Here is a 57,671-nt window from a genome sequence, read left to right as displayed (position 1 = left end):
CCTTATAATGCAAAGCTTCAAAAGGAAGTTTCTAAGACGGGTGCTTGGTCATATGCAACTGTGTTTAAGTATAATGGCAATACCTGGTATAATTTCCGTGGTTGGCAACAATCTGCTGGAGACGGGTCTTTTTATAGCGTTAAAACAATTGGGGGTCATCGGGTGTTAACCGAAGCTGAAGGAGCTACGATTTCAGTTATCGCGCATTACTACCAGACCAAATCACTCGCCAAGAAAATTGGTCCAAAAAAATATAGTGGATTTGATTACCAATCAGGCTATTAAAATGTAAGAACTAAATATTATTTTCTGAGCGTCCTAATTTGAGGGCGCTTTTTTAATTTTTCATTTGATAATGAATGGTGTAAGATATAAATCAATACACGATTGTGTATTAGTAATGCTGGTTGATCAGTAAAATTAATAATCCTATCTTTTCAAAGCAAAAGCGTATAATTAGAAATACTAGATATTAAAATTAGGAGGGATTCGTGATATAGATGCTAACCAATATTATTGATGTAATTATTTGGATTAATGCGGGACTAGCGTTGTTGACCGTGTTTAGACAAAAACGTGATATTGCAGCCACCTGGGCGTGGTTATTGGTACTCTCGTTTTTACCAGGGGTGGGCTTTATTATCTACGCTTTTTTGGGGCGGAAGCTCCCCAAGAAACGGTTATTTAGATTTCAAGCGCAAAACGTTGCCAACATGCGCAAGATTTTGGATAAGCAATTAGGGATGTTTAAAAACGTCCAGTCGATTCCAGCTGATCGGGTGGCTTATAAGTCACGGGGACTGATTCGATTATTTGATAATATGGACGATTCATTCCTAACCCGTAAAAATGCTGTCACCGTATTTACCGATGGCAATCAACTTTTTAATCGGTTGTTGACCGAGGTTAAAGCTGCTAAGCACAGCATTAACATTGAATTTTACACTTTTTATAGTGATCAGATTGGGACTCAAATGCGTGATTTGTTAGTTGAAAAGGCTAAGCAGGGGGTCACGGTGCGGGTGATTTATGATAGTTGGGGATCGATGGGAACCAATGCAAAGTTCTTTAAACCACTTACTGAAGCTGGTGGAATTGCAGAACCATTTTTACATACGCATTCAGCCATTTTTGATTTTCGGATTAATTTTAGGGATCACCGCAAAATCGTTGTAATTGATGGCAAGGTAGGCTATGTCGGTGGTTTTAACATTGGTGATCAATACCTGGGGCGCAAGAAAAAGTTCGGCCACTGGCGTGACACCCACATTCGCGTGGTTGGCGCCGGGGTGTTCGGGTTGCAGTCGCAGTTCATCCTAGATTGGAACGCCACTGACGATAAGCATCCAATGGATGACGACAGTCCAGAACACTTCCCTGTAACTGAGGTGGATGGAAGTACTGATATGCAAATCGTGACCAGTGGGCCTGATTCTGATATGGAACAAATCAAGGTCGGCTACATTAAGTTGATTCAAATGGCGGAACGGACCTGTTGGATTCAATCGCCATATTTGATTCCAGATGATAGCATGATTGATGCGCTCCGCATTGCTGCGATGTCAGGGGTCGATGTTCGAATTATGGTACCATGTAAGCCGGATCACCCATTCGTTTATCGGGCGACGCAGTACTATGCTCGCCAACTAGCTGATGATGGAATTAAAATCTATTTCTACCAGAATGGCTTTATTCATTCTAAAACAATGGTAATTGATGGGAAGGTCGCTTCAGTCGGGTCAGCCAATCTTGATTACCGCAGCTTTAAGCTGAATTTCGAAATTAATGCGTTTATGTACGATGAAAAAATCGGCGAAGAGCTAGTTAATATTTATAAACAAGATATGGCAAGTAGTAAGCTGATTACATCGGAAATGTTTAGTCAACAATCAAGGTGGCTGCGGTTTAAGCAGCAATTTAGTAGACTATTGGCACCAATCTTATAATAAACAAAGTCATGATTTAATCATGTAATGTTAAGACGTTAGTGGCAGTTGATATTTATCTAAGGGTATTAAAAAAATAACTTTAACGCAAAAAAACGGCACTGAAAGTAAATTCAGCGCCGTTTTCTTAATTATTAGGCTTACTTACGATACTTATGCATCATAAGCAAGTGAGGTGATTCAATTTAAATTAACCTTGGTTGTTCTTGAAGCGTGGATCAGCAGGCTTAGTTTTTGGAATGCCACCCATTGCTTCAGGGTTTTCTTGGAATTCGAACTTGTGACCATCCTTAGCCACTTGTCCTTCAAAGGCCCGAGAACCGTCGCCATCAGAGAAGTTCATGATGGTGTGGGCAAATTCTGAATGTTCGATGTCACCCATGTCACCAGGGACGATCACACCGTATTTTTCTTCCAATTCTTCTTGAGCCTTCATGAATTGAAGTTGGTGTTGAGTTTCACGAGCTAATAAGAACTTAAGCATGTCGCGAACTCCTTCATCTTCAGTCATGTAGTAAAGTCGGCTAACTTGAAGGCGGGCTTCTGATTCACGAACCACGTTGAAACGCATGTCGGCAACGAGGTTCCCACTTGAAGTAACGTAACCGGCGTTCCAAGCGGCACCGTTAGGGTTGTTAAGACTAGCAGTCATTCCGTGAACGAGGCCGTGTTCTGGATCCATGCCACCAATAACGGCAGCAAGGGATGGGTCCTTCTTAATTGCTTCTTCAGTCGCAGTGGTTGGCGCACCTTCTAAAAGGTAACCAATCATTGTGGAGATCATTTCAACGTGACCGATTTCTTCTGTCCCTGTATCGAGAAGTAAATCTTTATATTTTTCATCTCCAGTTGATGCCCAACCTTGGGAAAGATATGACATCATCCCAGTGGTTTCACCCCATTGGCCACCAAGAGCTTCTTGTAGACGACGTGCCATTAATGGATCTGGACGATCAGGCTTAGCGTTGTATTGCAATTTACGAGTGTGTTTAAACATAAAGATTTTCCCTCTTTCTTAAAATATAATGTTCTGAAACAGAATTCATAACGATAATAATTAATTACATCGTGTACGATATAATATACCACGACCTATTTTGTGTGTCTATTATTATCTTTCATAAATGGATCCAGAAGGGGCAATTTAGCAGAGTCATATCAACGATAAAATGCGCCATGGCCGAATTTTATCACGAAATCAAAAATATTAATTTTTTTGATTCGCATACTAAAATAAAAAAGCCAGTTCGAATTTTAAGTTCGAACTGGCTTTTAGTTTAGGCTTGTTTGCGAGTGGCACAATCACAATGTCTAGAATTGGCATTAGTGGCTTGTTGCTTGTTTTTAGCTTCTGTTTTTTCCATTGATACTTTACTCATGGTAATTAATTCCTCCCCGTCAATAGATAAAAAGACCACACAGCCCCGTATGGTCTTTTTATAGATTTCAAAAGAAAGTTTTTAGGATAGTAATAATTAGCTCAATACATTGGATATTCACAATGTACATTATTGTAATAATAGTACAAAAAAGATACAAAATCAAGCGATTCGTCACTTTTCCTTAAAACATGCCTAACTTTTATTTACCCCAACTCCATGGATCTTGTCGCCACTTTAATAGTGATTTATGATCTTCAGGAGTAATCAATGATTCATCCTTAGCCTGTTCAATTAAGCTAGAATAGTTAGTGAGGGTGGTCAATGGAATTTTGGCATCTGCAAAGTTTTTAGTGCTGTCTGATAGTTCATAGGTAAAAATAGCAGCAACCCCAATGACTTTTGCATCAGCTTCTTTATCAACCGCCTTAGCAGCATCTAAGACACTACCACCAGTTGAGATTAAATCGTCAATCAATACGACCTTTGCATCGGCTGGGAGATGGCCTTCGATTTGCCGTCCTTGACCGTGGTCCTTAGGCTTGGAACGAACGTAGACCATTGGTAAGTTTAGTCGATCTGCAACTAGTGCGGCATGTGGAATCCCTGCAGTTGCTACCCCGCCGATTACGTTGGCTTCTGGATATGCAATCTTAATCATGTTGGCCAGTCCATCGGCAATTTGGGTTCTTAAATCAGGATAGCCAATCGTGAGTCGGTTATCAGTGTAGATCGGCGATTTGATTCCACTAGCCCAGGTAAATGGCTTGTTGGGTGATAAAGTGACTGCGTTGATTCTGAGTAGTCCTGATGCGATTTGTTTTTCAATTTTAAGTGCCATGTTAATTATCCTTCCCATTCTTGTTTAATAATTTGATATGCAGCTTGTGGGTCTTTCGCCTGGGTAATTGCCCGCCCCACAACGATTCCGTTACTACCCAATTCACGGGCTTGAGCGGGAGTGGTGATTCGTTTTTGATCATCGGTACTGTTATTTTTCAACCGAATCCCTGGGTTGATACATAGAAATTCGTTGCCAGCAGCATCATGAATTAGTGGCGTTTCTAGTGCTGATGAGATGGTTCCATCGGCTCCGTTGGTAGCGGCTAACTTAGCTAAGTGGGTGACTGATTCTTTGAGACTAGCGTCAACTAATTGTTCTGATTGCATTTGCGCTTCTGAAGTGGATGTTAATTGGGTCACCGCTAATAATTTTGCAGGGGTGCCATTAATGGTCTGACTCCCGTTGATTAAACCGCGCTTGGCAGCTTGAATCATTTCAGCTCCACCAGCAGCGTGGATCGTGGTCATTTGAACGTCGAGGCGCCCAATTTGTTCTGCCGCTTTTTCAACTGTGTGGGGAATGTCATACAGTTTTAAATCAAGAAACACTTTGACGCCCATTTTACGTAATTTAGTAATAATACTAGGTCCCGCAAAGTAAAATAATTCCATCCCAACCTTTACAAATAGTTCTTCAGGATGGGTAAACCGATTTAGAAAATCAAAACAAATTTGTTGGTTTTTAAAATCCAGCGCAATAATAATTGGTCTCATCAGTTTCACCTTTCTATATAAAAAAGCCGACCAGTCTGTAAGACTAGCCGGCTTTAAAGCACTCCCGATTAAGCGGAAATGGATAGAAATATGCACCGTCAATTGCTAGCCTCACAGGACTAATTTAAAATGCTTTGTAATTACATGTATTCTACCTTGAATATAATTATTAATCAAGGCTTATTTTTGATTCTTAATGACCCGTACTCTAATCACGGCATTGATTTGGGATAGGTTATCAATTACTGCTTGGGTTGGTTCCTGATCTAAATCAATGACAGTATAGGCAGTGTGTTCCTTAGCGGCGTTACTCATTCCTTCGATGTTTAAGTCGTAATCAGCCACCTTAGTAGCGATTTGTCCCACCATGTTTGGAATGTTTTCGTGAATTAACGTAATTCGGTAAGGAGTATTGAATGGAACGTTTAAGTCGGGCAGGTTTAATGCGCCCTTAACGTTTCCAGTTTCGAGGTAGGTCATGATGATGTTGGCACCCCGAACGGAACCGTTAGCTTCTGCTTCTTCAGTTGATCCACCAATATGGGGAGTGACAACGATATCGTCGTTATCGCGGAGAATGTCTTGACCAAAATCAGTGATGTATGAAGCCACGTGCTTAGCGTTGATGGCATCTACAACGGCTTGGTTATCAACAATGCCTAGGCGTGAGTAGTTCAATAGGTGGACGCCATCTTTCATGGCTTTAATTTCATCTGCACCAATTAATCCAGTCGTGTCTTCTGTCTTTGGAACGTGGACGGTTACAAAGTCAGCGTCGCTAATGGCTGCCTTCATTGAATTAGCACGTTCAATTTGGTTCGAAACGTTCCAAGCGGCATCTGATGAAAGGAATGGGTCAAAACCAATTACTTCCATCCCTAAGTCGCGCGCAGCATTGGCAACTAATGAACCCACGTGTCCCAAACCAATAACGGCTAATTTCTTGCCTAGTAATTCAGTTCCCTTGAAGCGGTCATTGGTCTTCTTCATCAGTGAGATATCGATGTCAATGTGTTCAGCAGTGTACTTGGTTACTGAGAATAAGTGACGAGCGGAAGCTACGAGCATGGCGATCACTAATTCTTTGACGGCATTGGCGTTACTACCAGGGGTGTTAAAGGCTGCGATTCCGGCTTCGGTAACGCGGTCCAATGGGATGTTGTTGAAACCAGCACCAGCCCGAGCAATCACCTTTAACTTTTCTGGAAATTCTGCTTCGTGTAGGTCAACAGAACGAATTAAGTATGCATCTGCATTATCAGTTTGGTTAACTTGGTATTGATCTGATAAGTGGTCGATTCCGGCTTGTGAAATTGCGTTATAAGTTTTTACGTTGTACATTTTAAAATTCCTCCTAGTGGGTTTGTTCAAATTTGTGTAGGCAATCAACTAATGCTTTGGCACCATCAATTGGCATGGCATTGTAAAGACTGGCTCTAAGTCCGCCAACGCTTCTGTGGCCCTTAACGCTCATGAGGTCGTTTTGGGTCGCAAAGTCAACGAATTGAGCATCTAAATCTGCGTTGCCAGTCGAGAATGTGATGTTAGTCAATGACCGTTGTGATGGTTTGACATGGTTCTTGAATAATTTGGATTCATCAAGATAGTCGTATAATACGGCTGCCTTTTGTTTGTTGATCTTTTCCATTTCATCAACGCCGCCGAGGTTTTTAAGCCACTGGGTAACTAGCCCTGCGACATAGATTGGAAATACTGGTGGCGTGTTGAACATCGAATCTTTTTTAACGTATGGTTCATAATTCAGAATCTTTGGCGTGTGTTCTGCAGGGTCGATTAAATCTTTTCTAACGATGACGATCGTGACCCCAGCGGGTGCCAGGTTCTTTTGTGCTCCTGCAAAAATCAATCCAAAGTCACTTACGTTGTAACGTTCTGCCATGAAGTTGGATGACATATCACCTACGAGGGTGATGTCCTTATGGTCAGGCAGGATGGCATTGTGATAAGTAGTACCTTCAATCGTGTTATTGAGGGTTGTGTATAGGTAGTCATATTCACTAGATGATAGTTCGCGATCTGGATATGGTAGTGATTGGTACTTTTCAGACTTGGTATTACCAACGACATCCACCGTATAGCCTAAATCAGCAGCTTCGGTAGCAGCTCCAGATGCCCAATGGCCACTATCGAGCAATGCGATTTTACGATGATGATTGGCTAGGTTAAGTGGTACGGCAGCAAATTGACCAGTTCCACCACCTTGACAAAATAGGACTTCATAATTATCAGGAACTTGAAGCAGATCTTTCAAATCTTGCTTAGTGTTATCCAAAATATCTTGAAAACGCTGGGTACGGTGTGAGATCTCTAAAATGCTCATTCCGCTACCCTGGAGCGATGGGAGCTCCCTTTGAATTTGATCCATGACTGGCTTTGGTAAGACCGCTGGACCAGCTGAAAAATTATAAACTGTCATCAATTAAGACCCCTTATGTGGATTTTTTATAAAAAAGTGGAAACAAAAAGCCCCCGCAATAATTTCACTGCGGGAGCTTCTTCAAGGGTATAATTCCCGGTCCCGCAGTGATGTAGAAGACATCTATGCAAGACCAGACTAAAGTGTCATTTTAAATAGGCCTACATAAATGTCACTGTAGACCGAGAGGAACTTTTTGAGCTAACGATATTAAATTTATTTAGATTATAAATAGTAATGTTCATTAGAAATCCTCCCCTTCTTTATAACCTAAATTTAACACACCTCTTTTTAAAATGCAATATAAAATTAAAAATGCTTTTGTTTTGAGATATTAGATATGAGATAATTATAGAAAATTAACCTTGGAGGGACCAACATGACTGATTTTTATTTTGTACGCCACGGCCAGACCGCTGCTAATGCGGCGGGCTTAAAGCAGGGATGTATTAACACCCCGATTACCTACCTTTCTGAGAAGGGTAAGCAACAAGCCCAAAATTTATACGAAAACTTTGATATTTCCTTTGCGGATCGGATTATTGCTAGTCCTTTGAAGCGGACTCAAGATACGGCTGCTTATTTGAACCAGACTGCGAAACTCCCGATTACTTTGGATAAACGGGTGCTAGAAATTTCATATGGTAAGTGGGATGGTAAGAAGAATGCTGACTTACAAAGAGACCATCCTGAAGTGTTCGATCCTGTCTTAAACGATGTATTACCATCATATTCATTGTTAGCAGATGGTGAAACTTTTGATTCTGTGATTCAACGGGTTGATGACTTTATGCTTGACGTTAATAAGCAAGGTGTTGACCAAAAAATCATTGTAGTAACGCATGGCTTTACGATCAAAGCCGCTGTTTTAGCTGCACTAGGCAACCCGACAGACGTAATGGTGATTCAAGAACCAGATAATACGACGGTGACAAAAATTACCCTACAAAATGATAACTACTATGTAAAGTACTTTAATCGAAGTGCTGACGCAGACTTTTAAGGAGCAAACCATGCAAAGTTTACCCAACCGTGTTAAGTTAGTATGGCTATTTAGCGCCTTGATCGAGGCCTGTTTTTGGGTGCTCGGCAGCGCTGCTTACGCCTTTATTATTAATATATGGTCGTGGTTACCGCATTTCGGGACATTCATTATCATTGGTCTAGGAATCCTGTCCGTTGTTACGCAATTATTGTTGATTCCATACCGTTATCGTTTCTATCACTTTCGGGTCAACGAGACCGACGTTGAGATCGAAAAGGGCTTCTTTTTTAGACACCACATTGCAATTCCGATCGCGCGGGTGCAAAACGTTGATTTGAATCAGGGACCATTGTTGATCAGCCAGAAGTTATACCAGATCGACATTGATACTGGGGGTTCGAGCCATTCAATCGATGCCCTCACCAAGCAGCATGCCGAAGAGTTAAAGAATCGGGTCATGCAACTAGCATTGGAGGCCAAGAATGCACAATAAACACTTGCATCCGTTGGCGATATTAATGTTTATCGGTGAAGCGGTTAAAAATGGGTGGGTTACCCTGGTCGTTTTTTTCTTAGCGAACCGAAATCCATTTTTAAGCGTAGCCATCTTTCTGGTTTTAATAGCGATTTTAGCCGTTATTAAATACGCTACCTTTCGCTACTCGATTTTGCCGAACGAGCTATTTATTCGTCACGGAATTATTTTCAAGAAACAACGCCACGTTCCATATGATCGAATTCAAACGATTCAAAATCGGCAGTGGTTCTTCTTGCGACCGTTCGGAGTCGAAGAGGTGGTAGTCAACACCGCTGGATCAGACGACCGTAAGAGTCAGGTTAAGCTCCCCGCAGTTAATACTTCGATCGCACCGTTGATCGAAAAGTATCATCGCAATGCAACTGGAAGTGAAGTTTCAGAAGAGCAAACCACTGAACAAGAATTACATTCAACTCAAGCTAAATCGGGCGATCAATACCGCATTAACGGTACAGACATGTTCACGTTTGGACTGACCGATATCCACTTTTTCGGTGAAATTTTTGCCCTTGTGGCGATCTTGAACGAATTACACTTGAACGTAGGAAGCGCGATCAATGTTTACAATAACTTTGCGACTAGTATTTACCGTATCGTGGAGTCAATCATCTTTTTGGTGCTACTGTTGATGCTAGTTGGGTTAGTCAAAACATTCATCAAGTTTTATAAGTTCACCTTAACGAAGCAGGGTGATCATCTGGTGATTGAAAAGGGCTTTTTCCAACGTAAGACGATTAATCTGCCGATCAATAAGATTCAAGCGGTGATTTTTAAGCAAAACGCAGTTCGGCAACTATTTCACTTAACGACCGTTCAAATGGACTTGGTCACAAACTCTGGTCGTGATGATGAAAAAAGTGTCGTAACCGTAATGCCCGTGGTCAAGGATCAAAAGGCGTTTCAAGTCGTGAATCATTTTATTGACTTAATTCCCAATCGGCAAATTAATTTTAAGGCTGGTGATCGCTATAGTCAGTGGCTCTTTGCTAGAAACGGTGTGTTTTGGGTCCTGGTCTTTTTAGGTTCGTTAACTGGGGTTGCCTTTTTTACCCATTTCGGGAGTACCTGGATGGTAGTCCTCACGGTGATTATCGTTGTCCTAGCGATTTTAAATGGAATCTATAAGGGGCGGGTGACTGCCGTAACGCAGATTAGTGCGGACCAAATTGCGGTTCAGACTGCCAGTTTATTAACCCGTGAGACCCAGATAATCAATTGGCACCAAATTCAAAGCATCAACCTCCGTCAGTCGATTTGGATGGTACGTTCCAAACGCGCCCACCTATCAATTGATATTCGCCGCGGGTTTAAAGCTGAAGCAAATGATTATCGTTACCTGCCAGAGCAACAGGCACGGGCGATTTTTGATTGGTACCGTAATTTTGTTAAATAGTATTGATTGGAATCAAGTTAAAATATTTCAAAAAGCCATTATTAAGTAATCATTAAAGCAATTAAGTAGTGATTAAATCAATTAACATCAATTAAAGATGCCATCGGATCGGTTTCCGGTGGCATTTTTTAGCCCTATAATGATTAAAAATATTGAGGGGGCATTAATATGATAACTACTAAGATTGAACAATACTGGGAACAATTTATAAATACTACTGCATTGTCCAACGTGAATTACTTTGATGTTTATTCTGATGGAAATGGGAAAAGGCAGGCTGACAAACTAGCTAAGTTAATCGCTAATGGGGTAAAAACTACCACTTCATCGGCAATCGGATTATATGCTCCTAATAACGAAGATGTCCCCAAAGTGGGGGACTACAATGTCATTTTAGATGGATCTGAATCGCCGATTTGTATTACACGAACTGAATCAATTGAGACAATAGCATTTGATCAAGTGTCAGCTGAAAATGCTCATCAAGATGGTGATCGTTCTTTAAGGCATTGGAAAAGGACTCATTTGAATTTATTTAAACGTGAATATGCAAAAATTGGCCAGCGTTTTAATCCTCAAATGCCATGTCTGTTTGAAAGATTTAAAGTCGTTTACAAATAAATTGAAAAACTAATGTTAATCGATGACTAAATAAAAAAATTGCGCTGCGATTGCAGCGCAATTTTTTATTTACGTTAATCTAGTTGACTAATCATGAAGGCACTTCCGATTACCAGAATTAATCCAATAATGGTAAATGTAAGTTCCTTTTTATTTTTGTGTTCGTGGAGAATAACAATTCCACCTAATGTAGAAATGATAACGTTTAATTGGGTTAGTGGAAAGGCTGTTGCAACCCCATTTAGCTTTAAAGAAGTTAAATATGCAAGCACCCCGAAACCACCAGCGATCCCAATTGAAGTACTCTTTAATGTCGGCTTAGTAAAGAATAGTGGTTTATGATCCTTACTTTGCATGAACAACCCAAGTACTAATGCACCAAAGAACATCCCAAGGGTTTGTGGGAATAAACTAGATAAACCGGCTGCATTTGGGACCCGTGGAAACACGGAACATGCAGTGTAACCTAATGAACCAACAATTAAGAGGGTTAACCCAGATTTGTAATCCATTTTAGGTCTTTCAACACTACCATCTTGAATACTGGTTAATGTGATTCCAACAATTAGAACTAAGATGCTGATAAAACCAATCATTTTAGAAGTTGCTGAACCCCATTCACCCCAGACGATAACCCCAATTAATGGAATTTCCACTAATTGCAATCCAGTTGAAATTGGCATTGCGGTTGAGACATTCATCTTTGTAAATGCAGCGAACTGCATTAATTGTGCAATTGCCCAAAGTGCTCCTCCAGCAAAACACCAAATGAAACCACTTAGCGTTAACTCTGGCCTAAAGATAAGATAAAGCACTAAACCAACGGCTACTTGACCATAAACGGTCCCCATTAGTTGGTCAATTGGACGTCCTCCAGCGATGGTGGCGATTAGCGGACCAATCCCCCATAAAAGTGCTGGTAAAATTCCAATTAAAATTGGCATATAAAACCTTCCTTAATAATAAATTTTAAAAAATACTAACAATCTAATTATATATTATTTTAAAGTGATTAGTAAATTAATTCCAATCTTTCTTAATTATTGAACAATCGAATGTAAGCATCGGCATCGTGATATTGACCATTTGAGAAAATATGATCTTTTAAGACGGCTTCGTGAACAAACCCTAATCTTTGGGGAATTGATCGACTTGCGATATTTTCAACATCGGCAATTACGGTGATTTTATGCAACTGTAACTCTGGCTGGACGTTAATGATCATTTGTTTTAATGCATTCGTCATAATTCCGCGCCCCTGCACAGGACTTGATAGCCAATAACCAACTTCAGCTGAATGATTATCATTATTAATGTTATGTAAATCAATCATGCCAACAGGTTGATCGTTATAAAGAATTACGAATAGGAATAATTTAGAATCAACGAATTGTTCCCGTGCAAATTCTAAGAAGTTAGCCTCATCATCAGGCCCCTCCATTTCAGCAGCCCATGGTAAATATCGGGCAAGTGATTCACGATCTTGGTCAATTAATGCATAGAGTGGTTTTGCAAATCGAATTTCTGGCATTGCTAACTTAATTTCTGCATTATCTAAATTAAAAGTACATAGATTCATCATCATTAATCACTCCGCATCCAAATATTGTTTCATTGATTTTACTACGTCTTTTGCTACAGTGTTACGATAATCTGCGTTACGAATGTATTGGAGATCCTTTGAATTATCCATGAAGCCCATTTCAATCAGTACGGCGGGCTGCTTATTGTTACGGAGAACGAGGTAGTTACCAAAATCAATGCCACGATTGACCAATGGTAGGCCTGAAAAATTATTATTTAAAATTTCGGCAAAAATATCGGCATTATTGTGATATTTAAAAATTTGAAAGCCAGTTGCGTCATTAGCAACGTTGGAGGAGTTATAGTGAAAACTCATGAATAAATTAGCTTTCGAATTATTAGATAAATCAGCCCTTTCTTGAAGACCAACTGTTTTATCAGTGGTCCGACTCATAATTACCCGTGCATAAGTCGGTTTGAGTAAATCACGAACCCGAAGTGCAAGTGGTAAGGTGTAGGTCTTTTCCTCATTATCAGCACCACTACCAAAGTGTGATAGGGTCCCAGTATCCTCTCCACCATGGCCTGGATCCAACACAATTGTTGATTCAGCAATTTTATTTGCTGTTTTAGCATTGTATTTAGTTTGATTGATCAACCACGAGGCAACCCAACCGGTGTGGCCATTAGCTTTTACATACCACCAGTCTGTCTCTGCGTTCTTTTTAATTACTTTTAAGCGCGTTCCATTCTCAATCCGACTAACTAACTTAGATGATATCTTAGGGTTCGATCTTAAGTTGATTGAATGAGCGGTAACTAGTGGACGTGCAAGGTAAATTCCAGCTTCAATAACGATGATTCCGACAATACAAGCAGTAATAATTAATCGAATCATCCAAACACCTGGGGAAGCTGATAAGAAAGAACGGATTTTTTTATTCATAATCTTTGCCACCCTTGTAATTTTCAAGTAAAATGTTAATGATTGGTTAAGTAGAATAATTTTAACCTTATTTAAGATTATCTAGCAAATACGATATTAAATCAATTTTTATTGCTTTTGGGGGCAGTATAAATTGAAGGAGTGAACATTTTATAATGTTTAAATTTGTTAAGAGATCATTGATGGGCTTAGTTGTTGTACTAAGCATGGTGTTTGTTTTAGTAGGGTGTAGTAGCTCTAAGAGTGAAAGTAGTAAGGGAATTCACGTTGTGTCTTCCGTTGATTTTTATGGTGATGCTGCCCGTGCTGTTTTGGGTAACCACGGGACTGTTAAGTCGATCATCACCAAATCAACGATCGATCCACATGATTTCCAACCAACTGCACAGACCGCAAAACAAGTTGCTGGAGCTGATTTCGTTATTTACAATGGATTGGGATACGATTCATGGATGAAGAAGTTAACTAGCAACGGACCAGATGATTTAACATCTGTTAATGTCGGTAGTTTGATGGGCAAACAAACTGGTGACAATCCACACATCTGGTATAACAGCAAGACGATGCCTACGTTAGCTAATAAGTTAGCAGCTGAATTCGGTAAGAAAGAACCTAAGTACAAGGATGAATTCAAGAAGAATGCTGCTAAGTACATTAAGTCACTTGACTCAAATATGAAGTTGATTGATGAGCTTAAGGATAATGCTAATAAGGCTAACAATAAGCTAGTTGGGGTTAGTGAACCAGTTTTCGATTACTCATTACAAGAAATTGGTTACAAGGTTGCTGATAACGGCTACGCTAAGTCAGTTGAAAAGGGGACTGATCCATCACCATCCGATATCAAGGAAATTCAAAATGATATCAAGTCCAAGAAGATTGCATTCTTTGTTGATAATAGCCAAGCCAGCGACAAGGTTGTTCAAAACCTCGTTAAGATGGCTAACCAATACAAAGTACCCGTTCTTAAGGTTACAGAAACAATGCCTGATGGAATGGATTACAAGGATTGGATGGCTTCTCAATACAAGAATCTATTAGCAATTCAAAAGGAGAAATAGTATTGAAATCAAAAGTGTTAACTGTTCAACATCTTGATGTTGCTGTTGATGACCAAACTTTGATTAATGACCTTTCATTTTCTATTTATGGTGGCGCACTTACTTGCGTGACTGGTGAAAATGGAGTTGGGAAAACAACCTTGGTAAAGGCATTATTAAAGTGTAAACGGCATCAGACAAAACAGGTTCACTTTTTGGTTCGGCCGGATCAAGTCCAATATGTTCCACAATTTCGGAACATTGACGATGATTATCCGATTAAAATAAAGGATTTTGTGAGCCTTAGCTTGCAAAATTCTTTTTTGCCATGGTTGACTAAATCAGAAAAAAGCCGAATTCAAAAAGTGCTTGATATGACTAAACTAACTGAAATTGAAAACGAACCTTTGGGACGGTCTTCGGGTGGACAGAAGCAACGGGCCTATTTAGCACAGGCGTTAGTTACTAATCCAAAACTATTAATTTTAGACGAAACTACTGCTAGTTTGGATAAGGATTCTAGAATCTATCTTCTTCAAGTGGTGGTAGATATTATTAAACGAACTGGAGCTGCTGTAATGTTTATTACCCACGATCCTGAATTGATTAAACGGTTTGGTGACTATAATTTAGAAATTGCAAATAAGCATGGTGTGATGCATGAAGTAAAGGGGGGCCAAGCATAATGTTAGCTTACGCATTTATGAGGTATGGCTTCATTGCTAGCTTCTTTATATCGATTTTATGTGGGTTCATGGGGGTTTTTGTTGTCTCCAGAAAAACTTCCTTTTTTACCCATACTTTGTCAGAAATTGGATTTGCTGGAGCAGCATTTGGATTATTTCTGGGTACTTCACCTGTAATTGGAATGCTGATCTTCACAATTTTAAGTTCCTTAATGATTGGGACTGTCGGTAATCGAGTTAGTCGACGTGAATCTTCAATCAGTGTGTTTTCTGGATTATTCATTGGATTAGGGATTTTATTTCTTTCATTAGCCAATACCCAATCTAGTTATGCAACGAATATCTTATTTGGTAGCATCGTTGGGATTGGGGTTAATGATTTAAAAACGTTAATTATTTTAAGCGTGATTATTATTATTGCGATTTTACTAATCTATCGAAGACTAAAATACAATTCTTTTGATGGGACGGGTTCTCATTTTAATGCAGGGTATGACACCTTGATTTCAATTATCTTTTTGATCCTATTAGCTTCAACGGTTAGTGTAACTGCTCAAATCGTTGGATCATTATTAATTTTTGCGTTATTGACGATTCCAGCATCTGCTGCAAAGTTTTTTGTGCATAATGTTTGGGGAATGATTTTACTAACTTTTATCTTTTCATTGGTTGGAACCTGGGCTGGATTATATTTCAGTTATATTACAGATTGGCCAGTCAGTTTCTTTATAGCGGCGATAGAAAGCGCTTTTTACCTAATTGCAATTGGTTACGATAAATTAAAAAATCGTGACTAAGGTTTATTTTATAACACAATTTGGTATACTAATTACAAAGTTCTTTTACCGTTCAGGAGGTAACATTTAAAGATGAAAACATACCAAAAATTAATTCCAGTAGCGATTCTAGGTTTACTATTAGCTGGCTGTGGAAGTAAGAATAGTGATAATCAAAATGCTTCAATGAAAAATAGCAGTAGCAAGACACATGTGGTTAAGAAGAGTGCAGAGAATTCATCAAAAGTATCATCTAGTTCTTCTAGCTCAGAAAGCACAAGTGACAGCATGAGCAACAGTTCATCAGAAAATGCAGGTAGTGATAGCCAGGTTTCTTCAAAGACTTACGCAAGCGAAGAGGCTGCTAAGAACAAGGTCGGTTATCAATCAAAGGCCTCAACTTCTGGATTACCAACTGTTGATTTAGGCAGTGGAATTACTGGTGTTAAGGATGCTGGTGCCGGACAAGTGTTCGTTAGTTTTAACATGGGACGGTGGTCATTAACAGTACGTGGGACTGAAGTGAACACCAGCGATACCGCTACTCCTGCAGCTAAGCAGATGGTGGCTTACTTACAAAGCCATACATTACCAATTCCAAGCGGTTACGGGCATGTAAGTGCGGATATTGACTCTAATGAAACAACAGTTAAATGGCAAGAAGGCAAGACTGTTCACACCGCGACTGGAAGTACTCCAGAAACAGCAATGCAATCGGCAATTGACGCTAAATAATTAATAAAAAGGGATCCTAGATATGAAGAAGATAAGACATGTACTAACGAAAGCGGGACTAGTATTATCAACTGGAATCGTAACCTTAGGGCTGGTTAACGTTGCGAAATTAGGAAAACCCAGCTTTACAGCACACGCTTCTGTTCAAATGAATCCAGCGTATGATTTGTCCGAATGGCAAAATGCGCTAACCGATTCACAAGTTCAAAAGTTAAAAAATGAAGCTAGTTTTGTGATTATTCGAGTTCAATATGGCAGTAATTATGCTGATCGCGTCTATCAAAATAACCTTAAATTGTTAGATAAATACGATGTGCCATATGGTGTGTATAGCTATAGCCTGTATAATTCTGTGGCTCAAGCACAGGGTGAGGCCCAGACACTTTATAATCGGGTGCCGAATGCACGATTCTACGTTAATGATTTGGAACAAACGAACGGAATGAATAGTGCCACACTGGATGCTGCGACATCATCTTGGGCAGCAGAAATGCGGACGTTGACGACTAGACCAATCGTTTTATACAGTGGGCTTTACTTTATGAGTAATACCATTGGTAATTCTAAAAATGACTATGATACTTTATGGGTAGCATCTTATGGGGCTGGTGAACCTGATCCTTCATATACCTATGGATTATGGCAATTCACTGATAGTGAATATAGTACCGCTTTGAATCAAAAGGTCGATGCCTCTGTGATTCCAGATGGTGGGAAGCCAATGTCATTTTGGGTTGGTAGTGGCGCAACTACATCCACAGCAAGTAGCTCTGCAACTGTTACCAGTAGTGCGGCTTCATCCGCTAACTCTGCTGGTTCATCTGCAGCTTCTTCCGTTAGTTCTGCAGTTGCTTCTTCAAGTGCTAGTTCAACTTCTAAATCTAGTTCTGGGACCACTTCATACAGTAATAACACAACTACCGATGGTTCTAGTGTAAGTAAACATTCGATCAGTACCAAGAAGAAAGTTACGATTAACGTCATGAAACCAAAAGTTAATAGTAAGGTTTATTACTCTTCGAAGAAGGTTAAAAAAGTTAAGGTAATTGCTAAAAATGGAATTTATATCTACAATAGCTCAAATCACCGTGTAAAACACGTTAAGAGCGGCACGATTCTAGACGTTAGTTCCTTTAAGCAACAGGGAACTAAGACGATTACAATTGGCTTAGATGGAACTCACTTTACATCGAATAAGAGTTTTATTAAAGCAGTTAAGTAACATCAATACATTTAGTTATGATTAAATAACTAAATGTATTTTTTTTATCATTTTTAACGTTGATTTAGCAATGGTTATGAATAATTGATTGCATTCAGGTTAGAAAAGATTAAAAATAGATGTTGACAAGATTATATTATGTGTGTTTAAATGTACTCATCAAATAAAAGAGAGGAATTTTCTTATGACTAAAATAACTAATCACTTCGAATTTAGTTGCTGTTGCTTTGCTTGCTGCATGATTTAGCAACGTTTGTATTCTTGGATACAGGCGTTGCGTCGTCTGTATCTAAGTGAAGTTATTTTAGTGAACTCAGTTAGATGCAATAAGTTAAGTCTAACTGGGGTTTTGATTAGTTTACGGGCTAGTTGAAATTAATTTTAAGAAAATTCGCTTCTTTTTGTGGCCGAATTGAAACTTTAAAATATTCACCATCTTAAAAAAGACCAGTTAGACGATTTATCAGTCTAATTGGTCTTTTTTTTGAAATTTTTTGGAGGAAGGTTGATGTTTTATTTCTACTAGTGATTTAGATCAGCGATTAGTTGACATTCGTCATTACCTACATGCGCATCCAGAGGTATCTGATCATGAATTCAAAACAACTGATTATATTAAAAATATTTTAGAGCAACTTGATTATCGGATTGTTACTCCAAAAGGTTTAAATACTGGGGTGATTGCGGAAATCGGCCCACGTGATTCTAAAATTATCATTGGACTTAGGGCTGATATTGATGCCCTACCAATTCAAGAAACAACTGGATTATCATTTGCCTCTACTAATCAAGGCGTCATGCATGCCTGTGGCCATGACCTACACATGACTGGTTTACTAGGGGCTGCTTATTTATTCGCAGAACACCGCAATGCCTTAAAGGTCAAACTAAGGTTAATCTTTCAACCCAGTGAAGAAATTCATACAGGGTCAAAGCAGGTAATTGATGCTGGTGGGATTGACGGGCTTTCAGCGATCATTGGTTTTCACAACAAACCCGACTTAAAAGCTGGTGAAGTTAGTATTTTAAAGGGTGGTCAAATGGCTGCCGTTGATCAGTTTAAAGTGACCTTCAAGGGAAAGGGAACCCACGCTGCGATGCCGCACTTAGGAAATGACCCAATCGTTGGCTTAGCAAGTACGATTACCGCCCTCCAGACGATTGTTAGCAGAAATGAAGATCCTAAAAACACATCCGTTTTATCAGTTACCCACGTTGCAGCTGGTAATACTTGGAACGTCTTACCAGAACAAGCTAGCTTTGAGGGGACTAATCGTAATTTTAATTTAGATGCTCAAAAATTAGCGAAGCAACGTTTCTATCAAGTCGTAAATGGTCAGGCAGCATCGTTTAACTTGGCTGTTGATATTCAATGGATCAACGGCCCCAAGGTGGTTTTGAACGATCCGAAACTGACCGATGTCATCATTGATGAAACGAAGCGCCATGCTAATTTCGTTGAAGGGGATCCATCAAATGCTGGTGAAGATTTTTCTGATTATACCGATAAAGTGCCGAGTGTTTTCGCCTTTATCGGCAGTGAGGGGAATTCAGACTGGCACCATTCAGACTTAGTGATTAGTGACAAGGCGATTCAAACGGCCTATGAATGGTATTACTACGGCGCACTTAGATTACAGGATGAATTTATTAATCAATAGATTGGAGATTTAAACATGAGTGATAACAAACTAAAAGCAGAAGCAGCCAAAATTGAAGTATCTCAAGATTTACAAGCATGTCCAATTGATTTTTCGAAGTCGAAGGTAGCTAACCCGAGGGCCAACGAAAAACAAAAGGACTATGCGAATGCAGGTGATAAGTCGAACTTTAATGAACGGGCTAAGTTTGCGGCATATCAAGGTCCAGCATTTCAAAATAAATTTACAGACGGGACCCTACCAGTTGAACCAGGGCGCTATCGATTAATCTGGTCTCGCCACTGTCCATGGGCAAATCGGATTGCGATCGCCATTGATTATCTCGGCTTAGACCAGGTCATCTCAAAGGGCGTTGTTGATCCATTGAGACCAGCCGGGGTTGTCGGAGATTGGTTCTTTGATCTAGATGAGAACCACCAAGATCCAGTCCTTAAGATTCACTCATTAGGCGAAGCATACAAGAAAGCTGACCCCGATTATCAAAAACGCAATACCGTTCCAGCACTTGTTGATATTCAAACGGGCAAGGTCGTTAATAACGACTACAACAATCTAATCAAGGAATTGAGCGATGCCTGGAAGGATTACCAAACTAATCAAGACGTTGATTTATATCCTGATGATTTAAAAGAGGATATTGATAATTTGAGCGATATTATTTTGATGGACGTGAACTACGCTGTCAATGAAGCGGGCCATGGGCGCTCACAAGCTGATTATAAGAAGTGGTACGACCGCATTTTCAATCGATTAGATTGGTTAGAAGACCGCTTATCCAAGCAACGCTACTTACTCGGTGACAAGGTAACCCTAGTTGATATTAACCTGTTCGTAACGCTATCCAGATTCGACCTGGTGTTCTACCAAAAATACTACGTGAACAAGAAGCGGCTAGTTGATTATCCAAACCTCTGGAACTATGCCAAGGATCTCTATTCAATCCCCGCATTTGGGAACAACACCGATTTTGATTCAATGAGAAAACGGTTCTATGAAGTTGACCATACTCCACAAAGTGACCTGCCAAGAATTATTCCACTCGGCCCCGATGATAGCATTTGGGAAGAAGCAAACGATCGAGCTGAGAAATTTGGCAACTAATAATACGAAACGGCTGGCAGAGTTAATCTTTAATACCCACCAGGAGGATTATTTACAGACGCTGCCGATTGCTCGGGAGTGTTTGATCGACTACATTAGCTGCTTGGTGAGTGCCAGTCAGCAACCAACGGTGACTCGGTTTGCGAAACGGTTAGCGTTGAAGGATGGGCAGGCACAACTAATTGGTCAATCCCTAACTACAACGCCTGAACGGGCCGCCTTGTTCAACGGCTTTGCCGCCCATTATCTTGATTTTGACGATGTCCAATCAAATTTAAGGGGCCATTCCAGCGTGGTCATCTTTTCAGCCTTGTTGAGTTTGAACGATGCAACGGTTACCATGAATGATTTTTTATTCGCATCCGTGGTCGGGGTCGAATTTGCCGCGCAACTAGGCGCGCAATTAAACCCAGCCTATAAGTTAATGGGCTACCACACTACTGCAACGCTCGGGGTGTTTGGGGCGGTTGTTGCGATTGCAAAGTTGCAAAAATTATCAGTGGCAGAGATCGTGAGCTTACTGTCATTTGCGGCGACCCAATCTGCAGGCCTAGGAATCGAAGCGGGGAGTGATACCAAACCACTACATGCTGGGTTAGCAGCCAGTGATGCCGTGCAAGCCGCTTTATTTTTAAAGGGTGGCTTAACCACGAACCAGGATGTTTTTAACAATGAAAACGGCTGGAACATCGTGGTTGCAAACCAACCACTCGATGTCGAGCGCATTACTGCTCAATGGTTCAACCCTCCGCAAATAATTGATCCTGGAATCTGGTTCAAGCTCCACCAATTTTGTTCAGCAGCGATGTCTGGTTATGATGCTGCAAAGTTGCTTTATCAACAGGGGACGCGGCTTGCTGACATTCAAAAAGTCATCTTTCATTTCGTAGCGGGGGGCGATAAGGTGTTACGTTACACCACGCCCGCTACTGGCCAAGCGGGGAAGTTTTCGATCGAATATATCTTTTGGCAAATTTTGAAAAATGGTGATGTTGATGATCAATTGTTCGATGATCAGGTGTCAACCAACTTATTTAAAACTGAAACGAAATCCCTGTTCGCAAGGCAAAACGACCTAGTTGCTCAATCCCCTGATGACCGGCCAATTGAATTGGAAGTCCATTTAAAAAATGGGCCCGTTAAAAGAATTGCGGTTAATACGCCTAAGGGGTCTCCCAAAAATCGCCTTTCAAATGATCAAATCTTAGCCAAATTACAAAACGCAATTGCTAATAACGGGGTCGATTTAGATGTGCAACAACTACTCACGATTTTAAAAACTGGTAGCGTCAAGGACTTGAATCACGTTTTAAGGGGGGTGTGAGTGATCACAACGATCAATCGGGAAATTAAAGCGACAGAGTTAGAACAACTGAATGATTTACTGCATTCTGCATATCAAGCTGATCAAGAATTAGGGATTCATTTTAAAGCAGCAACGATCACAATGGCAGAAATGAAAGAGCAAATGGCGACGATGAAAACGTTTGTGACGGTTGATGATGACAAGATTATTGCAACGGTTTCGGTTCGCTTGCCATGGTCATTGAATAAAAGCCCATATTTATTACCCCATCTAGGCTGGGTGGCCACTAATGGTGATTATTTACACCAGGGTTATTCGAAAAAGCTCATTCATTGGGTCGAAGAACACGTGATTAAATTACAGATGCATTCGCCCGCTGTTACATTAGGAACGGCAGTTGAACACCCATGGCTTGCTTCTTTTTATAACGGGATTGGCTATGAACCAATTGCTACACAACGTAAATACGCTGATCACTTAACGGTTTATATGGTGAAAATCCTAGATCAGACGATCCTTGAAAGAGCAGCCCAATTAAATAATTTGGGGTTAGCTACTCTGAACAAAGGAGAGTTGAAAGATGAATTTTGATTTTAAATATTTTATTGAAGTTTTTCCAACGTTAATTGAGTTTATTCCAATCACATTGCTGCTCGCATTGTTGTCGATGATTTTAGCAACGGTCTTAGGTGGAGTGATCATGTTATTGAAATATTCTAAAAACCATCCTTTGAATTATGTTGCGAACGTCTATATTTCATTTTTTCGGGGGATGCCTAGCTTAGTACAGTTATTTATCATCTACTATGGATTACCGCAGATATTTCCCTTCTTTAGAGGGTTGCCAGCATTCATTGCCGTGATTATTGGGCTGGGCTTCAAGCAATCGGCCTACCTGGCAGAAATTTTTCGGGCAGCAATAGATTCAGTTGATCGTGGTCAGATCGAAGCCGCAAAAACGCTGAACATCAAGCCTGCTAAGTTGTTTCGATACGTCGTCTTTCCCCAGGCATTCGTGAACGCATTGCCATCAACGGGGAACAGTTTTATCAGCTTGATAAAGGAAACGTCGTTAGCCTTTTCGCTAGGGATTACCGAAATGTTTTCCGAAGGGAAGCTATTAGCTGGAGCTTCATTTAAGTATTTTGAAACATACTTAGCGGTTGGGATTTTATATTGGATTTTAATTATTATCTATACATTTTTACAGAACATCATTGAAAAACACATTTCAATTCCATATCAGAGTTAATCTAGCGGAGGTGAATTTAAGCTTATGAATGCAATTAATACGAAGGACTTATCGGTTGTGATCAACGGCACGCCGATCTTAAAAGATATTAACCTCCAGATTGAAAAGGGGAAGGTCACAGCAATCATTGGGCCCAGTGGAGCAGGGAAAACCACGCTTCTGAGGACTTTTAATTACTTACAACCATTCGCTAGTGGATCGATTACGGTGAATGATGTGGAGCTGACCCCTAAAACAGCCACGAAAAAATTAATTTATGAATATCGGTTGCAATCAGCAATGGTGTTTCAACGCTTTAACTTATTTAGGAACATGACGGCGGTAGAGAACGTAATGGCCCCAGAATTGTTAAATAATAAACTGAAATGGGACGCTGCACATACTAAGGCCCAGCAGTTATTGACCGAGATGGGGTTAGCCAACGTTGCTAACAACTATCCGGTGAGTTTATCAGGTGGTCAGCAACAACGGGTCGCAATCGCCCGCGCCATCGCTTCGCAACCATCGATCATCCTCTTTGATGAACCTACTTCCGCACTCGATCCAGAAATGTCCAAAGAAGTACTCAATATTATTTCCAAGCTCGCTCAACAATCCATCACAATGGTGATCGTGACGCATGAAATTGAGTTTGCCAGAGAGGTTAGCGACAGTACCGTCTTTTTAGAAGATGGCGCAGTTAAGTACCATGGATCAACTGATGAATTATTTTCTGAACATGGTCCAGACAGAATTAAGAATTTTACGAAAGAAATGCATTTTAAAAAAGTAGAGGAGTTGTCTTAATATGAAGAAAACTGGAAATCGTGGAATTATCATTAGCGCAATCGTAGCTGTATTAGTAGTAATTGCTGGGGGGTTCTTTTATTTCAACCAAACTAGCAACGGTTCCAAAAATAGTGAGAATGTAATTAAAGCGGGGGTAACGGGAACTAGTTATCCCAATACTTATAAGGCCAATGGCAAATTAACTGGTTTTGATGTCGATGTCTTAAACGATGCGGCTAAAAGAGCTGGTTACAAGGTTAAATGGGTGACTGGTGAATTCGATGGGCTCTTAGGTCAAGTTGACAATGGTCAATTAGACACGGTGGCCAATGACATCGCCGTAACTCCAGAACGGGCCAAGAAGTACAAGTTTACTGACGTTTACAACAAGGAAGAAACCGCAGTTGCCGTTGATAAGAAGTCAAGTTTGAATAACATTGATCAACTATCAGGTAAAACGGTTTCAGGAGCATCAGCATCCAATAACTCGCAAAACCTAAAGAACTACAATAATAAGATCAAGTTTAAGATGTTTGATGCCCGTGATTTAACTTACGAAGCACTATTAGCAGGACACGTTGATGGGGTGGTTAATACCAGAAATAACCTCTCTGCCATCATCAAACAAAAGCATTATGCATGGAAGATCCTAAAGGGAAGTGCTGCAACCGTCAACGTAGCATTACCATTTGCTAAGAACAATACTGGTAAGATTGCTAAATTGAACAAGGCAATTGCTGAAATGAAGAAGGATGGTACCCTTACTAAGTTAGCTGAAAAATACTTTGGCTATAATGCAGTTCAGGGCATCAAGTAATTATGTACAAAAAAAGCGCTGGTGGAAAATCACCAGCGCTTTTTTTAGTTGTTATTTGTCAAGAATTTGACAGAATTCAATTGTTTCGTGGTTAGGTCCTAAGATGTTAAAGAACCGAATACCATGATCCCAGAATGAAGGGATGGATTGAATTTCATCGTTGACCATGTCAAAGCCTTCAGCCTTAGCAGCTTCGAAAGCCTTGTCAACGTCAGTACAGTTCATTGAGAAGTGGTTGATGGCACCGTTCTTCATAGTAACGGGGTCACCTTCCCAAGTTTCAATGGTAAGGTTATTGTATTTCATGAAAGCACAACGGTTTTCGCCATTGTGGAATAAACCTGCTTGTTCAAAGCCAAGCTTTTCGTAAAAAGCAATGGTCTTGTCTAAGTCTTTGGAAGGAATTCCAACGTGTTGGAGTCCAGTAAAGTAATCTTGTAAAGCCATCTTATTTTCCTCCATAGAAATTAATTATTTTAAGCTTCCGTCAAGTTCAACAACTGACTTACCAGGACGCTTGTCAGAACCATCAAGCTTACCAACAACTTCGTCAAGCTTAAGAACGTTCTTGATAAGTGGTTCAACATCGATCTTACCACTTGCCATTAATGCAAGGGAGTCATCGAATGCGTATGGGTTAATGAATGAACCCTTGATGTCTAATTCCTTTTGGAATACTTCGTAAGTGTTAACAGTGAATGTTTGATCTGGACGACCAACACCAAACATAAGGATTTGACCACCCTTACCTGCAACTTCGATTGCCTTTTCTTGAGTTTCTGGACGACCAACGGCTTCGATAACGATGTCGTATTCTTCGTTAATGTCACCAGATTCAGTGTTGATTACGTGATCAGCACCAGTAAGCTTTTGTTCTTCGGCTAACTTGTCATCGTGACGACCAGTTAAGTCAACGTGTTGAACACCGTATGCCTTTAATAATTCAACGAATAGAAGACCCATGTAACCATCACCCATAACAAGAGCCTTGTAATGTGGTTGTAAGCTAAGACGACGGATACCGTGAACCCCACATGAAACTGGTTCAGTTGAACAAGCAGCCTTTAATGAAAGGTTAGCTGGAACGTGGTATACAACTGATTCAGGAGCAGTGAAGTATTCTTCCAAACCACCATCACGAGTAACACCAACAGCTGAAAGGTCTTCAGCTAATTGTGGACGGTCAACACGGAAGTACTTGTCCTTAGGGTAGTAGATGTTAGGGTCAACTGCAACACGATCACCCTTCTTGAATTGGGTAACGTTAGCACCAACAGCTTCAACAACACCTGAGTTTTCGTGACCTAAAACGATTGGAGGAACAGCGTCTGCTGAACCTGGAAGACCGTTGTAAAGTGCGTCGTCGGTACCACAGATACCAGCGTAAGCAGTCTTAACTAAGACTTCGTCAGGCTTTGGAGTTGGAGTATCTAAATCTTGGATTTCCATTTGTTTAGTACCAGTTAATACTAATGCTTTCATGTGTAAATATCCCCTTTAAATAATATAAATTTTTTAACCAGATCGGATGACCCAGCTTCAATAACTATTTTATATGAAATAACCATTTGTTTCCAAACATTTAGCGTTTAGCACCAATTGATTACACCTATAATACTAATGATTATTGATAAATAATCAACTGCCATTTTATCTAAATATAAAGATAATTGGATTTATAAATGAATAAAGTCACATTGTTACAACATGATGTAAGCAAAGTTAAATGTTGATTTAATGCTAATGATAGTTAACAGTTTCACAAACTTTTTAGCTTAAATTATGTCTTTTTATATATTTATTCATATTTAAACCGATTGCATGAATAAAAAATTAATTGGTATAATTTTTAAATATTTTGTGAATTTATTAACTAAAGTATAAGATATCTTAATTGTGATACGATAAGGGGATAATAAGGGGGCAATTTAAATTGCGGAAAGTTATTTATATTATCTTTTTTGGTTTCTTTGGCGGGGCACTTCGCGAATGGTTAACGCTTTTATCTGGAAACGATCACTTTGCAATGATTATTGCGATTAATTTATTAGGAACTTTCTTACTAGCCTTTCTGGTTAGCATTTTGCCATTGTTATTTAAAATCTCAAGTGAACTCCTTAGCGGGATTAGCGTTGGCTTTATCGGTAGCTTTACCACTTTTTCAACGTTTACGGTTGATTTTGTAAAGCTGTTCAAAACTTCACTAATTAATTCTTTTTGGTATCTTTCAATTAGTTTAGTCTTTGGATATATATTCGCATTAGTTGGAATTAAATTAGCGAACTACTTAATTGCAAAGGCGGGTGCAAAATAATGTTATCTAAAATTATAATTGTCGGACTCGCTGCTGCGTTCGGTGCGGTGATTCGTTATGCGATGATCGAATTGATTGGAAACAAAATGGGGTGGCAGGAATTTCCACTCGCCACCGTGGTAATCAACGTATCTGGATCGTTTCTCCTGGGTTTGTTAGCAGGGCAACTTGCTGATAGTTCAATGGCTTATCTAATTGGCAGTGGGATTTTAGGTGGGTATACCACGTTTTCCACGTTTATGAATGAAACGGTAAGGCTTCAGATTAAGCGTCCGACATGGGCTGGATTATATTTCATTTCAACCACGTTGTTAGGGATTTTAGCAGCATTTGTTGGCATGGCGATTTAAAAATCGATTAGACCACACCAATAAGTATTATTTTTTTCAAAGTAAAGACCCCGATATGCTGAACGTTTTCTGTTCAACCGATCGGGGTCGTTTGTTTATTATTGCCAAAATCTAATCATACAGCCTAAGCTCATTGCTCCTCTTTCGTTAATGTTTCCACAGTTATATCGACTTAAAGAGGGGGTGTCGAAATTTGTTGAATTGTAGAGATAACCCTTTAACTTGTTTCTTTCGTATATGTTGTAACCCACGATTTCGCCATTTTGTTTTACAACAATATAGCCGCCGTTAGCTTGATCCAAACCGTCCCATTTGGTATTGGGCACCATTCCTAATGCAATGCTAATCAAAAGTTCTTTAACCTTGTATTCTATTAAATCGTGATTTTTATGAAAATTATCACAATAATAATCTACAACCTTAGAGATCTTTTTGCCGCGTACAAAATAAGAACAATAAAATAAATCAGCTAAAATGCTAGGCATTTCCGAATCTATCATTTTTAAATTAAATTCAAAGGTGCTTGAGTTTAGATTATTAAATGTTAAATTGATATTTTTACTTTTTAATCGATTTATTTTGTCTAATATAGTTCCTTTGGCGTTGAGAGCGTCCAATTCGGTGGGGGTTAAATTATTGGTTAGTTCCTTAGAAGGCTTGTAATTAATAATCGTTTGTTGTGATGCGTTTAAAAGGGTGGGGCGGCTACCTAAATAAGATTTAATACTAAAGCCGATTGTTGGTTCTGTATTTGTGAATGGATCGTGTATTTTAATATCGATATCACTTTTTAACTTGCTCTTTGCTTTTAAACTATCTAGCTTTACTGATTTAAGAAAGTCTTCAACGGCTGGAACTTCGAAATTTCCCTTTTTGCTTAATAATTTGTCTAATAAAAAATTCGAATAATGTAAGAACTGATTTTTGTTAACTGAAAATGAAGGCTTGTCTTTTTCTTGAATGTGAATTTCTGGATCTTGGCTGGTTATTTCATAAATAACATCTGGTTTAATAATTGCCTTGATTGTGAAAAATTGGTTAGGGATAGAATTTAAATTATTATCGGCTATGTTTAAAGTTCCGTTTGATGATAACAACCTAAGGAAAACATAGGATTCAGACCATTCTCCAATATTGAATTTTTTATAGTTTGTCATTACTAATCATGGCTTTCTATATTAGATTTAACTGGATAGTAGCATGGTTTCCCTTGACGTCTATTTTTTTGTTTCGCAAAACATCTTTTATGTTTTTGGAAACTGCTTTAATCATTGGGATTGAAACGCTGTTTCCCATTTGTCTGTACATTTGGGTTCTTGAAACTGGAATTATGAAATTATCTGGAAAACCTTGTAACCTCTTACATTCTAGTTCTGAAAGTAACCTTATTCCAGTTTCACCACCCTTTACAAACGTCCCCGTTAATCGTTGTATTTTGTGATAGCTAGCGTTTAAAGTTTTTGCGTATTTTTTAGTGTTTTTATCTACGACAAATGGATGCCCGTCATCCTTTTTGAATAAGTAGTTTTTTTGCAAATTTTTAGAGATTGAATATCCAGTGGGGTTATCCTCTAATATTTCCCCAACGTAAGTGTTTTGATCATTACTGTCTGGGAAGTAAAAATTAGAGCTATCGATGTCTTTTCTGAAACCGACAATTATTACCCTTTTTCTGGATTGGGGAGATCCATAATCGGTTGCTTGTAAGACCTTGTGGTAGACGTTATATCCACTATCTACTAGTGATTGCCTAATTATCTCGAATGCTTGCCCCTCTTGGATCGTTAATAAGCCGGGAACGTTTTCTAAAAGAAATGCCTTGGGTTTGTGGTGCTTAATAATTCTTAGGACATCAAAAAATAATGTGCCTTGCGTTTTGTGCTTAAACCCTTCTCTTTTACCGATACTGCTGAATGGCTGACAAGGAAAGCCGGCTAATAATACATCAAAATTTGGGATATCCTCAGCTTTGATTTTAGTAATATCACCGAATGGTTTTTCTTTAAAATTGGCCTCGTAAGTTTGCACTGCAAATTTATCCCATTCGCTTGAAAAAACACACTGAGTTTGTTTATCGTTTTCACTAAATCCTAATCTAATTCCACCGATTCCAGCAAAAAGGTCGATATACCTTATTTTTTGGTCATGACGGTCTTCGATATCATCATTGTTTGCTACTTTCTGATCTTGGTTTGTGTATTTATTTAAAATGTAATTTACCTTTTCAGAGAATGTTTTAATGCCATTTATGTTAGTGCCATTAATTTCTTGGTAAATTAGATCGCTTAAATAAACAGTATGGGGTTTTTTACTATTAATGTCTTTTTTAGCCATAGGGCATCCCTCCTGCGAGATTATAAAAGCCATTATATCAGCAATGTTGCAAGATTACAAACAACCAACGGCTAAAAAAGTTCCGTATGAATATTGATTCAAATTGGAGGGGCAGTTCACCACTTATTTTTGTTTCCGTTTGTGTCTTTCAATAATACTTTCACCGATTTGAATCAAAACGGCAGATACTAACCCTCGAACAGAATATCTGCCCATTTCAGAAATATAAAACTTGATGTTGTATGTATGGTTCACGATTAGATCAAACCCCCGCGCATTATAAAGATGATGAAACAGGCGATGATCATGAGGACTAGCTATAGGAAAGTGGTGCCTTTGATAAATTTCACATTATTACCTCCAGTTTTAATTATGAATAATCAGTCTAACTGGGGTTATTTTAACACAATCTGGATTTTAAAATTACCTGTTGGCGATTTAATCGTCTAAGTCCGGTGATTGAAATCGATCTTAGTTTCTGTATAATAGAACGAGTTGACTAAAATGACTAGATGTAGATATAGATAGTTATTTAAATACTATATATTGTGTTAGGAGCTTTTCAAATGAATTATTTTAAGTGGCTATGGAGCCAATTACTAGGTTGGAACGTCCAATCATACATCCTACTGTTCTTTGGGTTGGGGTTTAACTTAGCGTTAACGCTCAGCAGCCCGATTACTACGATTAGTATTGTAACTTTTATTGCTGGGGTCCTTGGGTTAACCTGCGTATTAGCGATCAACAATGCCAAACCAATCAATGGATGGTTGGGCTTGATTAGTGCGATCTTACTAATTGCGGTTGCGTTTAGCGCCAAGAACTACATGGAAATTGTGATGCAGCTCAGCTACATCGTATTGTTAGATGTGCCAGTCCTGTTAATGCCGAGCTGGAATCAAGATGCTGAAAACAAGATTTCTGGCCTGCGGGGCGAAAATAATGCTCAGACCTGCAAGAACTGGTTGCCATACGTAATTGGCTTTGTTATTGTCGTATTGATCATGCACACGTTATTGACCAGTTTAACTGATAGTCCACGGCCATTGATCGACTCGATTTCAGCAACGACTGGGATCATGGGTGCAATCTTAACCACCTTGAAGAAACGCGAAACCTACTACTTCTGGTTGGCACAAGGGGTGCTATCAGTGATTCTGTGGGGAATTACCGCTGCGCAGGGGAGTGCTTCACCAGTCCTATTCGTAACCTACATGCTCTACATCGGTAATGATATCTTGGCGTTTACCAAGAGTCCATGGTTTGCCAAGCGTTTAGCAACTAAGTAATCACTTAATTTGAAAGGGGTAGGTTATGACAATGATCGTATTAGCAGGAACCATCGGTGCGGGCAAGTCATCGTTGACCGAACGGCTGTCCAAACACCTGGACACCAAGGCGTTTTATGAACCAGTTGGCGACAATCCTGTGTTGCCACTGTTCTATCAGGATAAGCAAAAGTACGGCTTTTTGCTGCAAATTTATTTTTTGAACAAACGCTTTGAGATGATCAAAAAGGCGCAACAAGATGATAATAACGTGTTAGACCGTTCGATTTACGAAGATGCGTTGTTCACCGACTTGAATCACAAGTTGGGCAACATCAATGACACTGAAGCCGCTGTTTACCATGACTTGTTGGACAACATGATGGAAGAATTGCCATACGCAGCCAAAAAGAAGCGGCCCGATCTGTTGGTCTACATTGAAGTCAGTCTGGAGACCCAGTTGAAACGGATTCGTCAACGGGGACGAGACTTTGAACAGTCTGATGACCTGTTGGACTACTATCGCGAACTGCGGGTGGCTTATCAACATTGGTTTGAGAACTACGAAATTAGTCCCAAGTTGAAAATTAATGGTGACAAGTACGACTTTGTGAATAATTCGGCTGATTTACAAGCGGTGTTGAAGCAAATTGATGCTAAATTAAAACATTAAAAAATAGATTGGCACTCATTTTTGAGGACCAATCTATTTTTAGTTAATGCCAACTTTATTCAATAAATCTAAAAATAAATTCATTGCCGGATTTATCCACTTATTTTGATTATAAAGCACGACTGCTTGGAACTGATAATCATGAATTTCAGTATTTAATTCTATTAAATCACCGCTAGCCAGTTCTTGTTGCAAAGTAAACTTAGGGAGGAATGCTACGCCCATGTTGCTGATGACACTTTTTTTAATTGCTTCAATACTCCATAAATCAAGGCTGGGCATTAAATTAATATTTTGAGCTGCCAGGTATTGATTAAAGTATTTTAAATACAACGCATCTGGATCATTTTGGATGTGACAAATTGGTTTCTTTTGATTAGGGGTGATGAAATCGCGATCCTCTAAATTAAGGCCTTTAGAGCCGACTAAAGTTAATTCATATTCTGCTAGTGGCTTGATTACTAACTGATCATTATTTTTGACATGGTATGCAATCCCAATGTCGACTTGGTTCTTAATAACCTCATCAAATATGCGATAACAATTTAAGACCTTAATTGATAACTCAACATTTGGTGCTTGTTGTTTAAACGCTTTTAAAACTGGTTGTAACTTATAAGTTACTAGTGATTCAGGAACGGCGATAGCTAAAGTGCCGCTTAATCTTTCTTCGTTAATGCTCTTTAATCTTTCAAACCGATTAATAACGTCATCGATTAATGGAATCGATTGTTTACCGGCACTAGTGAGTTGCATTGATTTACCAATCTTTTCGAAAATGTGAATCCCTAATTCCTGTTCAACTTGATGAACCTGAAATGTAACGGTGGATTGGGCATACTTCAATTCTTCAGCAGCCTTACTATACGATCCAGTCTCAATTATTTTTTTGATAGTGTATAAATTTTTAATTTCCATTTTTAACATTCCTTCAATTTTATTGAAGTAAACCATTCAATATATCTATTTTACTGATATATAATAGCATGATAATCTTGGTGATAGAAACCATTAATTTATAAATAGGAACATAGGAGTGGTTATTATGGCATTTGATACAAAGATCAAGATTGCGCTTAGGGATGATTTGGAACCCTGGCAAGAATTAAATGTAAATTCCTTTTTGATGAGTGGAATTACTAGTTCTGATAACATTGTTGGTGATAACTATGTTACTAAGGATGGCTATCAATTCTTACCAATGTCTAAGCAACCAATAATGATTCATTCGGCCAGTGCAGAACAACTAAACGAGTTGCTTAAAAAAGCGGTTGATAAGGACTTTGCAATTTCTATTTTTACCAAGCCGCTTTTTAATACCTTCAACGATGATGATAATCGTGCTGAGATTGCTAGTCATGACTTAAACGATCTTGATTTAGTGGGCATTGGAGTTAGGGGTAAGAAAAATCAAGTTGATAAACTATTTAAGAAACTGCCGTTACATAAATAGGAACTGAAAAAATAGATTGGCACTCATTTTTGAGGACCAATCTATTTTTAGTTATTGCTTATTTTGCTAATCCATCGTGGATGTGATCTAAGTTCCACTTCATCATGGAGTAGTAGGTGTCACCATCGGTGCCTTCCTTCGCAAGTGAATCGGTGAAAATCTTGGAATAGATCTTGATGCCAGTTTCGGATGAAACCTTATCCATTGATTTTGGTGAAACTGATGATTCAACGAAGAGGTGTTTTACATCGTACTTGCTGATGGCAGCTAGGACGCGCCGCATTTGTTCAGGGGTCCCTTGGGATTCGGTGTTGATTTCCCAAATGTAGACTGGCTTAACGTGGTAGGCCTTGGAGAAGTACTTGAACGCGCCTTCGGAAGTGACTAAGACCCGTTGTTTTGCGGGGATGTCTAAGAATTTGGCCTTAGCTTCCTCGTTCAACTTGGATAGTTTAGCAATGTAAGCATCGGCGTTTTTCTGGAAGTAATCTGCATTTTGCGGATCCTTTTCCTTTAAGACTTTGGTAATGGTTTTGACGTATTGAATCCCATTAGCTAGGTCCAACCAAGCGTGGGGGTCGACTTCGTTCTTATTGGTGGTCAAATGCAGTGGGGTCACGCCTTCACTGGCTGCAAAGACCTGTTTGCCGAACTGCTTATGAGCGGTCTTGACCAGCTTTTTGAACCAACCGTTCCCACCGGTTTCTAGGTTCAGGCCGTTGTAGAAAACAACGTTGGCATTGGTGGTTTCTGCAATGTCTTCTGGACGTGGTTCATATTCATGCGGATCAGTCCCACGTTTGACCATGCTGTAGACGTGAATGCGGTCCTTCCCAACGTTTTTGACCATGTCTTCTAAAATCGAATTGGTGGTAACGACGCTGAGTTCTTTTTTATCATTAGTGGAGTTTGCCGATTTGCTAGCACTGCGCTGGTTGATGAATAACAAGATTCCACCAACTAGGACGATAACGGATGCCAGTGCGATTAAGATGCGCTTCATTTAAATTCCTCTTTTCTGGATGTTATTTTTTTAAACGGATGAACCCTTGCTTAGGTGAGCAGACGAATGAAATTAAGAATAGGATTGCTGCCACGATTACGATGGCAGGACCAGATGCCCAGTTGAACGTGTAGCTGAGGTATAGCCCCACGATGGAAGCAACCGTCCCGAAAATTGCGGAGAAGACTAGCATCACGGACAAGCGGTTCGTCCAGAAGAATGCGGTCGCAGCAGGGGTGATCAACATTGCAACGACTAGGATAATCCCGACGGTTTGCAGAGCTGACACCGTTACTAACGTTAATACCAACATCAGGGCGTAGTGAATTAGTTGCGTCTTCAAGCCATAAGTTTTAGCGAACGTTTCGTCGAACGAAGTAATTAAGAGTTCCTTGTAGCCAATCACAACGAAGAGGAGCACGATTCCCAATACGATCGCAGTCGTTACCATGTCGGAATTGCTGACCGCTAGGATGTTCCCGAATAGGATGTGGTGTAAGTTGGTCGAACTTTCGGTCAGCGAGATCAGGATGAATCCGAGGGCGTAGAACGAACTGAACACGACTCCAATCGAGGTATCGACTTTAATCTTACTGTGTGTGGAAACGAAACCAATTAAGAGGGCGGCTAACACCCCGAAAAGCGATGCACCGATTAATAGGTTGATGCCTAACATGTAGGCGACCGCAACCCCTGGGAGGATGGAGTGAGAAATCGCATCGCCCATCAATGACATTCCACGCAGGATGATGAAACTACCGATGATTCCGGACATGACCCCGACCATAATGGCGGTGAGCATGGCACTTTGTAAGAAGTCATACTTACCAAGCGCTTCAATAAATGCTGCAATTTTCATGATTGGGCCTCCTTTGAGTCGAATAAGACGGCGGAAAGGTCAGCACTAAATGCCTTCCCGATGTTTTCAGGTGTATAGACCTGCTCAGTAGGGCCGCTAGCAACGATGCCGTGGTTCATAATGATCAAATCGTCGAAGTAGTTATGGACCTTGTTCAAGTCGTGGTGTACGACCAGTATCGTTTTGTCTTGGTCGCGCCATTGTTTTAGGATTTCCATAATGGCATTTTCACTTTGCAGGTCGATCCCAACGAACGGTTCATCTAAGATCACGATGTCGGCTTTCTGTAAAATGGCGCGGGCAACGAAGACCCGTTGCAACTGGCCACCGGAGAGGTTGCCGATTTGGCGGTTGGCAAATTCGTTCATTTTAACCTGTTGTAACGAATCCATTGCCGCTGCTTTTTGCTTTTTACCAGGCATGTTAAACAACCCGAGCTGGGCGTAACTACCAGTCAATACGACGTCAAACACACTGATCGGGAAGGTCAAATCGATGTCCTTCCGTTGTTCTACATAGGCAATCTGTTTTTGAATTGCCTTAATCGGTTTGCCATCATAGTCACTGGTTCCTGATTGGGATTTGATCAAGCCGAGGACTGCCTTGATGAACGTTGATTTACCGGCTCCATTGGGGCCGATGATTCCAGTTATCTTACCAGAATCAATTTGAATTGATAGGTCCGAAAATACCGGCGTTTCGCCGTAGGAAACGGACAGGTTCCTAACATTAAGCATTCAATACACTCCTTTGTATTTGCTACAGGGGGGTAATTAGACATTATGAACATAGTTATATGTTAATAATCATATTTTTAGGATAACCTAATAAATATTACATGTTAGTAGTATACATACATAGATACTAATTAACAATCATCTTTAGAATTTATTAATGATTTATTTTAACTTTTTGTATAAAAAATGATGTTACTGATAGTATTAAAGCTAGTGGTTGAGTAGCGAATGACGTATTAAAGCGGGCAAAATAAAAACCACGAAGCGGAAATTTTCCGTTTCGTGGTTTTTTAAATTAACTATTCATTTAAGACCCAGAAGAAGATTAGGAAGACAACTCCCAATACGTACATGATTGGGTTAACTTCCTTGCCACGCTTAGCAGCAAGCATGGTGATTGGGTAGATAACGAACCCAAGGGCGATCCCATCTGAAATACTGTAAGTAAGCGGCATTCCCAATGTAATCAAGAATGCTGGAGCAGCAATTTCAAAGTGTTCCCAATGGACGTTCTTAAGTGAGCGGACCATTAGAATCCCGATGATGATCAATGCTGGGGCGGTAACTTGATCAGTAATCACTCCCAACAATGGTGAGAAGAACGTTCCTAAGATGAAGAGGATCCCAGTAACGATCACCGTAAATCCTGATCGACCACCCACGGCAATTCCGGCGGATGATTCAACGAACGCACCCACTGGGGAAGTCCCGAGTAATGAACCAGCCACCATTCCAGTAGAATCAGCAAGCAATGCGCCCCCGATTCTTGGAATCTTGTTATTCTTGATGAAGCCAGCTTGTTCAGCAAGGCCAACTAACGTCCCGGCAGTATCGAAGAAACTAACCAATAAGAAGGTTAATACGACGATCCACAACTGGGCGGTGTTGATATCAGTGATGTGCTTGATCGATTGTAGAAAAATTGGTTTCAAGCTTGGCACTGCAGATACCCATTGACCAGGAAGCGGAATCAACTTAGTGATCATCCCTAGGGCTGCCGTAGCAACCATTCCAATAAAGATGGAAGCAGGAATCCGTGCTGACATTAAGACCAGCGTTAGGACCAATCCGAAGATGGTCAACCAGGTACTCCCAACGTGGAAGGACCCTAGTTCAACCAGGGTACTCTTGCTGGCGGTAACGATACCCCCTTGATTCAAACCAAGAAAGGCAATGAATAACCCGATACCACCACTGATGGCGCTTTTCAGGTCGTTCGGGATCGCATCAATGATGATTTCACGAATCTTAAACAGGGTTAAGATCAAGAAAATCAATGATGCTAGGAATACCCCAGCTAAAGCTGTTTGCCAAGGAACCTTCATTCCGATACAAACAGAGTAAGCAAAGAATGCGTTCATCCCTAAACTAGTGGATAGTGCAATTGGATAGTTGGCGATTAGACCCATCAAGAAACATCCAATGGCAGTAGCAAGGGCGGTTGCGGTAAAGACAGCCCCCTTTTCCATGCCTGAAGCACTTAATACGTTTGGGTTTACGAATAAGATGTAAACCATTGAGACGAAGGTAGTCAGACCGGCAATCGTTTCGGTCTTGAAATTCGTACCTAATTCGTCAAAGTGAAAAAAGTTAGCTATTTTAGCTCCCATTATGAGGCCACTCCTTGTTAAATATTCGGTTTTCAATAAAATCACAAACTACATCTTAACACAATGTTAACTTTTGCGCAAATTCACGAACAATAACTATCTTTTAAGGGCTAAAAGGGGGAAATTACTTAAATGCGGCAAACGCATCGTCAATTGCTTGGTATTCTTCATCAGAGAGTTGAATTTCCATGGCCTTAGCATTTGCAGCCACTTGTGCTGGTTGCTTAGCACCTGGAATCACCACTGAAATATTAGGATTTTTGATGTACCAAGCTAAAACGACTTGTGCGACCGTACTTTGACGTTGCTCAGCTAATGGTCTGATTTTATTAACCGCTGCGATGATTTTAGCAAATCGAGTTCCTTGAAAATTAGGATTATTGTGCCGAATGTCATCTTCCGCAAAATTAACTGCCGCATTATCGTACTTACCAGTTAGCAGTCCCGAAGCTAATGGAAAGTAAGGAACGAATGCAATGTTATTTTTCTTTAGGTATGGGAATAGTTCTGATTCAGCCCCGCGTTCTACTAAACTATATTTATCTTCAACGACATCAACGAAGCCGTCTTGATTAGCTTCTTTTAGTTGATCCATTGAAAAATTAGAAACACCAATCGCTTTGATCTTACCCTCGGTTTTAAGTTCATTTAATGCTGCGACTGCTTCATTTTTAGGGGTGTGATCGTCTGGAAAATGAATATAGAAAATATCAATGTAATTGGTATGAAGCCGCTCTAAGCTTTCTTCAACTGCTTGTTTTAAAAATTTAGGATCGTTATTTACTTGGACGTTGCCACCGACCACATCTTGAGCACCCTTGGAAGCAATCGCAAAGCTACCACGGTCATAGTCCTTAATAACTTTGCCAATCAATTCTTCCGAATGCCCCATTCCATATGCAAACGCAGTGTCTAGCAATTTAATTCCAGAATCAAGTGCGGTTTTGACAACTTCCATCCCAGTATTATCGTTTAAATTAGGGAATAAGTTGTTGCCGCCCACAGCATTGGTACCCAGACCAAGGGGCGTACTGAGAACCCCTGATTTACCAATTTGAACATTTCTTTCCTTCATAAATAATTCCTCCTAAAAAAATATTTCATACTAATAATATTATTATGATACCAATTAACGCAATTTAAAAACATTTTGCTATTTAAATCTGGTTAGCATATTAGGTATAATTAAACTAGTGAAATTAATGAGGAGGAATTGAATTGAAGACCGTTTTGGTATTAGGAAGTCAAAAGTCAATTGCCAAGTTAGCAGTTCAAGAATTAAAGCACATTGATGATGTGAAAGTGATTGAATTAGATGATCAAAAAGTGGATGTGACTTATGAAAAAATCTATTTACCATTTATCGAAAAAGTTGATATTATCATCTCGTTCCTAGGCCCACTAGATGTGGATATTGCGTTTGAAGGTCTATTTGATGCAATTCGTTCCAGTAATAGTCAAATTGATGATTTTGTAATGTTATCAACTGCGGGGATTGATAACGAAGTGCAAGGTAGTTTGAAGTATCCGGAGAAAGTTAGCGACGTAAGGCAATATCTGAATCAACAACGATATGCAATCAAGATAGTTGATGAGGAGGAAATTCCATACACCATTTTAAGGCCAGTGACGTTAGTTAACCAAGCGGATGGTGAGTTACAGATTTATAATGAAGGGCAGCCAATGCCAGCAGGAATTGTTTCACGTGAAACAGTTGCAAAAATTGCTGTTTCAGCAGCAATTGACAATAAATATGTTAATCAGTCAATTGGACTGGTGCAAAATACTAAAGAGGTGTTTAAATAATGGATTTAACTCGTGAAAAGCTAGATCAAGTAAAAGAACAATTATCGAGAGCACAACAAGTTTCGCATTTTATTATTTTTGAAACCTTTGACCCAATGTTGAATGGAAATGTTCGATTGGTGATTGACCGCAATGGATACGAAAATATGAAACAGGCACGCAATAGTGAAACGCCAATGCGGATCCTTCGCGACTTTGTTCCTGTCACTGATGCACTGGCTCGCTGGGCGGTTGCTGAACATGATGCCGCTTCTGCCAGCATGAAGGGTGCTGAAAATATGGAAGAACTGGTTCAAACAATGGATGAATGTATTAATGAAGTCCTTGCTGAAAATAAATTGGCAACTAATTAGTCATTGGCAAATCGTCAATGACTTTTTACATAATTGAAGGGGAGAATGATAATGGCACTGCAATTTATTCTGGGAACTGCTGATATGGATCATGCTGCAAAATTAACCGATTGGCTATTACAAAAATTACAAAGTCAGCCTAATGACAGGTACTTCTATTTGGTTCCGAACCATATTAAATTTGAATCAGAAGTAAAGACATTGAAACGACTTAACCATAATCAAGATGATGTATACGCACAAACGAACGTTCAAATTTTTTCATTGACCCGATTGGCTTGGTATTTTTTAAGCCATGAGTCAGCTTATCAAATCCCTAGATTAAGCGCTGCAGGCGTTAACATGTTGATTTATCAAATCATCAATGATCATCAAGATGAATTAACCGTGTTCAGAGGAGAAAGTGGCCAACCTGGATTCATTAATAAGATTGCAAGCCAGATTTCAGAAATGGAAGCTGGCCAATTAAGCGCTGATGATCTTGAAGCCCTTTATAATACGAATCGTGAATCATTGAATCCCAACCTGCGGGATAAACTACATGATTTTGTTATTATTTATAAAGCATTTGAGTCGGCCACCATTGGTCAGTTTATTCATCAAAATGACACGTTGAAGCTGCTATGTGAGTTTTTAGAGCGTAATGACTTATCAAATATGCACTTTTTGATCAGCGGTTTTTCCCAACTCACCGCCCAAGAACGTGAACTAGTGACGATCATGATGAAAAAATCAGCTGACGTTGTGATTGATTTAAATCTAGATCGTCCTGCAATTAATCTTCCAAGTGAACCTGACCTATTCCTTCAACCAGCTAAGCTGTACCATCATTTATATCAATTTGCCCGTGATAATAATATTCCAATCATGATGGATCAATCTGCAGATGTAATGCGTGTTAATCAAGAGTTATCTGATTTGAGCAATTATTGGATTCAAACCGATGGCGTAGATGATAATCAAAAAAATCATCCAATTGATAGTGACAATATTCAGGTGGTTAAAGCTGATAATTTTTACTCAGAATTATCAGCAGTCGCAATTAAAATTAGGCAATTAGTGGCCAGTGGTAAATATTTATACCGCGATATTTTAGTTCTAACGAGGCATTTGGACAAGTACCAAAATATCATTGAACCCATTTTTAACATGCAGCAAATTCCATATTTTAATGATGTGCAAAAATCAATGGTCGACCATCCATTAGTCCAATTGATCGATGCGCTCTTTAGTGTGGATCCAGGTGATGGGCACCGAAATTACCGTTATGATGATATAATGCGCCTTTTAAAAACAGAATTATTAGTACCACGCGAAGCCGATGGTCACTTTATGAATATTCAGGCATTTAGGGATGATCTGGCCCTTACGGAAAATATTATTCTAAAGAATGGTTACGAGGGCTTTCGGTGGCTGCAAGATGCCGACTGGCACTACGTTTGGTTGAACGAAAGTGATTTTAAAACGAAGCAACGGCCTAATGAATTTATTGATAAAAAGATTAATCGAATTCGCAACTATGTAAAACAGACATTGCCCCCGTTCTTTAAAAAGATCAAACGAGCAAAGGATATTAAGAGTGCTGCTAAGGTGTTGTACCAATTTTTAGTTGATCAAGGCGTGGTCGAGCGCATGCAACAATGGCGAGCAGATTCGATCGCTGATGGCGATTTATCACAGGCAGCCCAGCCAGAGCAAGTTTGGCAGACGTTCTGTGATTTATTGGATGATTTTGTGACCGTTTTAGGGGACCGCAACGAATTCAAGTTGCATGACTTTTTGGCACTCTTAAAGGCGGGGTTCGAAGGGGCTAATTATTCACAAATTCCGTCCACGTTGGACCAAGTAACGATTTCAGAAAGTGGAATCGTACAAATGCCAGACTATAAAGTAGTGTTCATGGTTGGTTCAACTGACGATGTGATGCCTGATCGGATTACAAATGATAATTTATTTAATGATAGTGATCGTGATGATTTAACAAAATACTTTTCGAGTAATCAATATATTCGTGATACTAGTGAAAACCAGATGGCAAACGATCCCTATTTGAACTACCTTGCGTTCATGACGGGGAGCGAACGGTTGATCTTTTCATACTGTTTAGCAAATGATAGCGATAAAGAAACTGGGGTCCAGATTTCACCATATGTTGCTCTGATTAAAAAGCATTTTGAAATTAAAGAATCCCATTATGCTGGCACTCCAGTTGCTAATAGCGCAGAAATATTGCCGTACGTGGGGACGATGCGGACGACATTAAGTTATTTAGTTCAGGCTAGTTATGATCACAAGTATTATCAACGCCCGCTGTCATCGGAATGGTTATTGGTATACCATGACTTGATCAACGAGAACGAATCCTTTAAGGCATTGACCGAAAAACTATTAGGGGGCTTGGATTACAACAATACCCCAACTAAGTTGACCAATGAAATTATTACTGGACTGTATGGCAATGAAATTGAAACTTCAATCTCTCAATTAGAGAAATTCTACGCTAATCCGTATGAGTACTTCTTAAAATATGGGCTAAAGCTTCATGAACGGGAGGTATTTGAATTAACGCCGAACAGTGCAGGTGAATTTTACCACGCTTCATTAGATCTGCTGATGAAACGCATCCACGATGAGCATATTGATATTAAGGATCTTGATGAGCAGAACTTAAACCAATTCGTTAATGAGATTGCTGATCAAATACTGAACGATCCCAATAACTATCAATATGCCATTTTACAAAGCTCCTATCGAATGGGGTATTTAAAACAACAATTGATCAAGACTGTGGAACGAATGGCATTGACGATGCACTGGCAAAGTAAGTGGACGCCGATGCGACCTCAAAAAACCGAAATTACGTTTGGCCGTGATGGCACGGCGAATGATTTAGCCCCGTTGACGTTCGATATTTCTAAGCGAATCTTGATTCTTGGAAGTCAAAAGGTGAGTGTGCGGGGCCGAATTGATCGAATCGATGCAATGGATGCTCCTGACAAACGTTATTTGGAACTCGTTGATTACAAGTCTGGAGATAAGGACTTTGAAATTGGGAAAGCTTATGATGGAACCGCCATGCAGTTGCTTACCTACTTGGATGTGATTAAAAAGAACTTGGCGCGCTTTACTGATGACCAAAAGGCTGAATTAGCAGGTGCACTATACTTCCACGTGTTTAACCCTAAATTGTCGCAAACTGATATTAATAAGACTAATTTTGAAACTGCTATTATGAAAAAGCAGAAGTATAAAGGCCTCTTAGTCAATGATGATGAGCTCCTGCATTTAATTGATAGTCAAATTCAAGGGGGCGGAAACTCATTAATTTATCCGTTTGGAATCAATAAGGATAGTAGTTTAAGAAAGGGCAATAATGTTATTTCTGCTGAAGATTTAGACTTGATTTTACAACATACCGAAAGGTTAATTGAAAACGCTGGGGTTAGGATTCTTAGTGGTGACGTTAGTTTAGCTCCGTTTAAGGATAAAAAGGGGACCGCACTGCAGTATTCACCATTCAAGTCGATCATGCAGTTCGACCCGTTGTTAACTGAAAATAACTATCGTAATGTTGAGGAATTAAGTATGGCTGATGTAATTAAGAAATTAAGGGAGGAACGAGAAAATGGAATACACTAAGTCCCAACATACAGCGGTTTATGATGACTTTGAGGGGAATGTATTAGTTTCTGCATCTGCTGGTTCTGGGAAGACGCGGGTCCTAGTTGATCGCGTCATCAATAAGTTAGTTAATTATGAAGAGATTGATAAAATGCTGATCGTTACGTTTACCCGTGCTGCTGCTAAGGAAATGAAGGATCGGATTTTAGTTGCTCTTCAAGAAACCATCCGCAGTACTGATGATCAAAAGTTGAAAAACCATCTTAATGTTCAAGTTCGCAAACTACCAGTTGCAGACATTAGTACGCTCGATTCATTTTGTCAAAAGATCGTCCAAAGTTATTACTACATCATTGATCTAGATCCCGACTTTCGAATTTTAATTGATCAAACGGAAACCGAAATGTTACGGGACTTAGTTTGGGATAACATCCGTGAAGACTATTATGCCAATGATAAGGATGGCAGCTTTGCACGGTTGACTGAAAACTTTTCTAATGACCGTTCAGACGATGGACTGACTAACTTAGTCTATAATCTTTACGAATATGCGAATGTTAATCGAGACCCGCGTGAGTGGTTGACTAATTTACCTAATTTTTATCATGTTGACGGGACGATTACTGAAAGCGACTTTTACCAAAATGATTTGAAACCAACTTTATTGAACCAGTTGAATCAAGTGCAAATTAATTTTCAAGCAGCGGTTGATTTTGCGAAAGATCAACAACTAGCAAAAGAGGCTGCTTTTGAAGAAAGTGAAGTCGCCTACATTGAACAATTAAAGGCGGATTTAGATACTGAATCTTGGAATCAATTAAGGGCTCAATTCAATAGTAAGCTTGGTACATTTCCACAGATTCGGGGGGCCAATGAAATAGAAAAGCAGGCCCATAAGCAGGTGATGAATTTACGTAACATCGCCAAAGATCAGTTGAAAAAAGTTGCGGATCGTTACTTTGCAAGCGACGAGCAGACCAATTTGGCGGTGATGAAGGCTTCGAATCAGTTAATTGAAAAATTAGTGGAAGTGGTGAAGCGCTTTAGTGATGCTTATCAAGAATTGAAGCACGGACGTCATTTGATGGAATTTATTGACATCGAACATGCTGCTCTTGATATTTTTAATCATCCCAATGGTAAACAAAACGTACGTGCTACTTTGCAAGAACAATATCATGAAATTATGGTCGATGAGTACCAAGATAATAATCGGCTCCAAGATGCGATCTTAACTACGATTGCTACCCATGATCAATCTGGCAACACGCAAAATATGTTTATGGTGGGGGATGTCAAGCAATCGATTTATCGCTTTCGACTAGCTGCTCCTGAAATGTTTTTGGAACGGATGGACCGTTATCAATTGGACGACAATCCAGATCGGACCATCCTATTAAAGGAAAATTTCCGTTCAATGAAAAATGTGGATAACTTTGTGAACTTAATTTTTAATCAAATTATGAGTCGGGAAGTCGGTAAAATTGAATACCAGGGTGATAATAATTTAGTTGCGGGAGCTGATTACTATCCCGATCATTTAGAATCAAATGTTGAGATTTTGCTCTACCTCAATCAAGATGATCCTAGTTCTAATGACTCAGAACCATTGAACGAGCAGTTTCAAATTGAAGATGGAATCCATGGGCAAGTGGAACTAGTTGCCCAAAAAATCATTGAACTTAAGAATAGTGGTCAATTAGTCTATGATCGAAGTGCAAAGAAAACGCGCCCAATGAAGTTCTCAGATGTTGCCTTGATTTCTGCGACAAAAAAGAATAATTTGGTTGTTTCAGATGTTTTCGCCCAACACAATATTCCAGTGACGATCAACAACACCCAGAGTTATTTTAAAACGACAGAGATTCAAATTATGATGTCATTGCTTACGATCATTGATAATCCATATCAGGATATTCCCTTGGTTGCAGTCCTGCGCTCACCAATCGTAGGGTTAAATGAAAATCAGCTTGCGTATCTGAGGATTAACTCCAAAACTGGTGACTATTATAATGCCGTGACCAGTTTTGTGCGGAATTATCATAAACAATCGCCAACCGAGTTTGGTGATCAGGTATTTGAACGGGTCAATCGCTTCTTGGAACAGTTAGTTAAATTCAGAAATATTGCTCAACAAAAGGAACTAGTGCCATTGATCTGGAGTATTTATGAAGAAACGGGGTTCTTAGATTATATTGGTGGGATGCCAGCTGGAAAACAAAGACAAGCTAATCTTCACGCCCTCTACGATCGAGCAGCCCAATATGAGAAGAGTAGTTTTAAGGGGCTCTTCCAATTCGTGCGCTTTATTGAACGGATGCGCGATGGTAATAATGACCTTGCTGAGCCCGCTGCCAATCCAGATGATAATACGGTTCAAGTAACGACGATTCACGGAAGTAAGGGGCTGGAATACCCAATCGTATTTTTGATCGATGCTAATCACCAGTTCAATATGCAAGACTCCAGGGGTGAATATGTATTGGATGATGATTTGGGACTGGGGATTACCTATTTTAATGCCGACAATCGTGAAAAAATTTCCACCCTCCAAAGGCAAGTGGTACAAAGCCAAATTGATAATGATACGTTGGATGAAGAGATGCGGAAACTATACGTTGCATTGACGAGAACGGAACAGCAGCTATTTATTGTGGGTGCTTTGAAGCCGAAAAAAAAGGATGCTGATATCTTAGCGGAGTGGTCGCATAAGGCGGCACAAAGCGATCAACTACTATTGCGCCCAGCCCTGAGAAGCAGTGCAAAAACCTATTTAGATTGGATTTTGCCTGCTGTTGTGCGCCACCCCCATTTAAAAGTTGCATTTAATAATCGTGATACATTTGATGGGTTGAAAGATGATGATACTAATTTATCACTTCAGTTTATCCATCCATCTGATCTATATAAAAATGCCCCCGCTAAATTAGAAAATGATCGTCATGAATTCATTGAACAAATGAATCAAAAGGTTGCTAATGGGCTGGACGTTGATAATGCTGCACAAATTCGTTCTATTATGAATTATCAATACCCTAATCGTATAGCAACAACTACAACCGCTTATCAGGCGGTCTCAGAGATAAAGCAGGTTTTTGATGATCCTGATGCAATTCAAATGGGGGATTTCGAAGGATTGAGTGATGCTGATAAACAAACTAATCGTTATGTTGCCAGCAACTTTGCCCAGCCAGAATTTTTACAAACGGTTACTAAGCCCAAGCCTACTGAGATTGGGACGGCAACGCATTTGATCTTACAGCAAATAGATCTGAACGCGGCCCCAACAAAGGAATCACTAGATAAGTTGATCAAACGGTTAGTCGTTGATCGAGTAATTGCTGATCGGGTTGCAGACCAAATCAATCGGCAATCAATTTTGCAGTTCTTTGATAGTAAATTAGGGCAATTGATCCTAGAACATCCCAATCAGCTACACAGGGAAGCGCCGTTTTCTTTGATCATGTCTGCAAATAAGATTTTCGATGGCTTTAATCCTGCTGCTGATGAAAAGATTTTAATTCATGGAATTATTGATGGTTATTTGGTGCTTGAAGATGGGGTAATTTTATTTGATTATAAGACTGATTATGTTGGGCAACGTAATCGGGATGCGCAGTTGAAACGAATCATTGATAAGTACCGCGGACAGGTTAATTTATATGGATTAGCATTATCTAAAATTTTAGGGCGCCCCGTTGAAAAAAGATTCTTGTATCTACTCTCAATCAATCAATTAGTTCCGATTCACGATTCATAAATCAGTTAGGAGGAATAACTTGTTATTTTATTTAATCTTATTAACGTTAACGTTCGTTTGTCCCGTAGTAGCGGTTTTGGTTTCAGCTGCATTGGGAATTAAGTATTGGCAATTTATGCGAGCCACTGGTCTCAATGCTCACAAAGTTGATTTTATTGGTAAGCATCGCCTTTGGAGCTTTATCGCCCAAATTGCCTGTTTGTTATGTTCGGGATTGATCATGGCCGTGGTCCCATTTACGAAACTGACTAAATTTTTGGCCTTAATGGTATTTGTAATTGTAATTATTGGAACACTATCAAAAACGTTAATTGCAATTTATCGTGAACATCATCAAGTTGATATTCATGCTTTTGAATCTGATGATGATTTAGATGCCGATGTGGTGCGAATCTTTATTGAAAAACGGAGTATATTATTTAATGCATTTGCAATTACCTTAATGTTTGTCAACATTGGTTTAATTTTAAATTTACTTTAGCCATAAAAAGCGACCATAAATGGTCGCTTTTTTAATATGGTTTATTTAAGTGAAGTGATTGATTTAAGCGCATGGCAATGATCACTGCAATGACTGCTTTAATCACATCCCCCGGAACAAACAGAGCGTTCGCCGATAATGCAACCATGAATGGAATGTGAGATTGAATACTGAGCCAACTAACCGCAATTAGGTAGATACAGATAATACTAACTGACAGTGTTACTAATAATAGTTCGCTAAAATTAAGCGGCTTTTTTTGCCATTTACTAATTATCTTGATACCCAGTGATATTAAATAAGGCGTCAGTAGCCATGCTAATATATAACCCCCCGTTGGGCCTAGCACAACTGGCAGCCCACCTCTAAATCCAGATAGAATCGGCAGCCCCAGTGCTGCTAATAAAATAAAGATAGCAACTGCAATCGTTCCATTGCGGCCGCCTAATAGTAGTCCAGCTAAGATGATCGCAAAATTTTGCAAAACAATTGGAACTGGGATGATGCCAATCGGGATTCCTGGAATCATTCCTAAAACGATAATTAAAGCAATCATAATTGCAATCTGTGATAAATCCCTATTTTTCATGGGTTCCTCCATAATAGTTAACCTTTTTTATTTAACGGTTAACTATTATACATGAATTTACAAAAAAAGAAACCATATTCATTATGAATCGGTTTCTTTGTTAGTCGTAATCCTAACCTTGGTAACTTCTCCGGTCATGATTTGATGTTTTTTACCATCTGCGGTTTTTAAAATTAACGCCCCATTATCTGCGATATTATCAACGATCCCAACTAATGGTTGTTTTTTAGTACTAATGGTGACTTGCTTGCCAATGACGACCGACAATTTACGGTAATCAGCCATTGCTTGTCCCGTTTGATAGGTGGGATAGCTCTTTAGGAATTGATTAATGATGTCAGCAGCGATTTTGTTTCGATCGATTAATTGGGTCCCAATCGATGCAACTGGTTGGCCGATTTCAGCGGGAAAATCAGTAGTCGCAAGGTTGATCCCAATTCCAACGATGATTACCGAAGGCTGCATTAATTCAATATCCATAATTGATTCGGTCATAATGCCGCCCGCCTTGTGATTATTAACCCAAATATCATTGATCCATTTGAGTTGAAATGAAACATCTGGATAACTTTGTTTTAATGCTTTTACGATTGCCACTGCGGTCGTGGTAGTTAATAATCCTGGATCGATTGTTGAGTCATGACCAACTGGAACGGCAATTGTCAGGTAGAGTCCTGAATTAGCTGGTGAATAAAATTTCCGTCCCCGTCGACCATAACCAGCTGTTTGTTGATTAGCGATGACTGCAAATGGCTGTTCGATGACGTTTTGGTTAACTAGTTCTTTTGCGTATTTATTAGTGGAGGGGAGTTGATTAAAAGCGTGGACCTGGACTGATTGTAAACAAAAATGTTCAATTGCTGTTGCACTTAATTTATCAGTGCCGATGTAACGATACCCCAGATTATGTTTACGCTCAATTTGATACCCAGTTTCCCTTAGCGCATTGATGTGCTTCCAAATCATCGTTCTACTAATGTTTAACTGCTCAGCTAGACTATTTCCTGATAACCATTTATTTTGATGATTTAAGAATATTTTTAACAATTCGTTATTTGGCACTGGAACCCCTCCCGCAATGTTTTTTATATTATAATCATATCATATGCAATTTATCAGTATAGGTATAAAACATAATTATGGTAAAATATAATTAAATTTATTTTTGATAAAGGAGCTTAAATTATGGATAAAAAATATTGGAATACAGAACGCTTAAATCGTTTGTATAAAGACTGGCCAAGTGAACGAATTGATGAGCTAAAGGCACAAATCGCAAAGTCACATTGGCGTTTAGGATATCACATTCAAACTGAAACTGGATTATTAAATGATCCGAACGGTTTTTCATACTTTAATGGTCAATGGCACATGTTCTTTCAAGCGTTTCCATTTGGTGGAATTCATGGGTTAAAGAGCTGGACGCATATGGTGTCTGATGATTTAGTACACTGGAAGAACACTGATAAACCAATGGTTCCCGATACTAAGTATGATCGGCATGGTTGTTATTCAGGTTCTGCGATTCCAGTCGGAGACAAGTTATTCTTAATGTACACTGGAAACGTCTGGGAAAAGATGAATGAAGTTCGTCATCCATATCAAGATGGGGCTTGGATGGACAAGGATAATAATATTGAAAAATTAGCAAAGCCCTTAATTGCCAACCCACCAAAGGGCGTCACTGGACACTTCAGAGATCCACAAGTAATTAAGCATGATGATTATTACTATGCATTTATCGGTGCGCAAACCACTGATGAAAATGGAGAAGTGGTTGTATATCGTTCTGCTAACGTTGATCGTGATTGGGAATTCTATAGCAAACTAGATATTGGGAACGATAACTTGGGATATATGGCAGAATGTCCAAACTTATTGTTCGTCGATGGGCATCCAGTGCTTACTTTTTGTCCACAGGGAGCTGATAAGAGCTCATTTAAGTACGATAATGTTCATCCAAATGCTTATATTGTTGCCGATGATATTAATTGGGAAACGATGAAATTAATTAATCCATCTAAGATGCGTCAATTAGATGATGGTTTTGATTTTTATGCTGCCCAAGGGATTAATGCTCCCGATGGACGGACTTTGATCTGTGGATGGCTAGGGCTTCCAGATACTACCTATCCTTCCGATGACGAAGGTTGGGAAGGTGGTTTATCCATGATTCGTGAATTAAGTGTGAAAGATGGTCACTTGATTCAAAAACCAGTTCATGAAATGAAGTCATTAGCATTAGGCTCCGAGGATACGTTTAATGGGATGGAAGTTAGAAAGCAAAGTTTGATCAACTTCAAAGTAAATCCAGAATCTGATAACCAAGTTGCAATTACTGCTGGCAATACACACTTGGTAATTGATATCGATAACGAATGTCAGAAGTTGACCCTTCATCGTAAGGACGTTGAAAACGATGGTCAAGATGAAACAAGAAGCATTCGCTTTAACAATGATAAGGTTGAAAATTGTTCACTATACCTTGATAATACGGTATTTGAATTGTTTATTAATGATGGCTATAAGACCATGACTGGATTCTTCTTCCACGAAGGAAATCATTTGAACTTAAATTGGACAGAAGTTGAAGATATTAATGTCACTAAGTTAGATAACATTAATATTAACGGTTCTGAAAATAAATAAACCTAAATAATAAGCACCTGCTAGTCTGAATCAATGATGATGATTAGTAAGTGCTTATTGATTTATTGATTGAATCAATTATAAAATAATGGTAAAAGAAGGTGTTTAAATGCCAAAACGATTTTTATTATTCCCGCTGCTATTGATCCTAATGCTAAGTGGGTGTAGCAGTAATAACAATCAACATGCTAGTTCTAATTCAGTCAGTGCTTATAGCTATCACCAAAAGAAATTAGGTACTGCTAAATCGACCGTTAAACAAACGCAGATTAATTGGCGGAAACCATCCGAAAATAAACCATATCCAAACATGCAACTAAGTCGTCACAATTGGATCAAAGTATCGATTAAGCAACAACGGGTCTTTATTATGAGTGCTACTAATAAAGTCTTGTATACCATGAATGCTTCAACGGGGGCCAATAATTCAACGCCGCGCGGAACCTACTATATTCAAGCTGAGCGGGGGAACTTCTTTTATAATCAGGAATCTAAAGAAGGTGCGCGTTATTGGACTTCATGGAAGGACCATGGGATTTATCTATTCCATACCGTTCCAACGAACGCAAACGGTCAATATATTAAGTCTGAAGCTGAAGAATTAGGCAAAACCGCTAATTCACACGGCTGCATTCGGTTATCGATTCCAGATGCAAAGTGGATTAATCAAAACGTTCCAATGGGAACCAAAGTGGTAATTAAATAAATTAAAAAAGCAGACCCGCGGGCCTGCTTTTTGATTATGATAATCGAATGACCGTTACTAATACATAAATCATAACTAGTTCTACGACCATTAGCGGAGTGGTGAACTTCGTAAATAGCTTTTTGCGTCGGTAAATGAGATAGGCCAGTAAGGATAATACGACGATGACTCCGATGATGTACATAATCATTAACTTAATTTGAACATCAAAGTCTGATTTAATCATCGTTTTCCTGATCCTCCTTTGGCATTTGCATAAATTCTTGGGTTTCTACGTTTCTTAGTTTTTCAATGTGTTCATAAAGAACCCCGAACCGTAATCCCTGCTTAGAGAAAATCATCCGATCGGAATTGAGCCGCCAGATCAATGACATTGCAGGAGCAAGTCCACCCACAATAATGTCAGCTCGTTCCTTGGATAGCCCTGGGATGTTCTTACGTTCTTCAAGGGTCGAGTCAACTAGCTTTAAGAAAATTTCCTTTACTTCCTTAGCACTTAAGTGGAAGCCGTGGATGTCATCCCAGTGTCTTCTATCAGGATCATTCCGTCGCTTAATTTTAGCAAGGGTCCGATTAGAACCACCGAGCCCAATGATTGGAAGGTTAGTGCCACGGTAAAGCCACCAGATATCATTATAAATATCATTGAGTTGGTCAAAAACGCGGTACATTTGTGCAGCGGAGACCTTATCTGGATTGACATCTTCTTCAGAAAGGGTGACCGAACCTACTGGTAAACTGATCAGGTTAACGATTCGCTTATTTTGGACCAGGATTAGTTCGGTACTGGCGCCACCGGTATCCATAATGATGCCGTTGACGATGGGTAAGGAATTGATGACCCCAAGGTAATCGTAATAAGCCTCTTCTGTTCCAGCGATGACTTCTAACGTAATTCCAGTTTGATCCTTAACTTCCTTTAAAAAATCGGCCTGGTTAGCTGCCATTCTAGTAGCGGCGGTGGCCACGGCCCGAATCTTTAAATTAGGGAAGTCTTTGAAACAATCCTTAAAAGTCTTAAGAGCGGTAATCGTTCTATCAATTGCAGGTTGTTTTAACGTGCGTTCTTCACCCATGTTCTCGGAAAGGCGAACGGCTTCTTTTCTTTCAATGACGTTTTCAAATGTGCCATCATCTTTAATCTTGGTAACGGCTAATCTAGCTGAGTTTGAACCTAAATCAATTACTGCGAAATATTCCATTAACTAAAGCTTCCTTCCATTATGGTTACGAATTGGCATGAATCTAGTGTTTTTCCGTTTAGCAGGTTTTTTAAAGTCATGATCGAACAATGAATCAGCAATCTTTTTACGATTTTCGATTAAGAATGACTGTGCGTTTAATGGTTCTTGATCGTCTGCTTTCGCATGTGGCCAAGTATCATCTGGTTGTAGCACCCGCGTTTTAACGTTGTCATTCCAAAGGATATCATAAATTCTGATAATATGTTCACGGATATCATCCTGCAGAATTGGGAATAATAATTCCACTCTTCGGCTGAGGTTTCGCTTCATTAAATCGGCACTAGAGAGGAATACCTTTTCTTCACCATCAGCGTAGAAATAATAAATTCGGCTGTGTTCAAGTAATTGGCCAACTAGTGAATGGACGGTGATATTATCACTAACTCCCTTGATTCCAACCCGTAAGTTACAGATTCCTCTAACGATTAAGTTAATTTTGACTCCAGCAGCACTGGCTTCATATAACTTTTTAATGATAATTGTATCAGAAAGTGAATTCATCTTCATTTGAATGAATCCCTTCTTACCAGCCTTCACGTTTTCAATTTCATCATCGATACGTTCCATTAGGTAATTTCTGATTCCGTTAGGGGAGATGGTCAGTTTATGGAAGTAAGGGGGTTCGGAAAATCCTGATAACATGTTAAAGATGTTAGTAGCATCAATTCCCATTTCCTGGTTATCGGTAAAGATTCCCATATCGGTATATAGCTTAGCGGTAACATCATTGTAATTACCAGTTCCCATGTGCATGTAACGCTTGATTCCATCCTCTTCTTTTCTAACGATCAAGGTTAATTTACTGTGCACCTTTAAACCAACTAGTCCGTAGATAACGTGACAACCAGCCCGTTCTAGTTCATCTGCCCAATGAAGGTTGTTAGCTTCATCAAATCGAGCCTTTAGTTCCACCAATGCGGTAACTTGTTTACCATTTTGTGCAGCCCGCTTTAGTGATTTGATAATTGGGGAATTAGGTGAAACCCGATAGAGAGTCATCTTAATTGCTAAAGTATCTGGATCGTTAGCTGCTTGGTTAATGAAATTCAATACTGGTTGGAAGGAATCATAGGGGTGGTGGACAAAGACATCACTTTTAGAAATTGCCTCAAACATCGTTTCATCCTTAAGTGGAGCAGGGAAGTACGGTGTAAATTTAGGGAAGAGCAAGTTCGGGTGGTAAGTAACTTGTTTAATCAACTTGCTGACAAATGTAAGGTCAATTGGACCATCGACAACGTAAATTGCATCGTAATCAAGGTGGTATTCATTGATCAAACGATCGCGAAGGCGGTTGCTCATACTAGATTCAATCTCTAGTCGCATTACCTGCCCCCGTTCTCTTTGACGCAGTTCATGCTTGATTTCACGCATTAAGTCAGATGTATCTTCATCCGCTTCGATATCCATGTCCCGAGTAACTCTAAAACATGCTAAATCATGTGCAGTATAGCCAACAAATAATTCCCCAGCGTAGTATTTAATAACTTCTTCAAGGAGTACGAAGTCGTTTACGGCATCTGGTAATTTGATGACCCGTGAGAAAACATCTGGAACTTGAACGGTAGCAAATGATTCCTGTTTACTGTGTCCCTTTTTGGTAATGATCAATGCGATGTTCAACGTATTATTGGCAATGAATGGGAATGGTCTTGAAACATCGACTGCAAGGGGGGTTAAAACTGGATATAATTTTTGGTGGAAGTAGTCATCCAAGAAATCCTTTTGGCGATTATTGAGTTCATCCATTTTAAGCAGGTGGATGTTGCGTTTCGCCATCTTAGGAAGGATGTCCTTAAATAAGATGTTGTATTGGTTATCAACTAACGCATGGGCCTTTTTGGAAACCCCCTTTAGTTGTTGTAATGGGGTAAGACCAGCTGCATCTGGTTTTTCGTAGCCAACTGAAACGAGTTTATGCAGGGATGCAACCCGAATGTTGAAAAATTCATCTAGATTACTCTGGGTAATTCCCAAGAATCTTAGTCTTTCAAGGAGGGGGTTAGTAGTATCATTGGCTTCATCTAAAACGCGGCTGTCAAAATCGAGCCAACTTAGTTCACGGCTATTGAAGTATTCTGGATTATCGAACTTCATATTTTTAATCTTCCTTTCAATGTAGGTTTAACACCGAATACGGATTCAAAGAATGCTCCCTTACGGTTAAAATTGAGCTTCTCTAATTCAATTTCTTGATCTGCAGTTGCGGTAATGATTACTTGAGTGGGATCGCCAGTACCAATTTCAATGGACTTGATTTTTTGTTTCCGACTAGCATCTAATGCATCAGCAATTCTTAAAATGGCAGCCATTTTCATGATCCTCATTCGACGGTCAATATTTAGATTATCAAGATGCTTTAAAGCTGATGAGGTTGCCTTATGGCTGTGGTATCTAGAAATTGCGGCAACCATGCGGAGTTCTGATTCCGAGAGTCCGATGATTTCTGAGTTTTGAATAATATATTCTGAATGAACATAGTGATTGTGATTGTTGATGAAAGAACCAACGTCATCCACAATGGCCGATATTTCTAATAAGAGGCGGTCTCTAGCGGTTAAACCATGGAGAAACTTGAGTTCGTCGAAGAGCTTCATAACAAATTTTTCAACAAATTCTTGGTGGTGCGCCTCGACCCGATATTGTTTAGCTAAATTGTGAGCTGAAATTAAAATTTGATCTTTCAACGCATCGTTTTTCTTATTGCCACTAATTTTAGAAATTAAATCATAAGATAAGCCATCGATGAATTTCAGATCAGATACCCATAGATGCTTAGTGTTAAAGTTTTTAAATAGTTCGTGCAACATTGTCATAATGGGCAAGATTTGCGGAACGTCGCTTTCATCTACATCGTATTTTTGTACCAGCATCTGGTCGTTGCTTTTCTTGATTTCATTATAAAGGACATTAAATTCGTTAATTGAGATTTTGAGTGTTTTATGCAGGTCACTAATTAGTGGCTTTAAAATTGATATCGATGAACCCATTAAAATAACATTTTCAGTTTTTTCGATATCAGGGAGGAATCTAACAAAATCAATTAATCTACTATCAATGTAGTCCCGTAAGATTGCAAAGTAGTCGGGAGCAGATTCCTTAATATCACGTGTTGATTCATAAACCCGAAGTGGGCCTAGTTTAAGGGTCCTAGATGATGTGAATTTACCATGTTTATAGGCGATCAGCTCCACGCTTCCTGAACTGATGTCGATCAAAAGAGTATTTTTCTGGGTAATTTGGTCAAAATCCTTTAGATAAGTATTAGTAGCCAGATTACGATAAAGTGCTTCTTGGCTTTGGCTAATCCATTGGATATCGAAATGACTCCGTTCTTCTAATTGTTCCCTAACGAATTCCGAATTTTTGGCTTCGTGAAATGCATGGGTCGCATAGAATTGATAGGACTTAACTTGATATTCATCAAGTAGGTTCCGAATTACCTTTAAAGCAGTTGCGATTTCGTTTACGGTATTACTATGAACAACTCTTTCGGAGAAAACATCTTCTCCAAGGTCGATATCATAACGAGTGTTCTCCACAATTTGGGAATTATTTAAATCAATAATTTGCACATATATGTTTTGAGCACCCATTACGATTATTGCTGAAAAACTTGTGTTGACTGGCATGTACTTAATCACCTCGATAAATATAATTGAGTCACTCAACTACTTTAATTTTACCATGCAGTAATGACTCTTAACAGAAACTAGTTAAACAAAAACCGTTAAATCAAAAAGATTTAACGGTTAATTATAGACTAAATGGAAATATCCATTGCCATTCCCATTCCACCACCAATACATAAGGTTGCAAGACCTCTACTTTGATGATTACGTTTTAAGTTGTTGATTAATGTAACGATGATTCTAGAACCGGAGTCACCAAGGGGATGGCCCAGGGCAATGGCACCACCCGTTGCATTGACACGGTTACGATCAATGTTTAGATCATTAATAACTGCAAGTGATTGAGCTGCAAACGCTTCATTTAGTTCGACTTGCTCGAAGTCACTAACGTTAATTCCTTGAGCATACACCAATTGTTTGATTGCATAATATGGTGCGTATCCCATTATGGATGGATCAATGCCAGTTTCTTGGTAGCCGTTAATGGTAGCGAGCGGCTTAATTCCTAATTGGTCGGCCTTATTTTTAGTCATCAAAACGAGTGCAGAAGCACCGTCGTTTAGACTGGCTGCGTTCCCAGCAGTGACGCTACCATCTTTTTTAAATACTGGTTTCAGTTTAGCAAGTTTTTCCATGGTTGTATCACGGCGAACGCTTTCATCATCTTTAATGATTACGCCATTTTTTAATTTGATGGGAACGATTTCGTCTTTAAAGTAGTTATTATCTTGTGCCAGGATTGCTTTTTGATATGATTGATAAGCAAATTCATCTTGCTGATGTCTTGAGATGTTGAATTGCTCAGCTACCTTTTCTGCGGTAGCACCCATTGGTTGACCAGAAAAAGCATCTAATAAAGCGTCTGTTTGGATAGTATCTTCCATTGTAATTGCGCCGAGTTTATGGCCGAAACGCATTTCTTTGTTTATGAATGGTGCATTTGACATGCTTTCTGTTCCACCAACGACGACGATGTCTGCATCACCGACTGCAATCGCTGCTTGTCCCGATCTAACTGCACGAAGCCCGGAACCGCAGACTTGATTTACGGTGAATGCAGTTTTAGTTTCACTAATCCCAGCGTTTATTTGAATTTGTCTGGCAATATTTTGTCCCGCTCCTGCTGAAAGGACGTTTCCAAAGATGACTTGATCAATTTGATGATTGTTAAGGTGCGCACGTTTAATTGCTTCCTTAGTAACGATGGTTCCAAGCTCGACGGCTGATAATTTACTTAAGCTTCCGCCAAATTTACCAATTGGGGTTCTAACTGCGCTAACGATTACAACTTCTTCCATTTAAATTCTCCTTCGATTTCAATCGTGATAATTATTTTTTAGTATACATTATTTTTTAAGCTGCCGATTGGATTAAAATACAAGTTTGTAAAAAGTTAATAGAGTATTGATTTATCAGTTTGAAAATAAATTTGAAAAAAAGTTTGAAAACATGTTGACTTATATTTGAATAATTGATAATATATAAAACGTTGTCATTTGAGCAACGCGTTAAAGCGATTGCGATTGATAATTCAAAATT

General features: G+C 39.3%; 55 protein-coding genes. 30 read left to right on the top strand and 25 right to left on the bottom strand.

Going from position 1 to position 57,671, the window contains the following annotated elements; genetic code table 11:
- Positions 1 to 60 precede the first annotated feature (60 nt).
- Positions 61 to 285: a hypothetical protein gene (locus tag ACSYTJ_RS00275; RefSeq protein ID WP_491719855.1), complete on the top strand. Its 225-nt coding sequence runs from the start codon at positions 61 to 63 to the stop codon at positions 283 to 285.
- Between the two features lie 215 nt (positions 286 to 500).
- Entirely contained in the window at positions 501 to 1,946 is a 1,446-nt protein-coding gene (gene cls / locus ACSYTJ_RS00270; protein ID WP_491716888.1) for a cardiolipin synthase, read from the top strand.
- 190 nt (positions 1,947 to 2,136) lie between these two features.
- Here cls and ACSYTJ_RS00265 read toward each other — a convergent pair whose 3' ends face one another.
- The 5 genes from ACSYTJ_RS00265 to serC form a co-directional block, all read right to left on the bottom strand.
- The gene (locus ACSYTJ_RS00265; protein WP_491716887.1) at positions 2,137 to 2,943 is read right to left on the bottom strand and encodes a manganese catalase; all 807 of its coding nucleotides are present in this window, start codon (positions 2,941 to 2,943) and stop codon (positions 2,137 to 2,139) included.
- 584 nt (positions 2,944 to 3,527) lie between these two features.
- Entirely contained in the window at positions 3,528 to 4,166 is a 639-nt protein-coding gene (gene pyrE, locus ACSYTJ_RS00260) for an orotate phosphoribosyltransferase (RefSeq protein WP_491716886.1), read from the bottom strand.
- A gap of 5 nt (positions 4,167 to 4,171) precedes the next feature.
- Positions 4,172 to 4,882 carry an orotidine-5'-phosphate decarboxylase gene (gene pyrF, locus ACSYTJ_RS00255; protein ID WP_491716885.1) on the bottom strand — a complete coding sequence of 237 codons (711 nt, stop codon included), beginning with the start codon at positions 4,880 to 4,882 and terminating at the stop codon, positions 4,172 to 4,174.
- A 180-nt stretch (positions 4,883 to 5,062) separates the two neighbouring features.
- Positions 5,063 to 6,223 carry a phosphoglycerate dehydrogenase gene (locus ACSYTJ_RS00250; RefSeq protein ID WP_491719854.1) on the bottom strand — a complete coding sequence of 387 codons (1,161 nt, stop codon included), beginning with the start codon at positions 6,221 to 6,223 and terminating at the stop codon, positions 5,063 to 5,065.
- Between the two features lie 13 nt (positions 6,224 to 6,236).
- On the bottom strand, positions 6,237 to 7,319 hold the full coding sequence (serC, locus tag ACSYTJ_RS00245; RefSeq protein WP_491716883.1) for a 3-phosphoserine/phosphohydroxythreonine transaminase: 1,083 nt from the start codon (positions 7,317 to 7,319) through the stop codon (positions 6,237 to 6,239).
- Between the two features lie 379 nt (positions 7,320 to 7,698).
- On the opposite strand from serC, the gene ACSYTJ_RS00240 reads away from it, so the two are divergent.
- The 4 genes from ACSYTJ_RS00240 (at position 7,699) to ACSYTJ_RS00225 (ending at position 10,856) form a co-directional block, all read left to right on the top strand.
- Positions 7,699 to 8,322 carry a histidine phosphatase family protein gene (locus ACSYTJ_RS00240; protein ID WP_491716882.1) on the top strand — a complete coding sequence of 208 codons (624 nt, stop codon included), beginning with the start codon at positions 7,699 to 7,701 and terminating at the stop codon, positions 8,320 to 8,322.
- 10 nt (positions 8,323 to 8,332) lie between these two features.
- Positions 8,333 to 8,797 (top strand): PH domain-containing protein, encoded by a 465-nt coding sequence (locus ACSYTJ_RS00235; RefSeq protein WP_491719853.1) that lies wholly within the window; start codon positions 8,333 to 8,335, stop codon positions 8,795 to 8,797.
- Entirely contained in the window at positions 8,787 to 10,235 is a 1,449-nt protein-coding gene (locus ACSYTJ_RS00230; RefSeq protein WP_491719852.1) for a PH domain-containing protein, read from the top strand. Before ACSYTJ_RS00235 ends, ACSYTJ_RS00230 begins: the two co-directional genes overlap by 11 nt.
- A 168-nt stretch (positions 10,236 to 10,403) precedes the next feature.
- A complete protein-coding gene (locus tag ACSYTJ_RS00225; RefSeq protein ID WP_491719851.1) occupies positions 10,404 to 10,856 on the top strand; it encodes an ASCH domain-containing protein in 453 nt (150 codons plus the stop codon).
- A 74-nt stretch (positions 10,857 to 10,930) separates the two neighbouring features.
- Here ACSYTJ_RS00225 and ACSYTJ_RS00220 read toward each other — a convergent pair whose 3' ends face one another.
- The 3 genes from ACSYTJ_RS00220 to ACSYTJ_RS00210 form a co-directional block, all read right to left on the bottom strand.
- Complete coding sequence (locus tag ACSYTJ_RS00220) at positions 10,931 to 11,800, bottom strand: GRP family sugar transporter (protein WP_491716878.1); 870 nt, start codon at positions 11,798 to 11,800, stop codon at positions 10,931 to 10,933.
- 92 nt (positions 11,801 to 11,892) lie between these two features.
- Entirely contained in the window at positions 11,893 to 12,441 is a 549-nt protein-coding gene (locus tag ACSYTJ_RS00215; protein ID WP_491719850.1) for a GNAT family N-acetyltransferase, read from the bottom strand.
- Positions 12,442 to 12,444: 3 nt separating this feature from the next.
- Positions 12,445 to 13,326 (bottom strand): N-acetylmuramoyl-L-alanine amidase, encoded by an 882-nt coding sequence (locus ACSYTJ_RS00210; protein ID WP_491716876.1) that lies wholly within the window; start codon positions 13,324 to 13,326, stop codon positions 12,445 to 12,447.
- 155 nt (positions 13,327 to 13,481) lie between these two features.
- On the opposite strand from ACSYTJ_RS00210, the gene ACSYTJ_RS00205 reads away from it, so the two are divergent.
- From ACSYTJ_RS00205 to ACSYTJ_RS00150, 12 genes are all read left to right on the top strand, one after another.
- Positions 13,482 to 14,387 (top strand): metal ABC transporter solute-binding protein, Zn/Mn family, encoded by a 906-nt coding sequence (locus ACSYTJ_RS00205; protein ID WP_491716875.1) that lies wholly within the window; start codon positions 13,482 to 13,484, stop codon positions 14,385 to 14,387.
- 2 nt (positions 14,388 to 14,389) lie between these two features.
- The gene (locus ACSYTJ_RS00200) at positions 14,390 to 15,052 is read left to right on the top strand and encodes an ATP-binding cassette domain-containing protein (protein WP_491719849.1); all 663 of its coding nucleotides are present in this window, start codon (positions 14,390 to 14,392) and stop codon (positions 15,050 to 15,052) included.
- The gene (locus ACSYTJ_RS00195; protein ID WP_491719848.1) at positions 15,052 to 15,849 is read left to right on the top strand and encodes a metal ABC transporter permease; all 798 of its coding nucleotides are present in this window, start codon (positions 15,052 to 15,054) and stop codon (positions 15,847 to 15,849) included. Before ACSYTJ_RS00200 ends, ACSYTJ_RS00195 begins: the two co-directional genes overlap by 1 nt.
- 72 nt (positions 15,850 to 15,921) lie before the next feature.
- On the top strand, positions 15,922 to 16,563 hold the full coding sequence (locus ACSYTJ_RS00190) for a hypothetical protein (RefSeq protein WP_491719847.1): 642 nt from the start codon (positions 15,922 to 15,924) through the stop codon (positions 16,561 to 16,563).
- Positions 16,564 to 16,585: 22 nt separating this feature from the next.
- On the top strand, positions 16,586 to 17,785 hold the full coding sequence (locus tag ACSYTJ_RS00185; protein ID WP_491719846.1) for a GH25 family lysozyme: 1,200 nt from the start codon (positions 16,586 to 16,588) through the stop codon (positions 17,783 to 17,785).
- A gap of 515 nt (positions 17,786 to 18,300) precedes the next feature.
- Complete coding sequence (locus ACSYTJ_RS00180) at positions 18,301 to 19,446, top strand: amidohydrolase (protein ID WP_491720139.1); 1,146 nt, start codon at positions 18,301 to 18,303, stop codon at positions 19,444 to 19,446.
- Positions 19,447 to 19,461: 15 nt separating this feature from the next.
- Positions 19,462 to 20,547 (top strand): glutathione S-transferase C-terminal domain-containing protein, encoded by a 1,086-nt coding sequence (locus ACSYTJ_RS00175; protein ID WP_491719845.1) that lies wholly within the window; start codon positions 19,462 to 19,464, stop codon positions 20,545 to 20,547.
- The gene (locus ACSYTJ_RS00170; protein ID WP_491719844.1) at positions 20,537 to 21,871 is read left to right on the top strand and encodes an MmgE/PrpD family protein; all 1,335 of its coding nucleotides are present in this window, start codon (positions 20,537 to 20,539) and stop codon (positions 21,869 to 21,871) included. The genes ACSYTJ_RS00175 and ACSYTJ_RS00170 overlap by 11 nt, the downstream gene beginning before the upstream one ends.
- On the top strand, positions 21,872 to 22,444 hold the full coding sequence (locus ACSYTJ_RS00165; RefSeq protein ID WP_491719843.1) for a GNAT family N-acetyltransferase: 573 nt from the start codon (positions 21,872 to 21,874) through the stop codon (positions 22,442 to 22,444).
- Positions 22,434 to 23,105 (top strand): amino acid ABC transporter permease, encoded by a 672-nt coding sequence (locus ACSYTJ_RS00160; RefSeq protein ID WP_491716867.1) that lies wholly within the window; start codon positions 22,434 to 22,436, stop codon positions 23,103 to 23,105. The genes ACSYTJ_RS00165 and ACSYTJ_RS00160 overlap by 11 nt, the downstream gene beginning before the upstream one ends.
- A 24-nt stretch (positions 23,106 to 23,129) precedes the next feature.
- Positions 23,130 to 23,891, top strand: a complete 762-nt coding sequence (locus tag ACSYTJ_RS00155; RefSeq protein ID WP_491716866.1) for an amino acid ABC transporter ATP-binding protein — start codon at positions 23,130 to 23,132, stop codon at positions 23,889 to 23,891.
- A gap of 1 nt (position 23,892) precedes the next feature.
- The gene (locus tag ACSYTJ_RS00150) at positions 23,893 to 24,690 is read left to right on the top strand and encodes a transporter substrate-binding domain-containing protein (protein WP_491719842.1); all 798 of its coding nucleotides are present in this window, start codon (positions 23,893 to 23,895) and stop codon (positions 24,688 to 24,690) included.
- Between the two features lie 51 nt (positions 24,691 to 24,741).
- On the opposite strand, the gene ACSYTJ_RS00145 is transcribed toward ACSYTJ_RS00150, so the two are convergent.
- Both ACSYTJ_RS00145 and ACSYTJ_RS00140 read right to left on the bottom strand, forming a co-directional pair.
- Entirely contained in the window at positions 24,742 to 25,137 is a 396-nt protein-coding gene (locus tag ACSYTJ_RS00145; protein WP_491716864.1) for a VOC family protein, read from the bottom strand.
- Between the two features lie 24 nt (positions 25,138 to 25,161).
- Positions 25,162 to 26,172 (bottom strand): zinc-dependent alcohol dehydrogenase family protein, encoded by a 1,011-nt coding sequence (locus tag ACSYTJ_RS00140; protein WP_491719841.1) that lies wholly within the window; start codon positions 26,170 to 26,172, stop codon positions 25,162 to 25,164.
- Positions 26,173 to 26,623: 451 nt separating this feature from the next.
- On the opposite strand from ACSYTJ_RS00140, the gene ACSYTJ_RS00135 reads away from it, so the two are divergent.
- Positions 26,624 to 27,004, top strand: a complete 381-nt coding sequence (locus ACSYTJ_RS00135; RefSeq protein WP_491716862.1) for a fluoride efflux transporter FluC — start codon at positions 26,624 to 26,626, stop codon at positions 27,002 to 27,004.
- The gene (locus ACSYTJ_RS00130; protein WP_491719840.1) at positions 27,004 to 27,354 is read left to right on the top strand and encodes a fluoride efflux transporter FluC; all 351 of its coding nucleotides are present in this window, start codon (positions 27,004 to 27,006) and stop codon (positions 27,352 to 27,354) included. The genes ACSYTJ_RS00135 and ACSYTJ_RS00130 overlap by 1 nt, the downstream gene beginning before the upstream one ends.
- Positions 27,355 to 27,452: 98 nt before the next feature.
- On the opposite strand, the gene ACSYTJ_RS00125 is transcribed toward ACSYTJ_RS00130, so the two are convergent.
- Together ACSYTJ_RS00125 and ACSYTJ_RS00120 are read right to left on the bottom strand one after the other, a co-directional pair.
- Complete coding sequence (locus tag ACSYTJ_RS00125) at positions 27,453 to 28,511, bottom strand: HpaII family restriction endonuclease (RefSeq protein ID WP_491719839.1); 1,059 nt, start codon at positions 28,509 to 28,511, stop codon at positions 27,453 to 27,455.
- A gap of 16 nt (positions 28,512 to 28,527) precedes the next feature.
- On the bottom strand, positions 28,528 to 29,688 hold the full coding sequence (locus ACSYTJ_RS00120; RefSeq protein ID WP_491719838.1) for a DNA cytosine methyltransferase: 1,161 nt from the start codon (positions 29,686 to 29,688) through the stop codon (positions 28,528 to 28,530).
- 566 nt (positions 29,689 to 30,254) lie between these two features.
- On the opposite strand from ACSYTJ_RS00120, the gene pnuC reads away from it, so the two are divergent.
- A complete protein-coding gene (pnuC, locus tag ACSYTJ_RS00115; RefSeq protein ID WP_491719837.1) occupies positions 30,255 to 30,977 on the top strand; it encodes a nicotinamide riboside transporter PnuC in 723 nt (240 codons plus the stop codon).
- A 31-nt stretch (positions 30,978 to 31,008) separates the two neighbouring features.
- On the top strand, positions 31,009 to 31,629 hold the full coding sequence (locus ACSYTJ_RS00110; protein ID WP_491717266.1) for a deoxynucleoside kinase: 621 nt from the start codon (positions 31,009 to 31,011) through the stop codon (positions 31,627 to 31,629).
- A 39-nt stretch (positions 31,630 to 31,668) separates the two neighbouring features.
- On the opposite strand, the gene ACSYTJ_RS00105 is transcribed toward ACSYTJ_RS00110, so the two are convergent.
- Entirely contained in the window at positions 31,669 to 32,547 is an 879-nt protein-coding gene (locus tag ACSYTJ_RS00105) for a LysR family transcriptional regulator (RefSeq protein ID WP_491716856.1), read from the bottom strand.
- Between the two features lie 127 nt (positions 32,548 to 32,674).
- Here ACSYTJ_RS00105 and ACSYTJ_RS00100 point away from each other — a divergent pair, with 127 nt between their 5' ends.
- Complete coding sequence (locus ACSYTJ_RS00100; RefSeq protein ID WP_491716855.1) at positions 32,675 to 33,082, top strand: DUF2000 family protein; 408 nt, start codon at positions 32,675 to 32,677, stop codon at positions 33,080 to 33,082.
- Between the two features lie 58 nt (positions 33,083 to 33,140).
- On the opposite strand, the gene ACSYTJ_RS00095 is transcribed toward ACSYTJ_RS00100, so the two are convergent.
- From ACSYTJ_RS00095 to ACSYTJ_RS00075, 5 genes are all read right to left on the bottom strand, one after another.
- The gene (locus ACSYTJ_RS00095) at positions 33,141 to 34,085 is read right to left on the bottom strand and encodes a metal ABC transporter solute-binding protein, Zn/Mn family (RefSeq protein WP_491719836.1); all 945 of its coding nucleotides are present in this window, start codon (positions 34,083 to 34,085) and stop codon (positions 33,141 to 33,143) included.
- 22 nt (positions 34,086 to 34,107) lie between these two features.
- Positions 34,108 to 34,944 (bottom strand): metal ABC transporter permease, encoded by an 837-nt coding sequence (locus tag ACSYTJ_RS00090; RefSeq protein ID WP_491716853.1) that lies wholly within the window; start codon positions 34,942 to 34,944, stop codon positions 34,108 to 34,110.
- Positions 34,941 to 35,681: a metal ABC transporter ATP-binding protein gene (locus ACSYTJ_RS00085; protein ID WP_491716852.1), complete on the bottom strand. Its 741-nt coding sequence runs from the start codon at positions 35,679 to 35,681 to the stop codon at positions 34,941 to 34,943. Before ACSYTJ_RS00085 ends, ACSYTJ_RS00090 begins: the two co-directional genes overlap by 4 nt.
- A 299-nt stretch (positions 35,682 to 35,980) precedes the next feature.
- The gene (locus tag ACSYTJ_RS00080; protein WP_491719835.1) at positions 35,981 to 37,291 is read right to left on the bottom strand and encodes an NCS2 family permease; all 1,311 of its coding nucleotides are present in this window, start codon (positions 37,289 to 37,291) and stop codon (positions 35,981 to 35,983) included.
- Positions 37,292 to 37,415: 124 nt separating this feature from the next.
- Positions 37,416 to 38,366, bottom strand: a complete 951-nt coding sequence (locus ACSYTJ_RS00075) for an aldo/keto reductase (protein ID WP_491719834.1) — start codon at positions 38,364 to 38,366, stop codon at positions 37,416 to 37,418.
- A 143-nt stretch (positions 38,367 to 38,509) separates the two neighbouring features.
- Between ACSYTJ_RS00075 and ACSYTJ_RS00070 the strand changes: the two genes are divergently transcribed.
- From ACSYTJ_RS00070 to ACSYTJ_RS00050, 5 genes are read left to right on the top strand one after another with little or no spacing between them, the layout of a single operon-like run.
- Entirely contained in the window at positions 38,510 to 39,097 is a 588-nt protein-coding gene (locus ACSYTJ_RS00070; protein ID WP_491719833.1) for an NAD(P)H-binding protein, read from the top strand.
- Complete coding sequence (locus ACSYTJ_RS00065) at positions 39,097 to 39,450, top strand: hypothetical protein (protein ID WP_491716848.1); 354 nt, start codon at positions 39,097 to 39,099, stop codon at positions 39,448 to 39,450. Before ACSYTJ_RS00070 ends, ACSYTJ_RS00065 begins: the two co-directional genes overlap by 1 nt.
- Positions 39,451 to 39,501: 51 nt before the next feature.
- A complete protein-coding gene (locus tag ACSYTJ_RS00060; protein ID WP_491719832.1) occupies positions 39,502 to 43,089 on the top strand; it encodes a PD-(D/E)XK nuclease family protein in 3,588 nt (1,195 codons plus the stop codon).
- Positions 43,076 to 46,831, top strand: a complete 3,756-nt coding sequence (gene addA, locus ACSYTJ_RS00055; protein WP_491719831.1) for a helicase-exonuclease AddAB subunit AddA — start codon at positions 43,076 to 43,078, stop codon at positions 46,829 to 46,831. The genes ACSYTJ_RS00060 and addA overlap by 14 nt, the downstream gene beginning before the upstream one ends.
- Positions 46,832 to 46,850: 19 nt before the next feature.
- A complete protein-coding gene (locus ACSYTJ_RS00050; RefSeq protein WP_491716845.1) occupies positions 46,851 to 47,312 on the top strand; it encodes a hypothetical protein in 462 nt (153 codons plus the stop codon).
- 31 nt (positions 47,313 to 47,343) lie between these two features.
- Here the strand turns inward: ACSYTJ_RS00050 and ACSYTJ_RS00045 are convergent, their stop codons facing one another.
- Together ACSYTJ_RS00045 and ACSYTJ_RS00040 are read right to left on the bottom strand one after the other, a co-directional pair.
- Positions 47,344 to 47,901: a biotin transporter BioY gene (locus ACSYTJ_RS00045; RefSeq protein ID WP_491719830.1), complete on the bottom strand. Its 558-nt coding sequence runs from the start codon at positions 47,899 to 47,901 to the stop codon at positions 47,344 to 47,346.
- An 81-nt stretch (positions 47,902 to 47,982) separates the two neighbouring features.
- Positions 47,983 to 48,963: a biotin--[acetyl-CoA-carboxylase] ligase gene (locus tag ACSYTJ_RS00040; protein ID WP_491719829.1), complete on the bottom strand. Its 981-nt coding sequence runs from the start codon at positions 48,961 to 48,963 to the stop codon at positions 47,983 to 47,985.
- Positions 48,964 to 49,086: 123 nt separating this feature from the next.
- Between ACSYTJ_RS00040 and ACSYTJ_RS00035 the strand changes: the two genes are divergently transcribed.
- Both ACSYTJ_RS00035 and ACSYTJ_RS00030 read left to right on the top strand, forming a co-directional pair.
- Entirely contained in the window at positions 49,087 to 50,550 is a 1,464-nt protein-coding gene (locus ACSYTJ_RS00035; RefSeq protein WP_491716842.1) for a sucrose-6-phosphate hydrolase, read from the top strand.
- 109 nt (positions 50,551 to 50,659) lie between these two features.
- Complete coding sequence (locus tag ACSYTJ_RS00030) at positions 50,660 to 51,256, top strand: L,D-transpeptidase (RefSeq protein WP_491719828.1); 597 nt, start codon at positions 50,660 to 50,662, stop codon at positions 51,254 to 51,256.
- Positions 51,257 to 51,290: 34 nt separating this feature from the next.
- On the opposite strand, the gene ACSYTJ_RS00025 is transcribed toward ACSYTJ_RS00030, so the two are convergent.
- From ACSYTJ_RS00025 to ACSYTJ_RS00005, 5 genes are all read right to left on the bottom strand, one after another.
- Positions 51,291 to 51,482, bottom strand: a complete 192-nt coding sequence (locus ACSYTJ_RS00025) for a hypothetical protein (protein ID WP_491719827.1) — start codon at positions 51,480 to 51,482, stop codon at positions 51,291 to 51,293.
- On the bottom strand, positions 51,475 to 52,458 hold the full coding sequence (locus tag ACSYTJ_RS00020) for a Ppx/GppA phosphatase family protein (RefSeq protein WP_491719826.1): 984 nt from the start codon (positions 52,456 to 52,458) through the stop codon (positions 51,475 to 51,477). The genes ACSYTJ_RS00025 and ACSYTJ_RS00020 overlap by 8 nt, the downstream gene beginning before the upstream one ends.
- 3 nt (positions 52,459 to 52,461) lie before the next feature.
- The gene (locus tag ACSYTJ_RS00015; protein ID WP_491720138.1) at positions 52,462 to 54,606 is read right to left on the bottom strand and encodes an RNA degradosome polyphosphate kinase; all 2,145 of its coding nucleotides are present in this window, start codon (positions 54,604 to 54,606) and stop codon (positions 52,462 to 52,464) included.
- Positions 54,594 to 56,132, bottom strand: a complete 1,539-nt coding sequence (locus ACSYTJ_RS00010) for a Ppx/GppA phosphatase family protein (RefSeq protein WP_491719825.1) — start codon at positions 56,130 to 56,132, stop codon at positions 54,594 to 54,596. Before ACSYTJ_RS00010 ends, ACSYTJ_RS00015 begins: the two co-directional genes overlap by 13 nt.
- A 131-nt stretch (positions 56,133 to 56,263) precedes the next feature.
- Entirely contained in the window at positions 56,264 to 57,430 is a 1,167-nt protein-coding gene (locus tag ACSYTJ_RS00005) for an acetyl-CoA C-acetyltransferase (RefSeq protein ID WP_491719824.1), read from the bottom strand.
- Between the last annotated feature and the right edge of the window lie 241 nt (positions 57,431 to 57,671).

This window comes from Nicoliella sp. ESL1113 (genome assembly GCF_058509245.1).
Note: the sequence above shows the minus strand (reverse complement) of the source record. Positions and strands in the feature narration are given on the sequence as shown.

Coding starts and splice junctions, on each gene's coding strand:
- ACSYTJ_RS00160 (WP_491716867.1), top strand. CDS start 22,434: ATGAATTTTGATTTTAAATATTTTATTGAAGTTTTTCCAACGTTAATT.
- ACSYTJ_RS00025 (WP_491719827.1), bottom strand. CDS start 51,482: ATGATTAAATCAGACTTTGATGTTCAAATTAAGTTAATGATTATGTAC.
- ACSYTJ_RS00190 (WP_491719847.1), top strand. CDS start 15,922: ATGAAAACATACCAAAAATTAATTCCAGTAGCGATTCTAGGTTTACTA.
- ACSYTJ_RS00045 (WP_491719830.1), bottom strand. CDS start 47,901: ATGAAAAATAGGGATTTATCACAGATTGCAATTATGATTGCTTTAATT.
- ACSYTJ_RS00250 (WP_491719854.1), bottom strand. CDS start 6,223: ATGTACAACGTAAAAACTTATAACGCAATTTCACAAGCCGGAATCGAC.
- ACSYTJ_RS00120 (WP_491719838.1), bottom strand. CDS start 29,688: ATGGCTAAAAAAGACATTAATAGTAAAAAACCCCATACTGTTTATTTA.
- ACSYTJ_RS00140 (WP_491719841.1), bottom strand. CDS start 26,172: ATGAAAGCATTAGTATTAACTGGTACTAAACAAATGGAAATCCAAGAT.
- pyrE (WP_491716886.1), bottom strand. CDS start 4,166: ATGGCACTTAAAATTGAAAAACAAATCGCATCAGGACTACTCAGAATC.
- ACSYTJ_RS00060 (WP_491719832.1), top strand. CDS start 39,502: ATGGCACTGCAATTTATTCTGGGAACTGCTGATATGGATCATGCTGCA.
- ACSYTJ_RS00175 (WP_491719845.1), top strand. CDS start 19,462: ATGAGTGATAACAAACTAAAAGCAGAAGCAGCCAAAATTGAAGTATCT.
- ACSYTJ_RS00215 (WP_491719850.1), bottom strand. CDS start 12,441: ATGATGATGAATCTATGTACTTTTAATTTAGATAATGCAGAAATTAAG.
- ACSYTJ_RS00150 (WP_491719842.1), top strand. CDS start 23,893: ATGAAGAAAACTGGAAATCGTGGAATTATCATTAGCGCAATCGTAGCT.
- ACSYTJ_RS00010 (WP_491719825.1), bottom strand. CDS start 56,132: ATGCCAGTCAACACAAGTTTTTCAGCAATAATCGTAATGGGTGCTCAA.
- ACSYTJ_RS00130 (WP_491719840.1), top strand. CDS start 27,004: ATGTTATCTAAAATTATAATTGTCGGACTCGCTGCTGCGTTCGGTGCG.
- serC (WP_491716883.1), bottom strand. CDS start 7,319: ATGACAGTTTATAATTTTTCAGCTGGTCCAGCGGTCTTACCAAAGCCA.
- ACSYTJ_RS00030 (WP_491719828.1), top strand. CDS start 50,660: ATGCCAAAACGATTTTTATTATTCCCGCTGCTATTGATCCTAATGCTA.
- ACSYTJ_RS00035 (WP_491716842.1), top strand. CDS start 49,087: ATGGATAAAAAATATTGGAATACAGAACGCTTAAATCGTTTGTATAAA.
- ACSYTJ_RS00105 (WP_491716856.1), bottom strand. CDS start 32,547: ATGGAAATTAAAAATTTATACACTATCAAAAAAATAATTGAGACTGGA.
- addA (WP_491719831.1), top strand. CDS start 43,076: ATGGAATACACTAAGTCCCAACATACAGCGGTTTATGATGACTTTGAG.
- ACSYTJ_RS00020 (WP_491719826.1), bottom strand. CDS start 52,458: ATGGAATATTTCGCAGTAATTGATTTAGGTTCAAACTCAGCTAGATTA.
- ACSYTJ_RS00095 (WP_491719836.1), bottom strand. CDS start 34,085: ATGAAGCGCATCTTAATCGCACTGGCATCCGTTATCGTCCTAGTTGGT.
- ACSYTJ_RS00235 (WP_491719853.1), top strand. CDS start 8,333: ATGCAAAGTTTACCCAACCGTGTTAAGTTAGTATGGCTATTTAGCGCC.
- ACSYTJ_RS00110 (WP_491717266.1), top strand. CDS start 31,009: ATGATCGTATTAGCAGGAACCATCGGTGCGGGCAAGTCATCGTTGACC.
- ACSYTJ_RS00185 (WP_491719846.1), top strand. CDS start 16,586: ATGAAGAAGATAAGACATGTACTAACGAAAGCGGGACTAGTATTATCA.
- ACSYTJ_RS00230 (WP_491719852.1), top strand. CDS start 8,787: ATGCACAATAAACACTTGCATCCGTTGGCGATATTAATGTTTATCGGT.
- ACSYTJ_RS00220 (WP_491716878.1), bottom strand. CDS start 11,800: ATGCCAATTTTAATTGGAATTTTACCAGCACTTTTATGGGGGATTGGT.
- pnuC (WP_491719837.1), top strand. CDS start 30,255: ATGAATTATTTTAAGTGGCTATGGAGCCAATTACTAGGTTGGAACGTC.
- ACSYTJ_RS00100 (WP_491716855.1), top strand. CDS start 32,675: ATGGCATTTGATACAAAGATCAAGATTGCGCTTAGGGATGATTTGGAA.
- ACSYTJ_RS00065 (WP_491716848.1), top strand. CDS start 39,097: ATGGATTTAACTCGTGAAAAGCTAGATCAAGTAAAAGAACAATTATCG.
- ACSYTJ_RS00090 (WP_491716853.1), bottom strand. CDS start 34,944: ATGAAAATTGCAGCATTTATTGAAGCGCTTGGTAAGTATGACTTCTTA.
- ACSYTJ_RS00085 (WP_491716852.1), bottom strand. CDS start 35,681: ATGCTTAATGTTAGGAACCTGTCCGTTTCCTACGGCGAAACGCCGGTA.
- ACSYTJ_RS00205 (WP_491716875.1), top strand. CDS start 13,482: ATGTTTAAATTTGTTAAGAGATCATTGATGGGCTTAGTTGTTGTACTA.
- ACSYTJ_RS00240 (WP_491716882.1), top strand. CDS start 7,699: ATGACTGATTTTTATTTTGTACGCCACGGCCAGACCGCTGCTAATGCG.
- cls (WP_491716888.1), top strand. CDS start 501: ATGCTAACCAATATTATTGATGTAATTATTTGGATTAATGCGGGACTA.
- ACSYTJ_RS00155 (WP_491716866.1), top strand. CDS start 23,130: ATGAATGCAATTAATACGAAGGACTTATCGGTTGTGATCAACGGCACG.
- ACSYTJ_RS00075 (WP_491719834.1), bottom strand. CDS start 38,366: ATGAAGGAAAGAAATGTTCAAATTGGTAAATCAGGGGTTCTCAGTACG.
- ACSYTJ_RS00195 (WP_491719848.1), top strand. CDS start 15,052: ATGTTAGCTTACGCATTTATGAGGTATGGCTTCATTGCTAGCTTCTTT.
- ACSYTJ_RS00225 (WP_491719851.1), top strand. CDS start 10,404: ATGATAACTACTAAGATTGAACAATACTGGGAACAATTTATAAATACT.
- ACSYTJ_RS00145 (WP_491716864.1), bottom strand. CDS start 25,137: ATGGCTTTACAAGATTACTTTACTGGACTCCAACACGTTGGAATTCCT.
- ACSYTJ_RS00080 (WP_491719835.1), bottom strand. CDS start 37,291: ATGGGAGCTAAAATAGCTAACTTTTTTCACTTTGACGAATTAGGTACG.
- ACSYTJ_RS00125 (WP_491719839.1), bottom strand. CDS start 28,511: ATGACAAACTATAAAAAATTCAATATTGGAGAATGGTCTGAATCCTAT.
- ACSYTJ_RS00210 (WP_491716876.1), bottom strand. CDS start 13,326: ATGAATAAAAAAATCCGTTCTTTCTTATCAGCTTCCCCAGGTGTTTGG.
- ACSYTJ_RS00005 (WP_491719824.1), bottom strand. CDS start 57,430: ATGGAAGAAGTTGTAATCGTTAGCGCAGTTAGAACCCCAATTGGTAAA.
- pyrF (WP_491716885.1), bottom strand. CDS start 4,882: ATGAGACCAATTATTATTGCGCTGGATTTTAAAAACCAACAAATTTGT.
- ACSYTJ_RS00265 (WP_491716887.1), bottom strand. CDS start 2,943: ATGTTTAAACACACTCGTAAATTGCAATACAACGCTAAGCCTGATCGT.